42 protein-coding genes, 1 rRNA gene and 1 other annotated feature are annotated in these 46,965 nt (G+C 40.9%); of the genes, 20 read left to right on the top strand and 23 right to left on the bottom strand.

The annotated features are described in order from the left end of the window. The 5 genes from I593_RS17890 to I593_RS17870 all read right to left on the bottom strand — a co-directional run. Positions 1-389: ribosomal RNA gene (locus I593_RS17890) — 16S ribosomal RNA — on the bottom strand; the annotation flags it as partial. Positions 390-839: 450 nt separating this feature from the next. Beyond that, positions 840-1,391, bottom strand: a complete 552-nt coding sequence (locus I593_RS17885; RefSeq protein ID WP_016168975.1) for a peptidylprolyl isomerase — start codon at positions 1,389-1,391, stop codon at positions 840-842. A gap of 158 nt (positions 1,392-1,549) precedes the next feature. Continuing rightward, positions 1,550-2,611 (bottom strand): alpha/beta hydrolase, encoded by a 1,062-nt coding sequence (locus I593_RS17880; RefSeq protein ID WP_016168974.1) that lies wholly within the window; start codon positions 2,609-2,611, stop codon positions 1,550-1,552. 273 nt (positions 2,612-2,884) lie between these two features. Beyond that, positions 2,885-3,121: a hypothetical protein gene (locus I593_RS17875; RefSeq protein WP_016168973.1), complete on the bottom strand. Its 237-nt coding sequence runs from the start codon at positions 3,119-3,121 to the stop codon at positions 2,885-2,887. Between the two features lie 533 nt (positions 3,122-3,654). After that, entirely contained in the window at positions 3,655-4,509 is an 855-nt protein-coding gene (locus I593_RS17870; protein WP_016168972.1) for an MBL fold metallo-hydrolase, read from the bottom strand. 108 nt (positions 4,510-4,617) lie between these two features. On the opposite strand from I593_RS17870, the gene I593_RS17865 reads away from it, so the two are divergent. The 5 genes from I593_RS17865 (at position 4,618) to I593_RS17845 (ending at position 9,794) form a co-directional block, all read left to right on the top strand. Then, positions 4,618-5,505 (top strand): LysR family transcriptional regulator, encoded by an 888-nt coding sequence (locus tag I593_RS17865; protein WP_016168971.1) that lies wholly within the window; start codon positions 4,618-4,620, stop codon positions 5,503-5,505. Between the two features lie 166 nt (positions 5,506-5,671). Continuing rightward, a complete protein-coding gene (gene grpE, locus I593_RS17860) occupies positions 5,672-6,217 on the top strand; it encodes a nucleotide exchange factor GrpE (protein WP_016168970.1) in 546 nt (181 codons plus the stop codon). Positions 6,218-6,338: 121 nt separating this feature from the next. Then, positions 6,339-8,279: a molecular chaperone DnaK gene (dnaK, locus tag I593_RS17855; protein ID WP_016168969.1), complete on the top strand. Its 1,941-nt coding sequence runs from the start codon at positions 6,339-6,341 to the stop codon at positions 8,277-8,279. 119 nt (positions 8,280-8,398) lie between these two features. Further along, a complete protein-coding gene (locus I593_RS17850) occupies positions 8,399-9,298 on the top strand; it encodes a matrixin family metalloprotease (protein WP_016168968.1) in 900 nt (299 codons plus the stop codon). 118 nt (positions 9,299-9,416) lie between these two features. Beyond that, positions 9,417-9,794 carry a hypothetical protein gene (locus I593_RS17845; protein ID WP_016168967.1) on the top strand — a complete coding sequence of 126 codons (378 nt, stop codon included), beginning with the start codon at positions 9,417-9,419 and terminating at the stop codon, positions 9,792-9,794. 48 nt (positions 9,795-9,842) lie between these two features. On the opposite strand, the gene I593_RS17840 is transcribed toward I593_RS17845, so the two are convergent. The 4 genes from I593_RS17840 to I593_RS17825 form a co-directional block, all read right to left on the bottom strand. After that, the gene (locus tag I593_RS17840) at positions 9,843-11,141 is read right to left on the bottom strand and encodes a lytic murein transglycosylase (RefSeq protein WP_026441187.1); all 1,299 of its coding nucleotides are present in this window, start codon (positions 11,139-11,141) and stop codon (positions 9,843-9,845) included. 664 nt (positions 11,142-11,805) lie between these two features. After that, entirely contained in the window at positions 11,806-12,927 is a 1,122-nt protein-coding gene (locus tag I593_RS17835) for a 5-(carboxyamino)imidazole ribonucleotide synthase (RefSeq protein WP_016168965.1), read from the bottom strand. A gap of 14 nt (positions 12,928-12,941) precedes the next feature. Next, a complete protein-coding gene (gene purE / locus I593_RS17830; RefSeq protein ID WP_026441188.1) occupies positions 12,942-13,457 on the bottom strand; it encodes a 5-(carboxyamino)imidazole ribonucleotide mutase in 516 nt (171 codons plus the stop codon). 294 nt (positions 13,458-13,751) lie between these two features. Further along, on the bottom strand, positions 13,752-14,090 hold the full coding sequence (locus I593_RS17825; RefSeq protein ID WP_026441189.1) for a DMT family protein: 339 nt from the start codon (positions 14,088-14,090) through the stop codon (positions 13,752-13,754). 254 nt (positions 14,091-14,344) lie between these two features. On the opposite strand from I593_RS17825, the gene mpl reads away from it, so the two are divergent. Continuing rightward, positions 14,345-15,712 (top strand): UDP-N-acetylmuramate:L-alanyl-gamma-D-glutamyl-meso-diaminopimelate ligase, encoded by a 1,368-nt coding sequence (gene mpl / locus I593_RS17820; protein ID WP_016168962.1) that lies wholly within the window; start codon positions 14,345-14,347, stop codon positions 15,710-15,712. A 60-nt stretch (positions 15,713-15,772) separates the two neighbouring features. Here the strand turns inward: mpl and I593_RS17815 are convergent, their stop codons facing one another. Together I593_RS17815 and I593_RS17810 are read right to left on the bottom strand one after the other, a co-directional pair. Beyond that, complete coding sequence (locus tag I593_RS17815; RefSeq protein ID WP_016168961.1) at positions 15,773-16,129, bottom strand: hypothetical protein; 357 nt, start codon at positions 16,127-16,129, stop codon at positions 15,773-15,775. 101 nt (positions 16,130-16,230) lie between these two features. Then, positions 16,231-16,515, bottom strand: coding sequence for a GNAT family N-acetyltransferase (locus I593_RS17810; RefSeq protein ID WP_016168960.1), 285 nt, complete (start codon positions 16,513-16,515; stop codon positions 16,231-16,233). Positions 16,516-17,154: 639 nt separating this feature from the next. Between I593_RS17810 and I593_RS17805 the strand changes: the two genes are divergently transcribed. From I593_RS17805 to I593_RS17790, 4 genes are all read left to right on the top strand, one after another. Beyond that, entirely contained in the window at positions 17,155-18,117 is a 963-nt protein-coding gene (locus I593_RS17805; RefSeq protein ID WP_016168959.1) for a TerC family protein, read from the top strand. Between the two features lie 233 nt (positions 18,118-18,350). Continuing rightward, the gene (guaD, locus tag I593_RS17800; RefSeq protein ID WP_016168958.1) at positions 18,351-19,670 is read left to right on the top strand and encodes a guanine deaminase; all 1,320 of its coding nucleotides are present in this window, start codon (positions 18,351-18,353) and stop codon (positions 19,668-19,670) included. Between the two features lie 204 nt (positions 19,671-19,874). Beyond that, positions 19,875-20,402: a hypoxanthine phosphoribosyltransferase gene (gene hpt / locus I593_RS17795; RefSeq protein WP_016168957.1), complete on the top strand. Its 528-nt coding sequence runs from the start codon at positions 19,875-19,877 to the stop codon at positions 20,400-20,402. Positions 20,403-20,611: 209 nt separating this feature from the next. Continuing rightward, entirely contained in the window at positions 20,612-20,869 is a 258-nt protein-coding gene (locus I593_RS17790) for a GlsB/YeaQ/YmgE family stress response membrane protein (RefSeq protein ID WP_016168956.1), read from the top strand. A gap of 69 nt (positions 20,870-20,938) precedes the next feature. Here I593_RS17790 and I593_RS17785 read toward each other — a convergent pair whose 3' ends face one another. Together I593_RS17785 and dmeF are read right to left on the bottom strand one after the other, a co-directional pair. Next, on the bottom strand, positions 20,939-21,640 hold the full coding sequence (locus I593_RS17785) for a DsbC family protein (protein WP_016168955.1): 702 nt from the start codon (positions 21,638-21,640) through the stop codon (positions 20,939-20,941). 119 nt (positions 21,641-21,759) lie between these two features. Continuing rightward, on the bottom strand, positions 21,760-22,719 hold the full coding sequence (dmeF, locus tag I593_RS17780) for a CDF family Co(II)/Ni(II) efflux transporter DmeF (protein ID WP_016168954.1): 960 nt from the start codon (positions 22,717-22,719) through the stop codon (positions 21,760-21,762). A gap of 54 nt (positions 22,720-22,773) precedes the next feature. On the opposite strand from dmeF, the gene I593_RS17775 reads away from it, so the two are divergent. The 3 genes from I593_RS17775 (at position 22,774) to I593_RS17765 (ending at position 25,619) form a co-directional block, all read left to right on the top strand. Then, on the top strand, positions 22,774-23,040 hold the full coding sequence (locus I593_RS17775) for a metal/formaldehyde-sensitive transcriptional repressor (protein WP_016168953.1): 267 nt from the start codon (positions 22,774-22,776) through the stop codon (positions 23,038-23,040). A 123-nt stretch (positions 23,041-23,163) separates the two neighbouring features. Beyond that, positions 23,164-24,342, top strand: coding sequence for an MFS transporter (locus I593_RS17770; protein ID WP_026441190.1), 1,179 nt, complete (start codon positions 23,164-23,166; stop codon positions 24,340-24,342). A gap of 446 nt (positions 24,343-24,788) precedes the next feature. Continuing rightward, positions 24,789-25,619, top strand: a complete 831-nt coding sequence (locus tag I593_RS17765; protein WP_016168951.1) for a class I SAM-dependent methyltransferase — start codon at positions 24,789-24,791, stop codon at positions 25,617-25,619. 255 nt (positions 25,620-25,874) lie between these two features. On the opposite strand, the gene mnmE is transcribed toward I593_RS17765, so the two are convergent. From mnmE to rpmH, 5 genes are all read right to left on the bottom strand, one after another. Next, a complete protein-coding gene (gene mnmE, locus I593_RS17760) occupies positions 25,875-27,230 on the bottom strand; it encodes a tRNA uridine-5-carboxymethylaminomethyl(34) synthesis GTPase MnmE (RefSeq protein ID WP_016168950.1) in 1,356 nt (451 codons plus the stop codon). A gap of 101 nt (positions 27,231-27,331) precedes the next feature. Next, positions 27,332-29,086 carry a membrane protein insertase YidC gene (yidC, locus tag I593_RS17755; protein WP_016168949.1) on the bottom strand — a complete coding sequence of 585 codons (1,755 nt, stop codon included), beginning with the start codon at positions 29,084-29,086 and terminating at the stop codon, positions 27,332-27,334. Positions 29,087-29,091: 5 nt separating this feature from the next. Next, positions 29,092-29,412 (bottom strand): membrane protein insertion efficiency factor YidD, encoded by a 321-nt coding sequence (gene yidD, locus I593_RS17750; protein ID WP_016168948.1) that lies wholly within the window; start codon positions 29,410-29,412, stop codon positions 29,092-29,094. Between the two features lie 9 nt (positions 29,413-29,421). Beyond that, complete coding sequence (rnpA, locus tag I593_RS17745; RefSeq protein WP_016168947.1) at positions 29,422-29,811, bottom strand: ribonuclease P protein component; 390 nt, start codon at positions 29,809-29,811, stop codon at positions 29,422-29,424. A 30-nt stretch (positions 29,812-29,841) separates the two neighbouring features. Beyond that, complete coding sequence (gene rpmH / locus I593_RS17740) at positions 29,842-29,976, bottom strand: 50S ribosomal protein L34 (protein WP_000831329.1); 135 nt, start codon at positions 29,974-29,976, stop codon at positions 29,842-29,844. Between the two features lie 650 nt (positions 29,977-30,626). On the opposite strand from rpmH, the gene dnaA reads away from it, so the two are divergent. The 5 genes from dnaA (at position 30,627) to I593_RS17715 (ending at position 37,376) form a co-directional block, all read left to right on the top strand. After that, positions 30,627-32,006, top strand: a complete 1,380-nt coding sequence (dnaA, locus tag I593_RS17735; protein WP_016168946.1) for a chromosomal replication initiator protein DnaA — start codon at positions 30,627-30,629, stop codon at positions 32,004-32,006. A gap of 110 nt (positions 32,007-32,116) precedes the next feature. Then, the gene (dnaN, locus tag I593_RS20925) at positions 32,117-33,265 is read left to right on the top strand and encodes a DNA polymerase III subunit beta (protein ID WP_016168945.1); all 1,149 of its coding nucleotides are present in this window, start codon (positions 32,117-32,119) and stop codon (positions 33,263-33,265) included. A 14-nt stretch (positions 33,266-33,279) separates the two neighbouring features. Beyond that, positions 33,280-34,362 carry a DNA replication/repair protein RecF gene (gene recF / locus I593_RS17725; RefSeq protein WP_016168944.1) on the top strand — a complete coding sequence of 361 codons (1,083 nt, stop codon included), beginning with the start codon at positions 33,280-33,282 and terminating at the stop codon, positions 34,360-34,362. Positions 34,363-34,405: 43 nt separating this feature from the next. After that, a complete protein-coding gene (gene gyrB, locus I593_RS17720) occupies positions 34,406-36,874 on the top strand; it encodes a DNA topoisomerase (ATP-hydrolyzing) subunit B (protein ID WP_016168943.1) in 2,469 nt (822 codons plus the stop codon). 130 nt (positions 36,875-37,004) lie between these two features. After that, complete coding sequence (locus I593_RS17715; protein ID WP_016168942.1) at positions 37,005-37,376, top strand: hypothetical protein; 372 nt, start codon at positions 37,005-37,007, stop codon at positions 37,374-37,376. A gap of 62 nt (positions 37,377-37,438) precedes the next feature. On the opposite strand, the gene tyrS is transcribed toward I593_RS17715, so the two are convergent. After that, positions 37,439-38,671, bottom strand: a complete 1,233-nt coding sequence (gene tyrS, locus I593_RS17710) for a tyrosine--tRNA ligase (protein ID WP_016168941.1) — start codon at positions 38,669-38,671, stop codon at positions 37,439-37,441. 63 nt (positions 38,672-38,734) lie between these two features. On the opposite strand from tyrS, the gene I593_RS17705 reads away from it, so the two are divergent. Then, positions 38,735-39,865, top strand: coding sequence for an anhydro-N-acetylmuramic acid kinase (locus I593_RS17705; RefSeq protein ID WP_016168940.1), 1,131 nt, complete (start codon positions 38,735-38,737; stop codon positions 39,863-39,865). A gap of 61 nt (positions 39,866-39,926) precedes the next feature. Here I593_RS17705 and erpA read toward each other — a convergent pair whose 3' ends face one another. The 4 genes from erpA to I593_RS17685 form a co-directional block, all read right to left on the bottom strand. Further along, on the bottom strand, positions 39,927-40,262 hold the full coding sequence (erpA, locus tag I593_RS17700; RefSeq protein WP_016168939.1) for an iron-sulfur cluster insertion protein ErpA: 336 nt from the start codon (positions 40,260-40,262) through the stop codon (positions 39,927-39,929). 126 nt (positions 40,263-40,388) lie between these two features. Continuing rightward, complete coding sequence (locus tag I593_RS17695; protein ID WP_026441192.1) at positions 40,389-41,396, bottom strand: putative solute-binding protein; 1,008 nt, start codon at positions 41,394-41,396, stop codon at positions 40,389-40,391. A gap of 191 nt (positions 41,397-41,587) precedes the next feature. Further along, a complete protein-coding gene (locus I593_RS17690) occupies positions 41,588-42,598 on the bottom strand; it encodes a putative solute-binding protein (protein ID WP_016168937.1) in 1,011 nt (336 codons plus the stop codon). Between the two features lie 216 nt (positions 42,599-42,814). After that, a complete protein-coding gene (locus I593_RS17685; protein WP_154653753.1) occupies positions 42,815-43,777 on the bottom strand; it encodes a putative solute-binding protein in 963 nt (320 codons plus the stop codon). Positions 43,778-44,006: 229 nt separating this feature from the next. Between I593_RS17685 and I593_RS17680 the strand changes: the two genes are divergently transcribed. Further along, positions 44,007-45,938 carry an ATP-binding cassette domain-containing protein gene (locus tag I593_RS17680; protein WP_016168935.1) on the top strand — a complete coding sequence of 644 codons (1,932 nt, stop codon included), beginning with the start codon at positions 44,007-44,009 and terminating at the stop codon, positions 45,936-45,938. 616 nt (positions 45,939-46,554) lie between these two features. Further along, positions 46,555-46,913 (top strand) — a sequence feature (16S ribosomal RNA rRNA prediction is too short). Positions 46,914-46,965 lie beyond the last annotated feature (52 nt).

Here is a 46,965-nt window from a genome sequence, read left to right as displayed (position 1 = left end):
GCTGGATCAGGCTTCCGCCCATTGTCCAATATTCCCCACTGCTGCCTCCCGTAGGAGTCTGGGCCGTGTCTCAGTCCCAGTGTGGCGGATCATCCTCTCAGACCCGCTACAGATCGTCGCCTTGGTAGGCCTTTACCCCACCAACTAGCTAATCCGACTTAGGCTCATCTATTAGCGCAAGGTCCGAAGATCCCCTGCTTTCCCCCGTAGGGCGTATGCGGTATTAGCATCCCTTTCGGAATGTTGTCCCCCACTAATAGGCAGATTCCTAAGCATTACTCACCCGTCCGCCGCTAGGCTAGTGTCCAAGGCACCTCCCTCCGCTCGACTTGCATGTGTTAAGCCTGCCGCCAGCGTTCAATCTGAGCCATGATCAAACTCTTCAGTTTAAAATCAATAGTGCTTTATTCTAAACACCAAATCTGGCTCATCAATTTTCTGACATTAATTTCTCAAATAAACTTCGAGTAATTTCTACCATCAATCAATGAAAATAATTTCGATCAATCAATCAGTAAAAATCCACACAAGTTGTTCTTCATAATCTCTTAATGATCTATCTAATACCTCGTCAGTATTAGATGCTGGACTCAATAAACTCAACAACTCAGTGCTTCGCACTTCGTTCATTTCCGTCTATCTCGTCGGTATGGGGTGCATTCTATATGGTTTTATTTTCAGTGCAAGCACTTTTAACTGGCTGTTTTATTGAGTGTTGTATTTTTATGCACCATTTTAGCTCACCAATAAACAAAAAAACCACATAACCCATTAATTATAAAGCAGAAATGCAAATAAATATATTTCTGCTATTTTTTTAATGATTTAGCAGTGCTTGCTTACTTAATATTCACACTGAGAATTTTCACAGGTTGTTTCGGTACATCTTGGTGCATTCCATAGCTCGCAGTCGGTACTTTTACAATTTTATCGACCACATCCATTCCCTTCGTCACTTTACCAAAGACCGCATAACCTGCATTCATAGACCCTTTATTTAAAAAATCATTGTCTACGACATTAATAAAGAATTGGCTGGTAGCCGAGTTTGGGTTATTGGTCCGTGCCATCGCTAATGTGCCACGCGTATTCTTTAAACCATTTGAAGATTCGTTTTTGATAGGTGCCTTGGTTGGCTTTTCGACCATATTGGTATCCATTCCTCCGCCCTGAATCATAAACCCAGGAATGACACGGTGAAAAATAGTACCGTTATAGAAATTTGCTTTTGCGTAGTCTTCAAAGTTTTTGGCTGAAACTGGTGCCTTATCATTAAATAGCTCAATTTCAATATTTCCCATTGATGTTTTCATTTCCACCAGAGTATTAGCTGCATAGGTACACACACTGAATGTAGCAGCAGTCAATAACGCGAGGCTCTGTTTTAACATGTTGGGGGTTCCTATAATGCTGTTTTATATTTGGTTATATTTAACACAACTCTTTAAATTCAGATACTTTTAAACTTTCTATTTATAACATCTAAATCATTGTTTTAAATTTATGCATGGATATTCAAATATTTAGAACACTTTATTTATGTCTTACTTTAACTGTGTTTATCCCAAAATTTTCTGAATTTCTTACTCATTTCGATGTAGTTCTTCTTTGCAGTCCGCGATAAGCCTACCATGTTAATGAAACCATGAGTCATACTTGGATAATCATGATAAGCCACGGAGACACCATGATGTCGTAGCTTATGGGCATAGATCTCGGCTTCATCATGCAGTACATCATGCCCTGCCGTAACAACAAAGGCGGATGCTAATTTTCTTAAACTACCATAAGTCGGGGAAATAATTGGATCATCCAAAGCAACCTGATGCTGAGTGGCATAATGTGCGGTCACAGTATCGACATCATCTCCAGTTAAGACTAGACCATCTTTATAAGCAAAAAAGGAAGGATGACGACTCTTAAAGTCTAATGCTGGGTAAATTAGAAACTGGACTTGCGGTGCATAGGCTTTACCTATACTACGTTGCGCAACCACCGCACTTAAATTGCCGCCTGCACTGTCACCAGCAACGGCTATACGATTTTTTAAAATTTTGAGTTGTTTTCGATTTTGGTATACCCATGCCAAGGCATCTTCACAACTTTGTACAATTTGATACGGTGAGGCTTCTGGTGCTAAGGGATAATCTATACTGAGCAATTGTACATGCGCATGTACAGCCAATAAACGACACACTTCATCATAACTATCGATACTACCAACGACAAAACCTCCTCCATGATAAAACACCAGCATCGGAAGTTTTTTATTGGGTGCAGGATGATAGTGACGCGCAAAAATAGTTCCACTTTGCAAAGGTAAGCGTAAATCTTCGACTTGTTTTATGGCTGTCGATTTTCCTACAATAAGCTGGCTCTGCAATTCAAAGACTTTACGAGAGTGCTGTGCATCTGCAGAAATAAAGCCTGTTTTATTTTGTTTATATTGAACAGCAACCAGACATTTAAGAAAAGAGTCTAATTCGGGGTAGTGATAAGGATAGGCTAAAGCCTTGACGATATTCTCCTGTACAAAGTTAGGCAACTTGTCGAGTAGTCGCGCTGCTGTACCTTGATTTTGTTCCATCACTTTTTGTATTGATATGCCCATAAACGACTCATTCCTTGTTGTTTTATTTTTCGGTCAAACTTTACTAAAGATGTTCAACCTTAAAGTATGGCTTTTGCAACAAAGCTAATCTGCTTTAAGCATATTGTCATTAACATTGTTTCTGCAAGTTCAAGTCAAAATCATCAATACAAAAGTTGAGCTCCTTAACACATCCTTAATTAATAAGAGCATCAATTGATTCAGACAGTACACCTCATTCAAGTACTGTCTTTTACTCTAAATATGCGGTTTTTCAACTCAACAACATCAGCATTATTGTTGAATCGATTGTGGTTGACCCTGCATATCATTCATTTGAGCCTGTGGAGCATTCATGTTTGCAGAGCCATCTGCTTGCGCAGCAATCCCAACTTGTCCTTGTGCACCCACTTCTGCTCCAGTCGACATTTGAGCTGTTTCAGTCGCTTGTACAGGATCTTTTGAAGCACAACCCACTGCAAGCACTGAAATAGCTAACATAGAAATAGAAAATAAACCGACTTTTTTCATACATTGTTCCTTTTCAAATAAAAAATGCAAAAACCAATCTTTAGTTTTGCCAAGTCATCATTCATTTTTTTTCAATGAATTGCGCACATATATGGTGAGCGTTTTTTATTTGTTGGTTGCATTCTGCAATGTTTTATTAAGCTGATTGAGACGTTTCTTTTATTCTATGAGAATAAAAAAATCAATTAAGTGATTATTTTTAATCGTATAAAGTACATCGTTCTAGCCAAACACAATTAAAAAAACAAATTTTGTTAAAAGATATTGAAATGAAAAAACTTACTGCTGTTGCCAAGTATTTACAAAATAACTTGCCCATAACGTTTCTATGCTACTAAATCTATAAAAAGTCATAACTCTCAACAATTTCCCCAAAAAAAAGCTTATTCAAAGGTTGAATAAGCTTAAAAACAGACTCCGACATGCTTATCAGAAACTACAGCCGCGATTACTAAGCTCTCGCTTAAAAAAATCTGTAGTGCTTGTGAAATATTTAATTTCGTTTAACTTGATCGTTTTTTACTCTCAACTGCTTAAGGCCATTTCATCTCACTTTTCACTACTTTAGCGCCCAATGCTAGGTTGCCGGACTCGGCCAAATCTGGATATTGTTGCTGCATGCTTTGAATTAACTGTGCAGAATTTTTGCTATTTTTCGCGGCTTTCTCATATTGCTTCAAATAATCGATAGAAAAGTTAACCGCATCCAATCCTTCTGTTGCACCCGCTTTCATGTGTGCTGGAACAACAACATTCGGTTTTAATGATTTGATACTTTCTAATGCCTGTACCACTTCGTTACGATCTTTTGTTGTAGGAGTATCCGCCATCCATAAATGAATCCCAGAAGAGACTGGAATACCGCCTACAACTGCTTTAGCACTTGGAATCCATAAATAAGTCAGTTCCTTTTGCCCCTTAATTGCAATCACTTCATCTTCGAGCGTTAATGTTTTGGGAGTATATACCTCTGGCACAATAATTTTGCTGGGTGCATTCACGCCCATTTGTGGTCCCCAGTACTGCACTTTCAGGGCTTGCGTTGCCTGAATATGTTGCACGGTTTCAGGTGTTGCAATGATTTTTACGTTTGGAAAATATTGTTTAAAAACATCCAAACCAAAATAGAAGTCAGGATCGCCATAACTCACAAAAATCGTTTTTAAAGTTTTACCGCTGTCTAAAATCTCTGCTGCGATACGTAAAGCTTCCGATTTAGAAAATTGAGCATTCACCAACATGACTTCGTTATCCCCTTCAATAAGGGTAGATGTCACGCCAAAATGTTCAGGCTTAGCTAAATAGGTGTGAATTTTTAGGTCTTGCGCATAGGCAGTCGAGCTAAGTGCTAAAGCAGTTAAGGCAAGGGCATAAAACTTGGTTTGCATGGTATTCATCTCTTATTTGATTTTGAATACTTTAAATTTCAGTTTATGACAAATAAACAGCTCAACTTAAGATAAACTGTTACAATATACGCAACAATAAACATAAATATGGATACCCTAAAAGCCATTCAAGTCTTTGTCTGTATTGCCCAGCAAGGCAGTCTGACCAAAGCTGCAGACCATCTCAATGTTTCACGCGCCATGGTATCTCGCTACCTTGAACATCTGGAAAATCATTTTTCGACCCGATTGTTTCATCGCAATACCCGTAAAATCTCACTTACGGCTGCTGGCGAGCAGGCGCTGCATTACTGTGAAAATATTTTGCAACAACAGCAATTGCTGTTGGATATGACACAAGATCAACAACAAACAGGAATGATTCGACTGACCACGGGGTTGTTTTTGCTACAAAATGGTTTAGCCGAATGTATTCAACGCTTTCGTGAGCAATTTCCATTTGTACAATTTGATATTGTGATTACCGAAGACACACTCGATTTAATTGATGCCCAAATCGATTTAGCCTTTCGGATTAGCCCTAAAATAGCTGAAGGTTTAATTGCCCGTCCGCTGTTTCCGATTGACTCTGTTTTATGCGCACACCCCGATTATTTGGCTCAAGCGCCCGAGATTCAACATCCTGAACAGCTGTTACAACATACCTGCCTGACCCATCACAGTATGCATTCAGTTTGGACGCTGAACGCTCCGAATCAACACCCCCAAAACTATAACTTGCATAGTGTGATCAAAAGCAATGATGCCTATGCATTATTAGAGATGTGCAAACAGGCTCAAGGCATCGCCATGTTACCAACCGCATTGGTACAAACTGAGCTGAATCAAAATCGGCTACATCAGATTCTGCCCGACTACGCCCTGCCACAAATGCAACTGTCTGTGGTGTATTCGTCTCGTCGCCATTTAAGTAAAAAAACGCAAGAATTCATCGCATTTGTAATTCAACACTTCAATTTATCTGAGAAAAAATAGAAATAGTGCAAATTTAATCAGGTATGCAACTTGAATTTTGCATTCCTGCCCCGACCTCTTTTACTAATCATGAATTTCATCACTCATGACAGTTCAGATTTAACCAGTGAACACTGACACCAAAGGACTGTACATGTTTAAGAACTTTTTTCAACGGAGATCATCAATGGCTAATGAGCACAATGAGCAAGCTCAAGACATTCAAAATGAGCAACAGACAGAACAAACTCAAGCTGAAGGTGTAGAGCAAGCAAACGAGCTTAGCGTTGAAGATTTACAAGCGCAAATCGGCAAACTTGAAGAAAGCTTGAAATTAGAAAAAGCCCGTACAGCAAATGCCGTTTATGAAGCACAAAAGAGTGTTGAGCGTATTCAACGTGAAGCTGAAAAGCATAAGGAAACTGTGCTTGAAAAGTTTGCCAAAGAATTACTCGACTCTGTCGACAATTTAGAACGTGCCATTCAAGCCGCAGGTGAAGAAGAAACCCCTGTACTTGAAGGCGTAAAACTTACCTTGAAATCTTTACTCACAACACTTGAAAAATTTGGTGTGGTTGAAGCAGATACACAAAGCGGTTTCAATGCAGATTTACACCAAGCTGTCGGCATTGATCCAAATGCCAAAGCGAACGAAATTGGCACCGTTTTACAGAAAGGTTACACCTTAAATGGTCGTTTACTTCGCCCTGCTATGGTGATGGTAGGCGCATAAACCCTATAAATACGGGAGTTTGTGAAAAATTTTCAGAAAAATAACTTGAAAAATTTTGAACGGCTCTCATATCGGATAACAAGCAAAAACATTGCACAAGAATTTTTGAGGAACAGATCTAATGGCTAAAATCATTGGTATTGACTTAGGTACAACAAACTCATGCGTTGCTGTACTTGAAGGCGACAAAGTTAAAGTAATCGAGAACGCCGAAGGCGCTCGTACAACTCCATCAATCATTGCATATAAAGATGGTGAAATCTTGGTTGGTCAATCTGCTAAACGTCAAGCAGTGACTAACCCTAAAAACACATTATTCGCGATTAAGCGTTTAATTGGTCGTCGTTATGAAGACCAGGCGGTACAAAAAGATATCGGTCTTGTACCTTACAAAATCATCAAAGCAGACAATGGCGATGCTTGGGTTGAAGTAAACGATAAAAAATTAGCGCCTCAACAGGTTTCTGCTGAAATCTTGAAAAAGATGAAGAAAACTGCAGAAGACTATTTAGGTGAAACAGTTACTGAAGCAGTTATTACTGTTCCTGCTTACTTTAACGATGCTCAACGTCAAGCAACTAAAGATGCGGGTAAAATCGCTGGTTTAGATGTTAAACGTATCATTAACGAACCAACTGCTGCGGCACTTGCGTTCGGTATGGACAAAAAAGAAGGCGACCGTAAAGTTGCAGTTTACGACTTAGGTGGTGGTACTTTTGACGTATCAATCATTGAAATCGCAGATCTTGATGGCGACCAACAAATCGAAGTGTTATCAACAAACGGTGATACTTTCCTTGGTGGTGAAGACTTTGATAACGCATTGATTGAATTCTTGGTTGAAGAATTTAAGAAAGAACAAAGTGTGAACTTGAAAAATGATCCACTTGCGTTACAACGTTTGAAAGAAGCTGCTGAAAAAGCAAAAATTGAGCTTTCTTCATCAAATGCAACTGAAATTAACCTTCCATATATCACGGCTGATGCAACTGGTCCTAAACACTTAGTGATCAACGTAACTCGTGCAAAACTTGAAGGTTTAGTTGCTGATTTAGTTGCTCGTACAATTGAGCCTTGCCGTATTGCGCTTAAAGATGCTGGTCTTTCGACTTCTGACATCTCTGACGTAATCTTGGTGGGTGGTCAGTCTCGTATGCCACTTGTACAACAAAAAGTACAAGAATTCTTTGGTAAAGAGCCACGTAAAGATGTGAACCCTGACGAAGCAGTTGCAATCGGTGCTGCGATTCAAGGTGCGGTATTGTCTGGTGACAAAACTGACGTTCTTTTATTAGACGTAACGCCATTAACTTTAGGTATTGAAACAATGGGTGGTGTATTAACACCAATCATTGAGAAAAACACGACGATTCCTGCGAAGAAATCACAAGTGTTCTCTACTGCTGCTGACAACCAGCCTGCTGTAGACATTTCTGTTTACCAAGGTGAACGTAAGATGGCTCAACAAAACAAATTGTTGGGTAACTTCCAATTAGGTGACATTCCGCCTGCTCCACGCGGTGTGCCACAAATTGAAGTATCTTTCGACATCAATGCTGATGGTATCTTGAAAGTATCTGCTAAAGATAAGAGCACTGGTAAAGAGCAATCGATCCAGATTAAAGCAAACTCAGGTTTGTCTGATGCTGAAATCGAAGCAATGATCAAAGATGCTGAAGCGAATGCTGAAGAAGATCGTAAGTTTGAAGAACTTGCAAAAGCTCGTAACGAAGCTGATGCATTAATTTCAAGCTCAAACAAAGCTGTTAAAGATCTTGGTGACAAAGTGACTGAAGATGAAAAAACAGCGGTAAGCACTGCCGTTTCTGAGCTAGAAGCAGCAACCAAAGAAAATGATGTTGAAGATATCAAAGCGAAAACTGAAGCTTTACAAAACATCTTGATGCCTATCACTCAACGTGCTTATGAACAAGCACAACAAGCTGGTGGTGCTGAAGGCTTTGATCCAAATGCATTCCAAGGTGGCGATGCAGGTCAACAAAAAGCTGATGATGGCGTTGTAGATGCTGAATTTACTGAAGTAAAAGATGACAAAAAATAATTTGTCTCTTTAAAAAAACCGCGCTTACGCGCGGTTTTTTTTATTTTTAGAGGAAGCATATATTTCCACACCACACACTTTTCGCTACATTACACACAAATGAAAAAGAAAAATGATTTATGCATCGACTTGGATTCATCCTACTCTTCTTAGCGATACTCTGGCTCAGCTACCAAAGCCATGCACATTATCAATTACGCTATAATGCCTGGTCAGATCGGTTACTGCACCCCTTTGATCAACGACTACGCTTTAAAATTGGCAATGTAGATCCACGTTTTGGTCTTACTCAAGCACAGGTTATACAATTGAGCCAAGAAGCTCTTGAAATCTGGCATCAAGGTACACAACAAACTCTGTTTGTTTACGATCCGAATGCAAAACTCAGCATTGAACTGATCTATGATCAGCGCCAGCAAGATGCAAATGCGTTAAAACAAACCCAACAAAAACTAGATAAGAGCAAAAATCAAAACAATCGCTCTTCAGACAATATTGAACGCGCCAGAACTCAACTGGATTTCACACAACATCGTTTAGAACAGCAACAACAACAACTGGAAGCCGAATATCGCTATTTACAGAGCCAACAAGCTCAAGCGCAGTCCGCGGAACAACAACAAAATTTACGTAACCAACTCGCTCAACTACAATACAAAATTGCACAGTTCGAACAAGAAGCTGCTTATTTTCAACAACAAAATCAAAACTTTAATCAGCAGGTCGATCAACACAACTTGAGTATTCAACAGCTGAATAAGGAAATCATGCAAGCCCAACGACGTTTCCCAGCACGTGAATTCCATAAAGGCGTGTTTATGGGCAATAAAATTGAAATCTACCAATTTGATGGAAATGATGATCTGAGACTAACCATCGCACATGAATTAGGCCATGCACTAGGACTGGCACACCATAATGACTCTCAAGCCCTGATGTACCCTATTTTGGGAGAACAAGATTTACAGCATTTTAGGCTCAGAGCTGCAGATTTACAGTTATTGGCTGCACGCCAATAACCTTGTGAAAAATACCCTTAAACTTTATAAGGCTTTTTGCTTGATTTGCGCAGCAAAAGATTGGATTTCATGCTATTGTGATAGAACCATCCACACAGCAAACTGAGCGGAGAACAATGTGAGTTACTACCATATTCTCATTGAAGTGAATGATCATATCAGCACAATTGAACAAACTCGTGATTTGGAATTGTTTGATATTATTGAAATTCAGCCTTATCTCCACTCTATTATTCTGCCATATTTCAATGAGCAAGAAATTGAACTGGAAGATGAAAATATTGAATTTCAGGATATCTTGCATTTAGAAATTAAGCAGACTTTGCTGCCAATTCAACACCTGATTGAAGAAGAACAACGTCTACTGCCAAGCGACACAGATGTCACCATTAGCGCACATGAAATTTTTAATAACCGCGATTTAAGCCAGGATGTCACTACTGTAATTTTTGATATTTTAGAAGCGGTGAAACTCGATCCAATTGAAGTCGAATAAAGCACCTAAAATGTGATGACGGTACACCCGCACCGTCATCTTTCCGTTTTACTTCATCATTAATTTGGCATTTTCATTACGAAAGGCCTGCAAAGTCTGTTGCCCTGCTCGTCCAGTCGGATTTAAACCCATACGAATCTGTTCATCACGAATCGCTTGTCGGGTTTTATCACCAATCAAACCATCTACTTTACCAATATCATAACCACGATTAAGTAAATATTGCTGAATTTCACGACGTTCTGCACGAGATGTACCTGCATCATTGGTCGGCCAACCTTGTCGGAAATTGCCTTTGCCCTGTAAGCGATCCGATAAATGCGCAATCGCTAAAGCATAACTTTCAGCTGCGTTATAACTATAAATAGCATCAAAGTTCTTAAAAACTAGGAATTTAGGTCCGTTTTCTCCAGCGGGTGCCATTAATCCAGCTGGGGTGCTTTCAGACAGATTCCCCTGAATTAAGGCACTACCATCCGCACGTGTCAGTCCTTGATTCATCCAGTAAGACAAACTTTTCTTATTACGGCGCCCTTCACCTGAAATAGACAAACTTGCAGGTGTCGTTACCTCAAAGCCCCAAGGCATACCTGTTTGCCAACCACGCTTAGTCAAGAAATTGGCGGTCGAAGCCAGTGCATCTGAGGTACTCAAGACCAAATCACGGCGACCATCGCCATCAAAATCAACCGCTAATTCTTCATAGGTAGACGGCATAAACTGCGTATGACCAAATGCTCCTGCCCACGAACCACGTAATTGTTCTTCGCTTAAATCACCACGCTGTAAAATACGCATAGTGGCAAAAAACTCACCACGGAAATAACTTTGGCGGCGGCCTTCACAACTTAAAGTACCGAGAGCCTGTAATAAAGGATAACTGCCTGAAATATTACCAAAATTACTTTCAACGCCCCAGACTGCCACCACCGTTTCAGCAGGTACACCATAAGCTTGGGCAACGCGATTCAGAACCTCACGGTGCTGGACTAATTTTTGGCGCCCCATTTCCACTCGCTCATCATCGACCAGACCTGACAAATAATCCCAAATTGGAGTCGAAAATTCAGGTTGATAATTTAACTTCTCGATCACGCTATAATCAGGCGTCAAATTTTGGGTATAACGATCATAAGTACTCGCACTAACACCTGCAGCAAGTGCTTGACTACGCAAATTTGACAAGCAAGCTTGAAAATTATTCTCAGCACTGTAAGCACTTTGGTTTGTTAAGTTATTATTATAAGTCGAAACAGAAGAAGGCTGACCATTAATAATCAATTCCGCATGGGATGGTGCCGCAAACCAAAAAATGGATCCAAAAATAAAATAATTAATTCGTTTCATCATCACTTTCGTTTTAAATTCAAATTATGCGCTTACCTTAACATTCCAGTACAAAATTGACAGATAAGAAACGTAAAATTTGAATTCATTTTCTTAATTTTAAATTCATATTTTACTTTTAAATTCAAAAATAGTTATCTGCAACCCAAATCACGCTTTAATTTAAATTCAAAAGCACCACTTTAAATTTAAAACCAGAAATTTGAATTTAAAAGATGTTATCCACAGCCGTATTTTTTAAATTCAAAGCACACACACTAACAAATCAAGTAGACTCAGCATGAGTCATGAACTTTAATCGCGATTTTTGAATTCAAAAATGCCGATTTAAATTCATAACTCGCACTTTTAAATTTAAAAAAATGAATTTAAAAATGCTCATCGATTTTAAATTCAAATTATTTTATCCACAATTGATGATTTACACTGTATTTAAATTCAAAACTTTCACCCAACCTCAGTTTTAAATTCAAAGTTTTTATTATTTTTTAACAACCAAAAATACCACATACAGCTTATTTTTTATTCAAACCAGACACAACAAAAAGCTAAAATTTACGATAAAAGGCAATACTTCAATACAGGGTCGCGTAGCATGCCTGAGTCATTGACATAAAAAAAGCGATCCACAGAGTGATCGCTTTTTTGCTAAACAGTTCAGGATTTAAATGGTCATATCTTCGCTTAATGCTAAAGGCACAGGCAAAATTTTCGCCAATTGGCGGCATAAAGTGGTCAATTGAGTGCTGTCATTTGGCATTAAAGTAATGTGACCAATCTTACGACCTGCACGTTCTGTTTTGTTGTACAAATGCAGATGCGCGCCATTTAACGCCAAAACCTGTTCTGATTTTGGATATTGTCCAATGATATTGATCATCACAGTAGGGCGGACCACTTCGGTTGAACCTAAAGGTAGGCCTGCAACTGCACGAATATGATTTTCAAATTGCGAGCAGACTGCACCTTCAATCGACCAATGACCTGAGTTATGTACTCGTGGTGCCATTTCATTGGCAAATAGGCCTTGTTCTGTCACAAACAATTCCAACGTCAGTACACCCACATAGTTCAGATGATTGAGTAAGCGGGTAATGTAGTCTTGTGCCACAGGTTGTAAATCAGCACTGTTAGGTGCAGGAACAATCGAATGCGATAAGATCCCGTGATGGTGATGATTTTCAGCCAAAGGCCAAGTTTTTACTTCACCATCCTGACCACGTACTGCAATGATGGAAACTTCACGCGAGAAAGTCACAAAACTTTCTGCAATCAAGCTTTTTGCTGGACCCAATTCAGCCCACGCTTGCTCAATTTGATCTTCACTGCGCAATACAAACTGACCTTTACCGTCATAACCGCCAGTGGCTGTTTTCAGCACCAATGGTAAACCTAGCGTCTTAACAGCTTGCTGTAAACTTGCTAAAGAATCCACGGCTTGATACGGCGCAACAGGAATCTGCAATTGGTCGAATAAGGCTTTTTCCATTAAACGATTTTGTGCAGTCGCTAAAGCTTGACGTGGCGGGTGAATGGCTTTGCTTTGCGTCAAAAGATCGACATCAGCCAATGGCGTATTTTCAAATTCCAGACTAAACACGTCTGCGCTTTGAATAAACTGTTGCAGACCTTGTTCAGTCTGACTTGAAATCACCTGACCTAAAGCTGCGGAAGGGCAGTCTGTATCTGCTTCATAGAAGGTACATTGAATATTGAGTGGTAAAGCAGCTTGCGCCATCATACGACCCAACTGACCACCACCAAAAATACCGATGGTTTTGTTCATAACTGTGTCCCGTTTTAAGCTTGACCCGGAATATTGTTGCTTGCCACTTTTTCCGTTTGTGCTGCACGGAAATTTGCTACATTTTCAGCAATCTCTGGACGCGTCAAACCAAGAATCTGTGCTGCCATAATTGCAGCATTGGTTGCACCCGCAGGGCCAATTGCTAAAGTACCAACTGCAATACCTGCTGGCATTTGTACAATTGAAAGCAGTGAGTCAACACCATTTAAAATAGAAGATTTTACAGGTACACCCAAGACTGGTAAGTCGGTTTTTGCCGCGCACATACCTGGTAAATGTGCTGCGCCGCCTGCGCCTGCAATAATCACTTGAATTCCGCGATCACGTGCAGTTTCAGCATATTCAAATAAACGATCTGGGGTACGGTGTGCAGAAACCACTTCAGCTTCAAATGGGACACCAAGTTGCTTAAGCATATTGGCAGTGTGTTCGAGAGTCGCCCAATCAGATTGAGAACCCATGATAATTCCTACGAGGGGTTGAGCGTCTTGTGCTGCGGCCGCATTCATTGCTAATGTTCCAGAGACTAGAGTGAAGGAGGATAAATCTCGACGAGAGCCAAGCTTTAAATGGTTCAGAAGCCCCATATTATAGACTGCTTTTTCATCTCTCCAAAACTTAAGCAGGGCTAGAGCGAGATATTTTTAGTTTTTTTTCGATAAAAATAAGGAAATGATTCCCTTGATGAAAAAATCAGCCACTCAAAGTGATAGTTTGACCGTTCTATAGCAAACTGGTTGCAGTAAGTTTTTTACATCATCTCTGAAAACCACTCACTACAACTTTAACAGCCCTGAAAGCAATTATTGACTTCTAAATACGAAATACACACAACCTAATAAACACAAGCCCGCCCAAAGATAATCTAACTTAAATGGTTGTTTAAACAGATAAATCATAAATGGGACAAAAACCAATAAAGTCATGACTTCTTGGGTAATTTTCATTTGCCCTACAGACCAGCCATCCTGTGCCAAGAGACGAGTGGCAGGAATCATAAAAGCATATTCTAATAGGGCAATTAACCAGCCAAATAAAATGGCTTGCCACAAGGGTGCACCATGTAAAAATTTTAGATGACCGTACCAAGCCAATGTCATAAAACAATTGGATATTACTAACAATGCAAACGGAATCAGCATGGTATTCATCATTACACCACATTCACAACTAAGACCTAAAATAGGCTCAAAAGTATAAGTCAAAGTGCTTTCTTTAGGTAATTTTATCAACTTTAATCTTGATGAAATTTGTCATGAGTGAACTGTCTAAATTGATACAAGAAAAACTATCTTTTCCCTAAGAGCCTTGATATCGTTGCTGTCAAATCGAATCAATTCTGACAACAACACCAATCATGAAGTGTTGTGTCAAAAAGCAGTGGAGTTAAAGATCAATGCATCTGCATATTTTGGGTATTTGCGGCACCTTTATGGGTTCATTGGCGTTATTAGCGCGAGATTTAGGACATAAGGTGACAGGTTCAGATCTGAACGTTTATCCACCTATGTCCACTCAACTGGAAAATGCAGGCATTACTTTAATGCAAGGCTATGATCGTAGCCATTTACAACCGCACCCTGATTTAGTCATTGTCGGCAATGCCATGAAACGCGGAATTGACGCGGTTGAATATATGCTCAATCAAGGTTTACCCTATATTTCAGGGCCACAATTCCTTGCAGATCATGTCTTGCAAGGTAAACATGTCCTTGGAGTTGCTGGGACTCATGGTAAAACCACCACCACCACCATGTTGGCGTGGGTATTGGATCAGGCAGGCTTAGAACCAGGCTTTTTAATTGGCGGTGTGCCTTTAGGTTTCTCTGAAAGTGCTCGCTTAGGTGGCGGAAAATATTTCTGTGTTGAAGCGGATGAATACGATTCGGCATTTTTCGACAAACGTTCCAAGTTTGTGCATTACCATCCAAAAACTGCCATTTTAAACAACCTTGAATTTGACCATGCCGACATTTTTGATGATTTGGCTGCCATTCAGAAACAATTCCATCATTTAGTCCGTACCATCCCAAGTGAAGGTCGCATTATTGCCCCAATTACTGAAAGCAACATTGATGAAGTATTGGAAATGGGCTGTTGGACACCTGTGGTACGCACATCTTTAACAGCACAGCCTCATGCAGCACTGTATGCAGAACAGCTTTCAGCAGATGGTTCACACTTTAAAGTATTACAATACGGTGTAGTCAAAGGCGAAGTGAAATGGAACATGACAGGGCAACATTCGGTGGCAAATGCTTTAGCCACGATTGCTGCAGCTGAACACGTGGGTGTAAGCATTGAAACTGCATGTGAAGCACTATCTCATTTCGGCGGTGTAAAGCGTCGTATGGAACTCTTAGGGACTGTACGTGGTGTTGAAGTCTACGATGACTTTGCCCATCATCCAACTGCAATTGACACCACACTGGAAGGTGCACGTAAACGTTTAGGTGAACGTAAACTTTGGGCAATCATTGAACCACGTTCAAACACCATGCGTATGGGTAGCCATAAAGATGGACTGGCATATTCAGCACGTCTGGCAGATGAAGTGATCTGGTATCAACCTGAAGGTTTGGATTGGGACTTACAACCTGTGATTGATGCAGCATCTAACAAAGCGATTGTGGCGCGTTCCCTTGAAGATATTATTCAAACCGTGGTGACTGAAGCAGGTGAGGGCGATGCCGTGGTGATTATGTCCAACGGTGGGTTTGGTGGCTTACACCAAAAATTGATTCATGCTTTAAATGCAGAATAAACGCTTACTACTCTCAAAAAACCCGCAGATTAGATTGCGGGTTTTTTTAAGGTTCTCCAACTAAAAAGCGGACATCGTGCCCGTATATTCAAAGTCTTTTAGTTTTGCCCAACCTTGTACTGTGTCACCCAAACGCTTGCTCATATACATGATCGAAACCCATTGTTCTTTGCCATCATCATAAGTGCTATAAGCGGTAATAAAATCATTTTTTATAATGAACAGATCCTTGATTTTACAGGCATCACTGGGTGCAGAGTGAAAATAGACACGTGATGGGGCAATCACTTTCATGCCCCAACGTGGAATCATCTGGACTTCTTTTTGTCCTGCCTTTTCCTCAAGTTTTGCACAATCTTCGGCAAATACTAAAGGGGAGAGCAAACTACATAAGACAAGAGATAAAAGCGTCTTCATTTACGTCAATTCAACTGCTTAAACACACTGTTCAGGCGACGTAACCATGTTGTTCTCATTAAGTTGTAATCCTTAAAGTACAATAAAATACGATGACTGTATTAAGCCGCGACATCCAACAAACTTTGATCACGTTTAAACATCACATCAACATAACTACACACAGGCACAATTTTTAACTGTTTTTCGCGTGCGTATTCGACCAAGACATCCAACAACTGACGTGCCACACCTTGACCACGTAAACAATCATCTACCCAAGTATGGTCAGCAACAATCGTAGATGCATCACGCCAAACATACGTAATTTCAGCAATACGTTGCCCCTCAGCATCATTTAGAAAAAACTCACCTTTTTCGGCATTATTATGGTGTTGGAATTGCATACTGCGCTTTCCTCTAAGTAGATGCATTGCAGTTAACATGCCATAAGCACCGTAGAAAAAACAGCCATTTTTCGACCAAAGTTTAAAATCTGGTTACACCTTAAGCAGGAAATCCCTAGTTCAAGGGATGAAGCTCACGCCTATTTATTTCTATGCTAAACAGATGGTACGCACAGGAGTAGCGGCATGTTAATTTATTTCGTATTAATGCTTTGTGGTTCGTTGTTGGCCAAAGTGATCGCTCAATACGACAATACAGTTCCATTTAGACCCTAAACTTTAAACCTAAGATAAAGAATAAACTTTTCTTTCAACTTCAGGGCAGGCATCTCATAATTTACATCGATCACATTCGCGTTAAATTTGCACTTTTATATAAAATATGCGATTCTTGCCACATCATTTGGATTCAATCCAATACAGAATTTGAACAAGGGGAGTAGCCTCCTCCAGACGTCAGCTACAGTACTCTGTGCTGACGTGTCAGAATATCGTCATTACACTTTGAAAAAAGTCGGTATCTGAGCATTACCTAAGGTAATGTAGGCAAGACCTTGATCATGTTGACACAGATGTTTATTTCATCTGGCAACAGGTCAAGGTTTTTTTGTGGCCAATTGCCAGATGTGGAGGATTTTTATGGAATCTATCGGCAATTTATGGCTGTATTTGGTCTTCTTCGGCATTGTAATTATCATGCTGTTGATCGACTTTCTCGGATTTAAACAAAAACAAGGGCAACAAGTTGCCATTAAAACTGCAGCCTATTGGAGTATTGCTTGGGTCACTGTGGCGATGTTATTCGCAGGCGGTCTCTGGCTGTATTTACAACAAACTGTGGGGGTTGCAATTGCTAACCAAAAAACCATGGAATATATCGCAGGTTATTTACTGGAAAAATCCCTTGCGATTGACAATGTCTTTGTTTGGCTCATGATTTTTGCGGCTTTTGCGATTCCACCAGCATTACAACGTAAAATTTTGCTCTACGGTGTACTCGGCGCAATTGTACTGCGGACGATCTTTATTTTTATTGGAGCATGGTTTGTCCAAGAATTCTCTTGGATTCTATATCTGTTCGGCGCATTCTTGGTTTACACAGGCTTTAAGTTCCTAAAAGGGCAGGATGACGAACCCGATATCGAGAACATGGCATTATTGAAATGGTTACGTAAACATTTGCGTATTACACCCCAACTGCAAGGCGATAAATTCTTTGTTCGTCAAAATGGCGTGTTGTGGTTTACGCCATTATTCTTGGTGTTGGTACTGGTTGAAGCGTCTGATGTAATTTTTGCAGTAGACTCAATTCCTGCGATTTTTGCTGTCACCAGTGATCCGTTTATTGTCTTAACAGCAAACCTGATGGCTATTTTAGGTCTGCGTGCCATGTTCTTCTTGCTCTCTGGCGCTGCATCGAAGATGCATTACCTCCCATATGGTCTCGGGATTATCCTGTTATTCATCGGCTTTAAGATGTTGATGCTGGATGTCTTCCACATGCCAATTTGGATTTCACTCGGCTTTATCGTGATTGTATTAAGCATTACCGCGTGGCTGTCGATTCGTCACAATAAAAAACAAGAAAATCCATCGGCTTAAGCCTGATGAATTGATTTTAAAGAAGACAGATTCAGTTCGCTGAATCTGTCTTTTCGACTTCTGCAAAACTCAAAATTCAAACGGCTTTTTCTCTTCATCTCATTTGTACTTCGGCTGCAAAAAAACTTCCTTATTGTATTTGAGCAAAATGAGATGCCGTAAAGGTTATACAGTTTAGTCAGTCATTTTCAGGTACAATCAACCGAAAAAAGTAAAAGTTATAGGGTTTTTCCATGTCTTCATTGTTGCAGACCACCGTCGTTCGTGGTCGTTTTTTAGATATCCAAAATTTAGTTACGCAAGCCGCGGACATCGCCGAGCAAGTACGTTATATAGAAGATGGCGTGCTAATCAGTGAAGCTGGAAAAATTCAATGGTTTGGTGCTTGGCAAGATGCAGCAGCACATTTGCCAGAAGGTGTCGAAATCCAACATTATCCTGAAAAGTTGATTGTGCCAGGTTTTATTGATACCCATATCCATTTTCCGCAGATGGAAATGGTGGGTGCCTATGGTGAGCAACTGCTTGAATGGCTCAACACCTATACTTTCCCTACCGAAATGCAGTTTCAAAACCCTGAATATGCTGCAAAAATTGCTGAATTCTTTGTGCAAGAACTGTTAAAAAATGGCACAACTACAGCGTTGGTGTTTTGTACCGTGCATCCTGAATCGGTAGATGCTCTGTTTGAAGCTGCACAACGCCACCAGATGCGTCTCATTGCAGGCAAAGTCATGATGGACCGCCATGCACCCGAAGCTTTATGCGACACGCCTGAACGTGCTTATACAGACTCTAAGGCACTGATTGAAAAATGGCACGGGCAGGGGCGTGCGCTATACGCAATTACACCTCGTTTTGCACCCACCTCCACACCTGAACAATTACAACTCGCTGGGCAACTTAAAGCCGAATATCCAGATGTCTATGTACATACCCATTTAAGTGAAAATAAGAATGAAATTGCATGGGTCAAAGAATTATTCCCTGCACAGCAAGGTTATCTGGATGTTTATCATCATTATGGACTGACAGGTTCACGTTCGGTCTTTGCTCACTGCGTGCATTTAGAAGACAGTGAATGGGATTGCATGCATGCCACGGATTCAGCTATTGCTTTTTGTCCAACCTCCAACCTGTTTCTCGGTAGTGGTTTATTCCCCTTGAAGAAGACATGGGAAAAACAAGTGAAAGTCGGTTTGGGCACCGATATTGGTGCAGGAACATCCTTCAACCAACTCCAGACGCTAAATGAAGCCTATAAGGTACAGCAATTGCAAGGCAACAAACTGTCTGCTTTTGAATCGCTTTACCACGCCACGTTAGGGGGGGCCAAAGCATTAAGCCTTGAACAGCAATTAGGTAATTTTGATATCGGCAAAGAAGCTGATTTTATCGTACTCGACCTACAAGCAACTGCCTTGCAGGCATTGCGTCAACAACATGCCAAAGGCATTGAAGATGCTTTATTTGCCCTCATGACGATGGGGGATGACCGTAATATTCACGCAACTTATGTATATGGTCAAGCGGCGTATGTCCAACCAAAATAACGCCATTACACCTCCAATATCCAAGTTAAAACTGTGCCTGCTGCTGCTTGCAGGCACGATCATACTTCGACACGACAGTCATGGTGCGAGCAAAAAACATACAACAAAAGATGCATCTCGATAGAAGATGTATTAAAATAAACGCATATTTTGAGGTGTTGCAGGTCAACGCCTTTTTTATTTTTGATTTTTAGGTATCTGCCCATGACCGTTCAAATGAGCGTAATGATTTCAGCTGAAGAGATCCAAGCAAAAGTGCAAGAGCTTGGTGCTAAAATTAATGCCCACTATGCCCAAAGTGATAAAGAACTTGTCTTAATAGGCTTATTACGTGGTTCCGTTATTTTTATGGCTGATTTATGCCGAACAATTGAAAAACCACATGAACTCGACTTTATGACAGTTTCGAGCTATGGCAAATCAACCGTTTCAAGCCGTGATGTACGCATTCTAAAAGACTTAGATGGCGAAATTCGTGGTAAAGATGTCCTTGTTGTTGAAGATATTATTGACTCAGGGCATACCTTAAGCAAAGTGCTTGAAATCTTGCAAACACGTGAACCCAACTCAATTGAATTGTGTACACTCGTGAGCAAACCTTCACGCCGTGAAATTGATTTAGAGGTAAAATTCTTAGGCTTTGAAGTCGAAGATAAATTTATTGTCGGCTATGGTCTCGACTACGATCAAAAATATCGCCATATTCCTTTTATTGGTGAAATTGGTCTCTAAGCTTAGCGTCGAATAACCCAATATTCAGCCTTCTATCTCCCGCATTGCTCGGGGTTTAGAAGGTTTTTTTATGTCTTTTTGCTATAAATCCCTCACACAAAAACACCACAGTTTTTTGCAGATCTTCTGTTTAATTCCAACCCTTTTCTCCAAAATAATAAGCAGTACGTCAAAATCATTGATTCAAAACAAGAACAAGGAGAATACTTATGTGGTCACTCATTGTTGCAATTGTGGTAGGTTTTATTGCAGGTCTGATTGCCCGTGCACTTCATCCTGGCGATGATAAGGCAGGCTTCTTCGTTACCACCCTGTTAGGGATCGCAGGTTCTTTACTCGCAACTTACGGTGGACGCATGCTCGGGTTGTATGCCGACAATGTAGCTGCTGGCTTTATTGCCTCAGTGATTGGCGCGATTATTATTTTGTTTATTTATAACCTTATTGTGAAAAAATCCCGCGCTTAATTTTTCGCACAAAAAAGCCTGTTCATGTGAACCATGAAAAGGCTTTTTTTAAAATTAATTTCTATCTCATTACAAACCAAACTCTTTCCAAATGAGTTCAATTTGCTCGGCAGGGAAGCCACCCGCCGCTTTAAAACCATTCGAGAAAATCAACGTAGGTGTACCATTTACACCAAGAGATTGACCTAATTTCAAATTACGCTCAATGGGATTGGCACAGCTTTTATTACCCGTAGGAGCAATCCCTTTAGCAATCAAGTTTTCCCAAGCATAACTTTGATCTTTTTCACAATACACCGCTTTAGACGGCGCAACCGATTGTGGCTTGATTGGATAAATAAAAGTATAAATGGTCACGTTATCCAGTTTTTTTAATTCAGCCTCAAGTTGCTTACAATACGGGCAATTTGGGTCAGAAAAGATCGCCAATTGGCGTTTACCATTACCCCGCACCGTTTTCACCGCATCTTGTAATGGCAATTTTTTCCAATCAACCGAGTTCTGTTTTACAATTAAGTCTTTGGTCAGGTTGTGCTGATCTTTCAACCGAATCATCGATCCCACTAAAATATGTTGGGCATTTTCTCCAACATAAACCACTTGACCATCCATAGAACCACTATAGATACCTGGCATTTCCGTGCTTTGAATATTCTCAATTTTCAAATCTGGATGTTGTTTGGCTAAATTGGTTTTTACAGTCTCGACACTCGCAAAACTAGACCAAGAAATGAAACCTGCCAGCATCGCAACCATTGTTCTTTTCAACATGAATTCTGCTCGTTCACGTAAGTTATAAAAGTGAATCAGTTTAATCCGAATTATGGTGCTGATTAATAATTTTTATCAGGTATTTGGTAAAACAAATACCTGAGTGTTTCACGTGGAACTTAAACGGCAACATCAAATGAATTAATTTCTACCGAGATATGTACAATTTCTTCATGAATTGATAAAGCGGCACGCACTTCATCCGCCGTTAATGGAGAAGGGCTGTTCAATGCCAAAATACAGGCAAACTTACCTTTGGCGACTTTCCAGACATGTAAATCGGTCACTTCAACAACAACTGGCAAATCATGAATCACCTCACGGATTTCCTCCACGACAGGATGATTCATTTCTGCATCTAATAGGGTTTTCGCCGTGTCCCGCATCAATCCCACAGCCCAACGTGCGACCAAAATTGCCCCTAAAATCCCTAATAAAGCATCAAGGAATGACCACCCCATGTATTTCCCAGCAAAAAGAGCAACAATAGCAAAGACCGAAGTCACGGCATCGGCAACCACATGTAAAAAAGCTGCTTTTTGATTCAAATCATGCTCGTGATGATGCGAATGAGCCGATTCTTCGTGATGGTGATGGTGATGGTGATGGTGATGGTGATGGTGATGGTGACCATCATGTAACAACCATGCACAAATCAAGTTCACGACCAAGCCTAAAATTGCAATCGGAATCGCTTGATTATATTGAATATCAATAGGATGAATCAGTCGTTCTACCGACTGAAATGCCATAAAAATTGCAACCACTAACAGTAAAATTGCGCTGCTATATCCCGCTAAAATTTCAATTTTCCACGTACCAAAGCTAAAACGATGATCTTGGGCATAATGACGAGCCGCACGATAAGCAAAATAAGCCAGCCCCAATGCCAACATATGCGAACTCATGTGCCAGCCATCGGCGAGTAATGCCATCGAATTAAAAATCCAGCCGCCAATCACTTCTAATAACATCATGACTGCCGTTAGAATAGTGGCCAGTAAAATACGTTTTTGTGCGAGCGGATTACCTTCATCAAATTGATGGGTGTGACTGCGTGAAGATGGGAAAATATTCATTTTAGGTCATTTCAAATATACTCCCCCATAGTATATTTATTTTTGGAGCAGTGTGTGGGCCATTTGCATCAAGATAAAAAGATTTTAAACCGCGTTAAGCGTTTACAGGGTCAATTGAATGCTGTTGAGCAGTCATTACAGCAGCCCGATGCAGAATGCATCGCAATATTACAACAGGCTGCTGCAATTAAAGGCGCCGTTAACGGTCTAATGAACGAATTAATCGAAGCACATCTGCGCCATCATGTTATTGGGGAGCATGCAGAGGTTAATGAACAAGAACTGATTGAATTTATGAAGTTACTTAAACGTTATACCTAAGTTTTTATAGTGGGTAAATTGACCAAAGAAGCACATCACCAGTACACTGCAAAGCACGTCTTCTTTTTGCTCATTGTTTACCTTTTATAGCCTAGCGATGTGCACTCATTTTTGGTTGGCTTCATGACAAACGCTCAAACTTGGCATCCATTTATCATGGTCAGCCTTGCCTTGATTATGGGCACTATCGGTACAGCTTTAGCCAGCCCGCTGTATCCGATTTATCAAGAACTGTGGCATTTATTGCCCAGTCAGATTACCTATATTTTCGTTGCTTATATGTTTGGTTGTTTAGCAACACTGTTGTTTTTCGGCCGCGCCAGTAACAGCTTTGGTTTTTTGCGCACGCTACAAGTCGGTTTAGGATTTGTCATTACGGGATTAGTCCTTTCTGTTTTTGCCCATACAGCGATTTCGCTCGGCTTAGGACGTTTTATTATTGGGATTGCATCAGGACTGATCAGTACTTCCGCCATGTTAGGCCTAATGCTCACTATTCCAGACCGTTATAAACCTCATGCACCTCAGATAAGTTCCATTATTACTGTCATCGGCTTTGCTTTAGGCCCCTTGATTGGCGGTGTAATTGCTCAATTTTCAGCATTGCCATTACTGGTACCTTATCTCCCAGTGATTGCGGGGGCAATGCTCTGTTTGATCGGTCTCTTTCGCTTAAAGCCACCGACTTTTCAAGCACAAGCCTTTTCGATTGCACCGCATTTGGAACTTCCTGTCGCCTCAGCACGTATTCATTTTTTTATTGCAGGTTTAACTGCATTTTGTGCTTTTGGCGCATTCAGTCTGTTTGCTTCACTGTCAGCATCTTTTGTCAAAGATCTGATTCCTTGGCATGGTCCTTTGGTCAGTGGTCTGGCCATTTCCAGCATTCTGTTTATTTCTGCACTGGTTCAGTTTTTTGCCAAATCGTTACCCGCAGCACGTAGCTTAAATTATGGTTTGATCCTGCTGATGGGCAGTTGTCTACTCCTAGCTATCTGTATGCAAACGCATTGGAGTCTTTTGTTTTTTATCAGTGATATTGGCGTTGGCTTGGGGCATGGTTTGGGTATCATGGGGTCTTTTGGTCTGATTCATCAAATGACCACCCCACACAATCGTGCTGCGGTCATTTCGACCTATTTGTTTATAGGTTATTTGGGGACTATCGTACCGATTATTGCAGTCGGTTACAGTGCCGATCTATGGGGCTTAAATTTGGCAGTGAGCGGTTTTGGTATGGCTATGGCACTTCTATGTTTCACATTATTGTTCTGGCAGAAGAAAAATAACCTCCAAATTTAAAACCACTTTGAATAAATTTTTTCATTATTCAACAATCATGCCTTAACACTTTGCAAACTGCCTGCTTAATGTACATCATTATGATGTACTCAAAATCAATCACAAATTCAGCAACGACCAACAAAGCGATCACTCACGTATTAAAGTTCCGCTAATATCACTCAACATCTTCTTTACTGTTTTTTTCATTAGACTCAATGGCAATCTGAGACTGGTAACTATTAGATACAGTGGCACTATGTATGTCCCTATTTTCAGATCTTGTGATTTGTTATGATTGTGGTACAAAACGCGAATTAATGACAACATATTGAATACTCGCCCGACTAGCATAATCAAATAAGCACAATTAAATACTGAATAAAAACAGATATTTTCACACCTTTCTTCAGTCATAGAGTCAATATGTCCTATCACTTACAGTCAACACGAGGAGGATCATATTTATGCAATCTCGTGTCAATCAAACAATCCAAATGCACTATACACGTCCCGATTTGGGAGACATCATCCTGAACGCATTGGAAAAAGCAGGTAAGAACATCAACCAGCTAACACCCGAAGATCTGGCACCTATTGATGAGTTTCATATCCGAGGACGAATAGCCACTCTGGAGCTTGCCCACGCTGCTGGACTTGACGCAACAAAACATGTACTGGATGTCGGTAGCGGTATTGGTGGAACTTCGCGTTGTCTTGCAAAAGAATTCGGCTGTCACGTCACAGGCATTGACCTCACAGAAGAATACTGTCGTGCTGCGAGAATGCTTTCTACCAAGATTGGTCTTGCGCACCAAGTTGATTATCACCAAGGAGATGCGACCCAACTTCCATTTCCCGATCAGACCTTTGACGTCGTCTGGACAGAACATGTGGCAATGAATATCTTGGATAAAGCTCGTCTGTATCAGGAAATGTATCGGGTGCTAAAACCAGATGGCACACTAGCAATTTATGATGTTCTTGCAGGCCCATCGGGTCCTGTCCTTTTTCCGGTGCCATGGGCGCGCACAGCAAATACCAGCTTTCTGGTACAGCCAAATGAGCTACGTCAGCTACTCCAAGAAGCAGGTTTTACAATTACTGACTGGTTAGATACAACCGAAAGTGCACGTACATGGTTTGTGTCTCTGGCTGAAAAGTTACAAAAGGAAGGCTTACCCTCCCTGGGGTTTCACATACTACTGGGGGCTGATTTTAAAATCATGGCGCAGAATCAAGGAAAAAACCTACAAGAGGGAAGGATTGTCCTGGCACAAATCATTGCGAAAAAATGACTTTGCTTAACTCAAGACAACCAATGCTTAAGTAACTCAGGATATATAAAATAAAGAAATAGATGAGGGCATGATCTCATAGAAAATGCCTTTACGAGATTAAAAACTTTCCTGCTATTTCAACTCGATTTATTGTAAAGTCAAATGATGAAACCCCATAGAACAATAAAAAGCATTCCGTCATTGTGAACTGAATGCTTTTTATTTTATAAATAGAATTTATTGCAGCTTATTCAACAACACTTAAGTTCTAAATTACTTTCCAATACAGAACGAGCCGAAAATTTTCCCGAGCAAGTCATCCGCACTAAATTCACCCGTAATTTCTCCCAAAGCATTTTGAGCAAGGCGTAATGACTCGGCAACCAATTCACCTGCATGAAACACCACCAACTGTTCATGTGCTTCTGCAAGATAGTGCTGAGTGCGCTTCATTGCGTCTAGATGACGAGTTCGTGCAATAAAGGTGTCTTCCTCTGGCTGGAAGCCTGCATGCGCCGTAATCGCTTCTATAAGCGATTGAACACCTGTTTCCTGTTTAGCTGAAACCGTAATATGACGGAAACCGTGAAAATCGCCAATTTGAACAGTTGCACCAGTCAAATCACACTTATTCCCAATCAACATTAGACGCTTCGGCTCAAGATGGTGTTCAAAATATTCACGTGCCAATTGCAGAGGATCTTCGCCTTGACTCAAGTCATAGACCAATAACAGCAAATCAGCTTGTTCAATTTCATTAATCGCACGGCGAATACCTTCTTTTTCCACCACATCGCCCGTTTCACGCAATCCTGCGGTATCGGTTAACGTAATCGGCAAACCATTCAAGCTAATTTTTTCATGTAATACATCACGAGTGGTACCTGCAATATCCGTTACAATCGCACGTTCAATACCTGCTAATGCATTGAGCAAAGAAGATTTACCTGCGTTCGGTTTACCAGCAATCACCACCTGCAAACCTTCGCGCAGCAATTGCCCTTGGCGAGCAGATTGTTGTACCGCAGCCACTGAGTGCTGTACGTCTTCCAATAAAGTTAAAATCTTGCCATCAGCCAAGAAATCAATTTCTTCTTCAGGAAAGTCGATTGCGGCTTCCACATGTAGACGTAAATGAATCAACTTTTCCAGCACCGTATTCACTTTATGCGAAAAGGCACCTTGCAAAGAACGCACAGCCGAACGTGCAGCGGCCTGCGAAGTCGCATCAATCAAATCGGCAATCGCTTCGGCTTGGACCAAATCCAGTTTGCCATTTTCAAAGGCACGCATGGAGAATTCACCAGCCTGAGCAGCAGTTGCACCTAATTCTAAGCACCGCGCGAGTAAAGCATTTTGAATTACAGGTCCACCATGCCCCTGTAACTCCACGACATCCTCACCTGTAAATGAGTTTGGATTGGGAAAACAAATTACCAAACCTTCATCCAGTACTTCATTTTCAAAATCAAGAAACTGGCGGAACCCAGCCATGCGTGCTTTTGGTAATGCCTTTTGCGTCAACTGTTCTGCAATTGCATAAGCTTGTGGACCAGAAAGACGAATCACTCCCACACCACCACGACCTGGAGGAGTAGCAATCGCTGCGATAGTGGTTTGATGTTGCATACAATTCACCTGACGTTAGTCCCAATCGAACCCAAAGAAAAATCCGCCTAAGATTACCATCTTAAGCGGATTTAATCAGCTAGTTGCTGTGAGAAGCTGCGTTATGCGACTTCTTTCGAACTACGTGCTTTTTCTACTGATTTATTAATAAACCATTGTTGTGTAATGGTAATCGTGTTGTTCACAATCCAGTACAGAACTAAGCCTGCAGGGAAGAACAACATAAATACAGTAAACATAATTGGCATAATGCGGAACACTTTCGCCTGCATTGGATCGGCAGGTTGCGGGTTCAACATTTGCTGAATGAACATGGTCGCACCCATCAATAATGGCAGGATAAACCACGGATCCATTGCTGATAAGTCTTGAATCCAGAGCATCCAAGGTGCATGGCGCAATTCCACACTTTCCATCAGTACCCAATACAAAGCCAAGAAGATCGGCATTTGTAGTAATAACGGTAAACAGCCTGAAAGTGGGTTGACTTGCTCACGCTTATACAATGCCATCATTTCTTGAGAGAAGCGCATACGGTCTTCACCGAATTCTTCTTTCATACGCTGCATTTCTGGTGCAATTACACGCATTTTCGCCATTGAGCGATAGCTCTTAGACGACAATGGCCACAAAATGAGTTTAACCAATACAGTCAGTAAAATGATTGACCAGCCCCAGTTTCCAACCAAGTTATGGAAAAATTGTAAGCCTAGGAACAATAATTTTGCGATTGGCCATAACCAACCATAATCAACGGTCTGATTTAAACCTACAGCCAAATCTTTCAATTCAGATTGAATTTTAGGACCTGAATAGAACGTCGCGTCAACTTCTGCCACAGTACCTGCAGGTACATTAATGGTCGGTGAAGTAAAACTAAGGATGTTCATATCATCACTCGATTTACGCGATTCTAATTTAGCGCTATAAGCTTGACCATTGGCCTGAGTCAACTTCAACTCGCCTGGAATCCAAGCACTGACGAAGTAATGCTGAACCATTGCAACCCAGCCGCCTTTTGCTTCAACATTTAACTTTTCATCGTTAAAGTTAGCAAATTTAAGCTTGTTGTAATGTTCTTCAGGCGTACCCCACGCACCACCCAAGAAGGTACCCAAAGTGAAAATCCCTTGATCCGATTTTCCTGGATCTTCTGAATTATCGCGTTTGAGCTGACCAAACATCTGGCCTTGCCAGTTTTGACCGCTGCGGTTAACCACTTTGTGATTGACTACAACTGGATATTCACCTTGAGTGAAGGTAAATGTTTTAATAATTTCTACACCATCAGCCGTTTTAAAGACCATTGGAACAGAAAGTACTTTAACTGACTTGCCGTCTTTATCTTTCGCTGCTTTTGCATCAGCTAAAGTATATGCAGATTTCTCAATTTCATAGATAGGACGACCATTACGGCTACTGTCAGGCCCATTTAGACCAATTAAACCAGATTGTGCAACATACGTACGTTTGGCATCGCTTTCCAGCATAACAAACGGTTCATCGCTATCTTTGTTTTTATCATGATTGAGTAATTCAACACGAACAATATCACCACCTTTTGGACTAATCCAAAGATGATAAAGGTCAGTTTGAACTGAAATAAGCTGTTGACTTGCTGCCGCAGTCGATTCTGTAGTTTGTTGCGCAGTACTATTTGCTTGTGGCACATCTGAAGCAGCCGTAGCTGTCTGTCCATTTGGCAAGTCAGCAGAGACTTCATGTGAAACGACAGCAGCTTTTTGTGGCTGTTGTTGAGTTTCATTATGACCATAGTCCTTTTGCCATGCCAAAATAAGCAAATATGCGACGACAAACATGGCTCCTAGAATTGCAATCCTGGCCCATTGTTGCATATCTATTACCCCAAAAAGTTAGAGTGATTTTGATTCCATAAACATCCACGAAAGGGTACAGCAACGAGATGCATTTGAGAATCGATTTGCTGAAATGAAATAAAACGAATTGCTTTTGCAGGAACAGGATCATAACCTGAGCCGCCCCATGGATGACATCGACAAATACGATTTGCAGCCAACCAAACACCCCTTACAGCTCCATGCGTATGGATTGCTTCCAATGAATATTGAGAACATGTAGGTATATAACGACAGCGTGGTCCCAACATAGGACTAATCGCGATCTGATAGAATCGAATGAACCAATGCAGCACACGTACCATTGGCTTTCTCTACTTCTGTGGGGAGGGAGCTATTTTTGAATGCTTTTTGACAATGCGTTGCAGCTTTTGCCAAGCAAATTGTAATTGCTGATGCAATTCTGAATTGGTGACTGTTTCTATACCAACTTTAGGCATAACAACAATATCCAAGGCATCCAGTTGCATTTGATGCAGGCGAAAGCTTTCGCGAGCAAGTCGTTTTACTCTATTTCTTTCATGCGCACGGCGCACTTTTTTCTTGGCAACAACAATTCCCAAACGACTGTTAGGTTGCTTGGAATATGTTGCAAGAAACAAGAAATGGGGTTGATGCACTTTAAAAAGCGCACCATCAAATACAACTTTATAATCGGCAGCACAGCGAAGACGCCGCTCTGCGCCGAAGTCATAAAGTGTCATAACACCCAAAATCGTTTAAGCGTTAACAGATTAAACAGTTAAGCTGTGACGACCTTTTGCACGACGGCGAGCTAATACTTGACGACCAGCTTTAGTAGCCATACGAGCACGGAAACCATGAACGCGTTTACGCTTTAATTCAGATGGTTGGAATGTACGTTTCATATCGAAACTCCAAAAATTGATCTTTCTATAAAGGTCCGCGATTTTAGTGTTCATTGCTTGAGCTGTCAATCAAAAACACTCTTTCAGAGCAAATAAACTTGTAACCAAATCAGCTTGTCTACAAATACCTCAATTGTTCTATTCACTCAATTAAAAAGTATTCACACCATAATAATTTGTTAAATAATAGAAAATAAGTTATAAACAATATTATTCACAAATTTATCCACACAACGATAGACAACTGGTGGTTTAAATTTAAATTTATTCTTTTATTCAAGTTATCCCCAATGAAAGTGAGCTTTAATAAATAAATTCAAATTTTAAAATTTAAATTTATTCTTATTAGGGGGCACTTTTTCTGTGGAAAAGCTATTTTTAATATATAAAAACAAGACTTAAGCCTGTGGATATCTGTGTTTTTAAGATTTTAATCAATTGTGGATAACTTGGTGGTTATTTTTATCCACAGCCTGCGGATGCTTTTATCCACATGAGGTTTTGAATTTAAATTTAGTTTGTTTATTTCTTTTTTGAGCAAATTTTGCAGAATTCTTCATGACAGATGTGGATAACTTGGTTAGAATGGCGACCCGCTTTGGCGGACAGTGGTGTTTTTAAATTTAAAAATGGATGAATAGGGGTTTCACATGCTTTGGACAGACTGCTTAACTCGCTTGCGACAAGAGCTCTCTGGAAATGTTTTTACAATGTGGATTCGCCCTTTAGTTGCTGAAGAGTTAGAAGACACTTTGCGACTATATGCGCCTAATCCATATTGGACGCGTTATATTCAAGAACATCATTTAGAACTTATTACTATTTTGGCAGAGCAATTGTCAGAAGGACGAGTACGTCATGTGGAAATCATGGTAGATTCTCGGCCTGGTGCAATTTTATCTCCAAGTGAACAACCTGCTACAACAACAGCAGCCTTGGAAACTTCACCCCCTGTACCAGCAGTAAAGCCAAAGAAAGAAAAAGATGATTCGTCGCTAAAAAACAAAAAGCGATTGCTAAATCCTTTATTTACTTTTTCACTGTTTGTTGAAGGTCGTTCCAACCAAATGGCCGCTGAAACTTGCCGTAAAGTATTGACTCAATTGGGGGCTTCTCAGCATAACCCTTTGTTTTTATATGGCCCAACAGGTTTAGGTAAAACTCACTTAATGCAAGCGGTAGGGAATGCTTTATTGCAAGCTAAGCCAAATGCACGAGTGATGTATATGACCGCTGAAAGCTTTGTGCAAGATTTTGTCAGCTCCTTACAACAAGGCAAAGTGGAAGAATTTAAGAAAAACTGTCGTTCTTTAGACCTACTTCTGGTGGACGATATTCACTTATTGGCTGGAAAAGAAGCCAGTTTGGTCGAGTTTTTCTATACATTTAACGCCTTATTGGATGAATCGAAGCAAATTATCTTAACTTCGGACCGTTATCCTAAAGAATTGACGGAACTCGATGCCCGTTTAGTTTCGCGTTTTTCTTGGGGCTTGTCGGTTGGTGTAGAACCTCCTGATATTGAAACGCGAATTGAGATTTTATTGAAGAAAGCTCAAAGCAGTGGCGTAGATTTACCACGTAATTGTGCGTTATTTATTGCACAACAAGTGGTTGCCAATGTCCGTGAGTTAGAAGGTGCACTCAATAAAGTCGTCGCTATTTCACGGTTTAAAGGTACATCGATTGATCTTGATGTGGTGCGCGAGTCACTGAAAGATGTATTGGCGATTCGTGCTCGAACCATCAGTACAGAAAACATTCAGCGAGTGGTAAGCGAATATTTCCGTATTCCATTGAAAGAGTTAATTGGTCCTAAACGGACGCGTATTTATGCACGCCCTCGTCAATTGGCAATGGGCTTGGCACGTGAACTGACTGGGGACAGTTTTCCTGAAATTGGTATGGCATTTGGTGGTCGTGACCACAGTACTGTCATGCATGCGTGTGAAAAAGTACAAAGCCTCAGAGAGGATGATCCGATCTTTAATGAGGATTACAAAAACTTGCAACGCCTGCTGCAAAGCTAATCTATATTGATCAAATTCTATTCTTGCAATGCGGTATATTCTGCCGCATAGTACACTGCTAAAAACACATTTATTTATATTTCATCTTCAGTTTTTTCGAGGAATGCATCGTGCGTTTAAAAATCGCCAAAGAAAGTTTACTTAATGTTCTTTCACATGTAGTAGGAGCGGTGGAACGTCGCCACACCTTAAACATTTTATCGAATGTTAAAGTACAAGTGAGTCAAAATGCTTTGGCGATTACAGGTTCAGATTTAGAAGTTGAATTGGTTGCGAGTACCAATTTAATGGAAGGTGCGTGCTTACAAGCGGGTGAAACGACAGTACCTGCACGTAAACTGATGGATATCTGTAAATCTTTACCAAGTTCTGCCTTAATCGATATTCAAATTACCGAAGATCAGCGCTGTATTCTGAAATCGGGGAACAGCCGTTTTGTATTGGGGACTTTGCCTGCCGAAGATTACCCGTTGCTTAATACAGAAAACACACAAGGCACACAAGTTGCGGTCACTCAGCGTGAATTAAAACGTTTATTTGAAAAAACGGCCTTTGCAATGGCTGTACAGGATGTTCGTTTTTATTTAACAGGTACTTTACTAGAAATTGATGAAAATCAATTGCGTGCAGTCACAACAGATGGTCACCGTTTGGCCTTGTGTGAAACATTGGCTTCTTCAAATACGCAACAGTTGATTCAAGCGATTGTACCGCGTAAAGCCGTGGGTGAATTACAACGTTTACTGAGCATTGAAGATGAGCAATTGTCGTTATTAATTGGTCGTGAACTACTGAATGTGACCATTAATACACCAAGCCGCGATAAAGAGCAGGGAACCATTACTGTTCGTTTTACCACGAAACTGATCGATGGGAAATTTCCAGATTATCGCCGTGTCATTCCTCGTGGTGGTGATAAAAATGTATTAATTGCTCATGATGTGTTTAAGCAGTCTTTACAGCGTGTTTCGATTTTAAGTAATGAAAAACTGCGTGGCGTATTCTTGAATTTCAGTGCAGATACTTTGCAATTGCGTGCCAATAACCCTGAGCAAGATGAAGCGATTGAAGATTTGGCAATTCAGTACAACGATGCACCGTTAGAAATGTCATTTAATGCACAGTATTTACTGGATGTGCTTGGTGTCCTAGATGGTGATGATGTATCGATGACCATGAGTGAGGCCAACCAATCAGTATTGGTTCATGATCCTGCACATGCTGATCAGACCTATGTTGTTATGCCAATGCGTGTGTAATCGCTAGATTTATTATGCAGATTACGCGTTTAAACATCGAACGTGTTCGTAATTTAAAAACGGTTGCACTCTCTGAGTTGCAGCCGTTTAACGTCTTTTATGGTTCGAATGGTTCGGGAAAAACTTCAATTTTGGAGGCGATCCATTTGCTGGCGACGGGTCGTTCCTTTCGCACCCATATTCCCAAACACTATATTCTGCATGATGCTCAGAATGCTGTTGTTTTTGCTCAATCTTCCAGTGAAAAAATTGGAATGCAAAAACATATTAATGGTGAGCAGGTTATGAAAGTGAATGGAGATCATATTGCCACACAAGGGCAGTTGGCCAAACTACTGCCTTTACAGCATATCGATCCGCAAAGTACCGATATTATTGATCAGGGTGCCAAACCAAGACGACAATTACTCGACTGGCTAATGTTTCACGTGGAACCAGAGTTTTATCATGCTTGGCAATATTATTCGCGTGCCTTAAAACAACGCAATAGCCTATTAAAGTCGCAGCGGCATTTAAGTCTAGAAAGCTTAGAACCGTGGAATAAAATGTTGGGTGAATATGGTGAAATTTTGCATTCACAGCGGGTTGCGATTGTGGAACAGTGGAATGTATTTTTTCAGCAAGATTTACACTATCTGCTGCCTAACTTAAATGTTGAACTGCAATATATTGCTGGCTTTCATACTGAACATGGATTGCTACATGACCTATGCATTCATCATCAAAAAGATGTGGATCGAAGATATACAGAATATGGTCCACATCGTGCCGATTTACGCCTGAAAACCCCTAACGGGGAGGCGGATATTGTTTTATCCCGCGGCCAAAAAAAGCTACTGATTATAGCGCTAAAACTCTCACAGATTGCAATGCTACATGCCTGTAATAAGGAAACTGTGGTATTATTAGATGATCTGACAGCAGAATTAGATTTAGCCGCACAACAACGTTTAATTGAGCGATTAAGCCAACTTGGTAGTCAAGTTTTTATTACCACTTTAGAGCATGAATCTGTGCAAAAACATTTACATGACTTGTCTATTTCCCACCAATTGTTCCACGTGGAAAATGGCCAAGTAGCATGTGTTGTGCAATGATTTCCCATCTTTGGATAGACCGATTTTTCACTAGGGAGTAACCATGAGTTCAGAAGACCAATCTGTCACTCAAACAGAACAAAGCAACGAAAAGGCTTATGATTCCTCTAGCATCAAAGTGTTGCGTGGTTTGGATGCCGTTCGTAAGCGCCCAGGTATGTATATTGGCGATACTGATGATGGTTCAGGTTTGCATCACATGGTGTTCGAGGTGGTGGATAACGCCATTGATGAAGCTTTAGCTGGTCATTGTGATGAAATCTTGGTGACGATTCATGAAGATGAGTCGGTCAGTGTTTCTGATAACGGTCGTGGTATTCCAACCGATATTCACCCTGAAGAAGGGGTTTCTGCCGCAGAAGTTATTTTAACGATTCTGCACGCTGGCGGTAAATTTGACGATAATAGTTATAAAGTTTCAGGTGGTTTGCACGGTGTAGGTGTTTCCGTTGTAAATGCCTTGTCGAGCAAACTCGAGTTAACCATTCATCGTGCTGGGCATATTCATCAACAAGAATATCGTCACGGTGACCCACAGTACCCTCTTAAAGTCATTGGCAATACAGAAACTACAGGTACGATTGTACGTTTCTGGCCAAGTGCAGAAACGTTTAGCCAAACGATTTTTAATGTCGATATTTTGGCGCGTCGTTTACGTGAATTGTCTTTCCTGAACGCAGGTGTGCGTATCGTTCTTCGTGATGAGCGAATTAATTTAGAACATGTATATGACTATGAAGGTGGTTTATCTGAATTTGTTAAATACATTAATCAGGGTAAAAACCATCTGAATGACATTTTCCACTTTACCACTCAAGCTGAAAATGGCATTGGCGTGGAAGTAGCGTTGCAATGGAATGATACTTATCAAGAAAATGTCCGTTGCTTCACCAACAATATTCCGCAAAAAGATGGTGGTACACACTTAGCAGGCTTCCGTGCAGCACTGACCCGTGGCTTAAACAGCTATATGGAAAATGAGAGTCTGCTGAAAAAAGAAAAAGTAGCAGTTACGGGCGATGATGCGCGTGAAGGTTTAACTGCAATTATTTCAGTGAAAGTGCCAGATCCAAAATTCTCTTCACAAACCAAAGAAAAATTGGTATCGAGTGAGGTGAAACCTGCGGTTGAGCAGGCGATGAACAAATCGTTCTCTGAGTATTTGCTTGAGAATCCTGCTGCAGCAAAATCAATTGCTGGCAAAATTATTGATGCGGCTCGTGCTCGTGATGCGGCTCGTAAAGCCCGCGAAATGACTCGTCGTAAAAGTGCCTTAGATATTGCTGGTTTGCCAGGTAAATTGGCAGACTGTCAGGAAAAAGATCCTGCAATGTCTGAATTGTATCTAGTCGAGGGTGACTCTGCGGGTGGTTCGGCGAAACAAGGGCGTAACCGTAAAATGCAGGCCATTTTACCCTTGAAAGGTAAAATCTTGAACGTAGAACGTGCACGCTTTGACAAGATGATTTCTTCTCAGGAAGTGGGGACGCTGATCACCGCTTTGGGCTGTGGTATTGGGCGTGAAGAATACAATCCTGATAAGTTACGTTATCATAAAATTATTATCATGACCGATGCCGACGTCGATGGTTCACACATTCGTACTTTGTTGTTAACTTTCTTCTTCCGTCAAATGCCAGAATTGGTGGAACGTGGTCATATTTATATTGCCCAACCACCATTGTATAAGTTGAAAAAAGGTAAGCAAGAGCAATACATCAAAGATAATGAAGCATTGGAAACCTTCCTGATTTCAAATGCGATTGATGATTTGGCTTTGCATATTAGTGCTGAAGCGCCTGCGATTCGTGGCGAAGCTTTAGCCAATGTGATTGCGGATTATCAAACCTCGCAAAAGAGTCTACAGCGTTTAACTCAGCGTTATCCTGCAAGCTTGTTGGATGGTCTGATCTCAATGGATGCTTATAAGTTTGATCATTCACAAGATTTGGCTTATGTACAACAGTGGGGTGAGCAATTGCGCGCTGCTGTTGAAAAAACTCAGCCGAGCTTGCGTCCTGAATTGACCTTGGAAGCTTTTGATAAAGAGTTGGCTGATGGTCAGAAGGTGGTGGTGTATTTCCCACGTATCACGATTTATGTGCACAACCTTCCGCACAGCTATTTGCTTGATGCAGGCTTGTTGTCTTCGGGTGAGTATGTCCGTTTGCTGAAAAACTCGAAGAGTTGGTTTAGCTTGCTTGAAGAAGGTGCATATTTAGAGAAGGGCGAACGCAAGATTGCGGTCAACAATTTCCATCAAGTATGGCAACACATTTTACAAGACTCGCGTCGCGGCATGATGATCCAACGTTATAAAGGTTTGGGTGAAATGAACGCCGAGCAGCTCTGGGAAACCACGATGGACCCTGATAATCGTAATATGTTGCAAGTGACAATTGATGATGCGATTGAGGCTGATCGCATGTTCTCTTGTTTGATGGGGGATGATGTCGAACCACGTCGTGCCTTCATTGAAGAGAATGCTTTAAATGCAGATATTGATGCCTAACAGCGTGTCACCTTAAAAGCAGCCTACGGGCTGCTTTTTTATTGCATCGGTTTTGTTAGTTTTTAGTGATGGTTATTAAACTGTCGTATTGTTCTGTCATGCTGACTAAAAATAACTGAGCGGAAAGCATATGGATTTAAGTTTGGAACAGTGTCGAGATCATTGGCTGAATGCTTTTTATACGGGACAAGTACAGGAATTGATGGTATACGAGCATCCAGAATTTAAAGTGGTATATGAGGCACAAGGGAAGGTAGAAAGTAATTTGAGTCGTTATGCATGTATTGAGCATGCAGTTCAAAACGGCGTCTGGAAGCCTCGTCATTTAGACATTCAAACTGAAATATTTGAGTTTAACCCGACACAAACTGAATGCCGAATCTTGCTCCATCTCGCGCAGCCTGGACAGGTCGTTCAAGAAACTTGGTCCTTTCAAGCCGATGCATGGCAAATTATTGAACTACGGTTTTGCAAAAAGAAACTGGTTGATCTATGTGATTGAATTGATTTAAGCATAAAAAAAGCAGGTCGTGTGACCTGCTTTTAATTTATTAGGGATTGGTCTTAGTCAGTAAAAGTCACTTTCGCGATGGCTTTTTTACCTGCTTGAACAATCACCGTGATATTTTCTTTCACAGAGAAGCCGGCATCGACCACATTCCAATCGACTTTAACGGCTCCACGTGAAACAGCGTCTTTGGCAGCAGCCGCATTTTTGGTTAAGCCCGCAGCGCGTACAATCGAAGCAATAAACATTTCACCACCAAACTCGGCACGTGAAATCGTAATTTCAGGTGTTCCTTCTGGTAATTCACCTTCGGTAATGATGTTGCCAGCGCCTTTGTGCGCATTGGCAGCTGCTTCCGCACCGTGGAAACGTTCGACCAACTCAAGTGCAAGAATCTTCTTCACTTCTTGTGGGTTACGGCCATCTTCAATTTCTTTCAACAAGACTTTGATTTCTTCAAGTGATTTAAAGCTGAGCAGATCAAAATAACGTTCAATCAAAGCATCTGGCATGGAAAGTACTTTTTGATACATTGCCCCAGGCGTATCAAATACCCCAATGTAGTTGCCTAAAGATTTAGACATTTTGTTGACGCCATCTAAACCTTCAAGAATTGGCACGGTAATACATACTTGCGCTTCTTGATCATAACGACCTTGCAAGGTACGACCCATCAGCAAGTTAAAGGTTTGATCTGTCCCACCAAGTTCGACATCGGCATGTAAGGCAACAGAATCATAGCCTTGTACCAGTGGATACAAGAATTCGTGAATGGCAATCGGTTGTTGATTATTATAACGCTTAGTGAAGTCATCACGTTCTAACATACGCGCCACAGTTTGCTGTGAAGCCAACTGAATTAAATCAGCCGCAGTTTTAGTCGCAAACCATTCCGAGTTAAACACTACTTTGGTTTTGTTCGGATCAAGAATTTTAAACACTTGTTCTTGATAGGTCTTGGCATTTTCTAAGACTTGTTCACGTGACAATGGTGGGCGAGTCGCACTTTTACCCGTAGGGTCACCGATCATTGCCGTATAGTCACCAATCAAGAAAAACACTTCATGACCAAGGTCTTGGAACGTTTTTAATTTATTGATCAGCACGGTATGACCTAAGTGTAAGTCAGGTGCAGTCGGGTCGAAGCCCGCTTTAATTTTTAAAGGACGATTCTCTTTGAGTTTCTTTAATAGATCCTCTTCAGAGATAATTTCATGAGTGCCTCGTTGAATGAGGGCAAGTTGTTCTTCAGCTGGCAGGAAATTTGACATCACAAAACCCAAACACATCAGTTATTCAATTTGTGCGATATACTAACACTTTTTCAGCACATTGCAGGCTTTAGAATAATCATGACAGCAATCTATATTGGGGTAATGACCGGCACCAGCATGGATGGGGTAGATATTGTGGCCGCTTCATTCGACCCATTGCAGTTGCATGCCACGCTTACTTTAGCGTTTGACCCCGATTTACGAAATGAACTGATGGCACTCACTTTGCCTGATGATAACGAAATAGATCGTATGGGTAAGGCTGATGTGGCTTTGGCAAAAATGATTGGTGAAGGCATCAATACGCTGATTGAACAGCATCAACTTGACCGTAGCCAAATTAAAGCGATTGGTTCGCATGGGCAGACCATTCGACATCGCCCAGAGCATGGTTTTACTTTACAGATTGGCGATCCCAACATTATAACTGAAATCACTCAAATTCCTGTGGTTTCTGATTTCCGCCGTCGAGATATGGCTGCGGGTGGGCAGGGCGCACCCTTGGTCCCTGCTTTTCATCAAGCTTTATTTCAGCATGAAAGCATTCACCGTGTGATTCTGAATTTAGGTGGCATTGCGAATGTCAGTCTTTTACCAGCAGGTGCACCAGAGCAAGTTTCGGGTTTTGATACAGGACCAGCCAATATTCTGATGGATGCATGGTGCCATCGTTATACTGGACAACCTTATGATGAAAATGGTAACTGGGCAGCCTATGGTCAGCCAATTCGCAGCTTGTTAGAGCGTTTACAGGCCCATGATTTTTTTGCCAAAGAGCCACCTAAAAGTACGGGACGTGAAGATTTTAATCTGGATTGGCTGGATGACCAAATCATGGACTGGCGCAATGACGAGCTGGCTTATGATGAATTGGAAGATACACCTGAAAATGTCCAAGCGACTCTATTAAAACTCACCACACGTGCCATTAAGAAAGCTATTTATCGCTCAGGAATGGAGACAGGCGAGGTCTATGTCTGCGGTGGTGGTGCTTATAATTCACAACTATTAGAACAATTACGTTGGCGTTTACGTAAGCACCAATGGACAGTCCAAAGTACCGCAGATTTGGGCTTAAGTCCGACTTGGGTCGAAGCCACAGCTTTTGCTTGGTTGGCGATGCGTTTTGTTGAACATTTGAGTGGTAATTTACCTGCGGTAACTGGCGCTGACGGTTATCGTATTTTAGGTAGCATAACTGCAGTTTAAACGTCCAGAACACATGCATAAAAAAACCTCCTGAATAGGAGGTTTTTTATCTATAATCGATTTAAATCGAGAAAGATGATCCACAGCCACAAGTGGTGGTTGCATTCGGATTTTGTACAATAAAGCGTGAACCTTCAAGACCTTCAATATAATCGACCACTGAACCGACGAGATATTGATAGCTCAGTGAGTCAACCAGCATTTTCACATCACCATTGATAAATTCTGCATCATCTTCATTCATATTATCGGCAAAGTTAAAACCATAAGAAAAGCCAGAACAGCCCCCGCCCGTTACATAGACACGTAACATGAGATCTTGGTTGCCTTCACTATCGCGCAATTGGCGTACTTTATTTGCAGCATTGTCGGTCAACACAAGCGCTGGAGCAGTCATGATAGATTCCTCTGTTCGGTTCATGGGTCTTTTAAAAATGAAAAAGACCATATGTCTAGTATAGCATACTCAATATATGGTCAATATTCGAAGATTAAAAGTCAAAGCAGAGTAATTTTATCAAGATTATTTGTAGTTTTCATCTTGTAAGCCGCATTCAAAATTTTTGGCATCTTCTTTACAGCGGAATTGCCACAGCAGTTTCATCATGCGTTTGTCGTATACGCCTTGCTGAGTCAAATTAATTCGCGCATCGCGCATCATTTTTTGATAGCCAGGTTTGTCGGTTGCGGAAACTTCCATCCAGTATTTTGTTGGAATATCGGCTTTCATCTTGCCTAAAATGCCAAAGGCACGAGGAAGCTGTGATTTCACCCATTCACGTGATTGCTGTCCGTAGCCTTTAGGGAAACGGTCAGGGCGGATAATGATATTGCCAGTAACTTGCAGAATTGGGTAGTTCACAATTGCCCCTTTGTTGCCTAAACCTTTGTGTAATTCGAGTGGTTTAAAGGCCGCGGCAGGCGCACCAATAATATCGACCTGACCATTATTAAATTTGCTGCCAAAATTGGTGACATCTGAACTGACGGCTTGGGCACCGACTTGTTGCACCATGATTTTTTGCGCTTGATCATAATCCAGTACGGCAATTTTTTTGCCTGCGGCTTTAGCAACGGTATTGATGTTACGATCATTGACCAATAGATAGGCATCACCCACTGGAATGACGCCTGCAACTTCATATTTGCCTTTCACCATATATTTGCTAAAAGTGGGATTGGCTAAACCTTGCATGACTTTAACTGCTAATTTTAGATTGGGAATGGCTCCAATCGCATCCAGTGAACCAGTAAAATCATTAAACTGACGTCCGCGCATGCCAGTCACACTAATGCCATCGCATTTCCCAGCTTTAAAATCTTCGGCAATGACCGCTTCATTTTGGGCAACTCGTAATTCAATATCGGCGCCCCAATTTTTGGCGGCCAATTGATAATCTTTCATTAGCGCATAGACATCACCACTTTTACCGACCAAGTCAAATACGCAGACCACTTGTCTGGCTTGTACAAGGCTGGTTGCAGCACACAGCCCGAGTCCGATCAAAAGTTGGATTGATGATCGTTTCATCATATGAATTTTCCTTATTCCGTTCTTTTTATATTGTTGGGATGATGTTTTTCATCATTTTAAGTGGTAAAACAATCCGTTTTCCTGAGTTCAAGATTAGCGTGTTTTTATCCTTGAACATTGGCACTTTAGACTAAAACTTAAATAAAAAAAGCCTAGAATAATCTAGGCCTTAGTTATTGATTTATAGTCTATTCACCAGCCATCGAACATTCGAAATTGGCTTTATCGACAGAGCAACGCGCTTTTTTCAAAACACTCATCATGCCTGCATCATAAATACCTTGCTTGGTGAGATCGATACGACCATCACGTAACATTTTTTGGTATTTAATTTTATCTTCAGCATTTAAATTCATGCGGTATTTAGCAGGAATACCCGCTTCAAGACGATTAATCATCGAGAAGCTTTTTGGTAAATTCTTCACAAACCAGTCTCGAGATTTTTGTCCAAAACCAGTAGGGAATTGCTCAGGACGAATCACAAAGTCGGCAGTCACTTGTAGAACTGGAAAGTTAAACATTGCGCCGTTATTGCCTAAACCCTTATAAATTTCGAGAGGTTTATATGCATAGGCTGGGGCGCCCACCATGTCCACTTGACCATTATTAAATTTAGCCACGAAATTTGAAACATCTGAAATCACAGCTTGGGCACCAACACGCTGTACCATAATTTTTTGTGCTTGGTCATAGCCCAAGACTGCGAATTTTTTTCCAGCAGCCTTTTCGATGGAATTGATGTTTTTGTCACGGACGAATATAAAGGCAGAGCCAAGGGGAGCAATGCCTGCCACTTCATATTTTTTGCCACTCATTGTGGTCACCATTTTGCTGGCATTACGTTGGTCTAAGGCAAAGCTAATGGCTTTTTGCGCAATTGCATTGCTGGGTACACCACCTAAGGCATCAATTGAACCAGCAAATTTATTGTATTGACGTGCGCGCATTGCAGTCATAAAAACGCCGTCACATTTACCTGCTTTAAAATCGTTGTCTGCGACAGCTTCATCTTGTCGTGGAATGAGGTTGACTTCTGCCCCCCAGCTTTTTGCTGCTAGTGCCCATTCTTGCGCCATTTGATAAGACTCACCTGACTTACCAAGCAAATCAAATACACAGATATCGACTTTAGCTGCTTGTGTAGTCGTAGAAAGACCCACAGCAGTCAAAGCAGCTAAACTTAACATGACTTTTTTCATTGTGTTCATCCTTTTCAGATTGGTTATTGTTTTAAGTGTCCTTACACGCAAACAATATTAAGCAAGTTTTGTATTTATAAATAGAGTATTTACTCCAATTTTAAATAAAAAAATGACACGCGCTGCAAAATTGCTGTCAAATTGTCCAATCCAAAGCTGTGTTTTAAATAAAATCAGTGAATTAAAAGGATTTAGGCCTAAAAAATTATCATTAAATTATTCCCCACCAAGCGAGCATTCAAAATTGGTGCGCTCAATGGTACATCTGGCTTTTTTCAATACCGTCATCATGGTGGGGTCATAGATGCCTTGTTGGGTCAGATCCATCCGCGCATCACGTAACAGTTTTTGATATTTCTCTTTAGCATCCTTATCGAGTTCCATACGATATTTGCTTGGAATAGTGGTTTCTACACGCTGTACCATAGCAAAACTTTTAGGCAATTGACGGACAAACCATTGACGAGATTGAGCTGCAAAACCTTCTGGAAATTGCTCTGGTCGAATAATCAGGTCCGCCGTGACATTTAATACGGGAAAATTGACCATCGCACCGTTATTGCCCAGCCCCTTATAAATCTCAAGAGGTTTAAAGGCATAAGCTGGTGCGGGTACGACATCGACTTCATTCTGATTAAATTTTTTCACAAAATTGGAAATTTCAGACATCACAGGAACAGCATTCACGCGTTTCACCATAATTTTTTGTGCCTGATCAAACTCCATCACTGCAATTTTTTTGCCATTAAGTTTTTCAACAGTATTGATGGACTTATCCCGTACAAATAAATAGGCTGGACCAATCTGACCAATCCCCGCAACTTCATAAGTCTCTTTGCCTGATTTGGTGATGAGACGCTTTTGATTTCGTTTGTCTAAAACATAAGTAATGGCTTTTTGCGCAATCGCGTTATTGGGTACCCCACCCAATGCATCAATTGAACCTGCAAATTTATTATAATTACGGGCACGCATGGAGGTCATATAAAAACCGTCACATTTTCCAGCTTTGAAGTCTTGGTCTAATTTGGCTTCATCTTTGTAAGCCGTCAAGTCGATATTGGCGCCCCAGTTTTTACTGGCCAATGCCCATTCTTCAAGAAACTTATAAGATTCCCCAGATTTAGCAAGCAAATCGAAAACACAAACATTAATATTTGCATGCGCTAAATTAGGCATATTGAATAGGGTTGCTGTAGACAAGACAAAAAAGGCTTTTTTCATTATTTCACCTCATTTTTTTGATTTTGCTGGAACAAATTTATATAAACATGTTTTTTTTGAATAAAATAGAGCTTTTACTCTATTTCCGACCGATAACATTTCGGTGTGCAGGATGTTGGTCCTTTTTCTTTTCTAAGCGACTTCCTTTAGAATAGCGCTAACTTTTTATCTGCCAGTGTGTGTAATGATCCAATTAGACCAACTTTCAATACGTCGTGGAGGACGCGTACTCTTCCAAAAAGCCTCGATGCAATTGCATCCAGGTTGGAAAATTGGTTTAACGGGCGTCAATGGTGCAGGTAAATCCACATTATTTTCTGCGCTCTTGGGGGGAATGGAATCTGACGGAGGATCTTTAACCCGTCCTGCGGTGTGGACCGTAGCCCATATGGCACAAGAAATCAAAGCTTTAGATATGAAAGCTATTGATTTTGTTTTATCTGGTGATGAGGAATTTTGGGAAATTCAGCACAAACTTGATCATCCAGAAAACTTAAGTAACGATGAACTTGCTCATTTATATGGTCGCTTTGATGAAATTCATGGTTATTCAGCCGCAGCCAAAGCATCGCAACTTATGGCTGGTTTAGGTTTCTTCGAACATCAATCCCAGCTCGATGTTTCAAGTTTCTCGGGTGGTTGGCGTATGCGTCTAAACCTTGCACGTACCCTTATGAGTCGTTCAGATTTACTGTTACTGGATGAACCAACCAACCATTTAGACTTAGATGCAATCCTATGGTTAGAAGATTGGTTGAAAGCCTATGAAGGAACTTTGGTTCTGATTTCGCATGACCGAGATTTCTTGGATGCCATTACCGACCATATTCTACATATTGAAAATCAAGAGCTGACACTATATACAGGTAATTATTCGACCTTCGAACGTACCCGCAGCGAGCGTTTAGCACAACAACAACAAGCTTATGAAAAGCAACTAGAAACTCGTGCCCATTTGCAAAAATATATCGACCGCTTTAAAGCACAAGCGACCAAAGCCAAACAAGCACAAAGTCGAATTAAGCAATTAGAACGTATGCAGGAACTTTCTGCTGCACATGTGGATACGCCGTTTACCTTTAGTTTCCGTGAACCATCAAAAATGAGTTCACCTTTATTAGAACTTGAAAATGCCGATATTGGTTACGGTGAAAAACTGATTGTCACCAATGTAAATTTGCAAATTACCCCAACCAGCCGAATTGGTTTATTGGGCATGAATGGTGCTGGTAAATCAACTCTGATTAAATCACTAGTCGGCGATCTAAAATTATTACAAGGGACGCGTAAAGACTCTGAACTATTAAATATTGGTTACTTTGCTCAGCATCAAATGGATGCTTTGGATGGGAATGCCAGCCCAATGTTGCAATTGGCACGTATCGCCGATAAAAAAATTAGTGAAGCCAGCTTACGCTCTTTCTTGGGCAGTTTTGGTTTTAGTGGTGAGCGAATGGACACACCAAGTGAAAGCTTCTCAGGGGGGGAGCGAGCGCGTTTGGCTTTGGCGCTGATCGTGTGGCAACGTCCAAATGTTTTAATTCTAGATGAACCCACCAACCATTTAGACTTAGATATGCGTCATGCACTGACTATGGCACTCCAAGATTTTGAAGGTGCCGTTGTTCTTGTTTCGCATGAACGCCAGCTCATTGCCAGCGTTTGTGACGAACTCTTGTTAGTACATAAAGGAACTTGTCGTGAATTTGATGGTGATTTGACGGCTTATGCCGAATGGTTACGCCAAGCACGGATTGATATGATGAAGACAGGGCAACAACCCTCTGCTCCAGTTCAATCCCAAGTTGAAGTAAAGCCCGCTATTTCAAAATTGGACAAAGAGGCACAACGTAAAGAAGCAGCACGTCAACGTGAACTCAGTCGCCCCATTCGTAAAAATATTGAAAAATACGAATCGCAGATGGAAAAAATACAGCCGCGTTTACAAGAAATTGAAACTCTGTTGGGAGATAGCAGTTTATATGAAGCGGAGCGTAAACAAGATTTGCTGAAATTGATGGATGAACAAAATCAGTTAAAAGCAAAATTAGAGCAAATTGAAGAAGAGATGCTGACGTTGATGATGGAATTAGAAGCATTAGAAAGCTCGTTCTAATACGTCGAATGACAAATATAGAAAAGCACAACATTAAAGTTGTGCTTTTTTACATTTCACGCTCACAATAAAAGCCAAAAAACACATCAAATGAAAATAAATATGCGATTTAGGTTCGAAAACGATTAAAAAATGAATGAAAAACGAGTTATTTGCATTATTTTGTGGAAAAAACCAACACATGTGCAAAATAATTTAAAAAGGGTCTTGCAACACATCAGAAATGCTGTAGAATGCACATCCATCGGCGGTGATGTTGATTAAAACTTGTTGAGAAACAAGGATTTAGCCCAAGTGGTAGAATCTAGAAGTCTTGAATAAGTTTAAAATAATTTAACAAAACCTGTTGACTTTGATATAAATTAGAGTAACATAGCCGACCTAGCTTGATGATGACGAATCATCGAGAAGATCATTAAGAGATTATGAAGAACAACTTGTGTGGATTTTTACTGATTGATTGATCGAAATTATTTTCATTGATTGATGGTAGAAATTACTCGAAGTTTATTTGAGAAATTAATGTCAGAAAATTGATGAGCCAGATTTGGTGTTTAGAATAAAGCACTATTGATTTTAAACTGAAGAGTTTGATCATGGCTCAGATTGAACGCTGGCGGCAGGCTTAACACATGCAAGTCGAGCGGAGCGAGTTTCTTTGCACCTTAGCTTAGCGGCGGACGGGTGAGTAATGCTTAGGAATCTGCCTATTAGTGGGGGACAACATTCCGAAAGGGATGCTAATACCGCATACGCCCTACGGGGGAAAGCAGGGGATCTTCGGACCTTGCGCTAATAGATGAGCCTAAGTCGGATTAGCTAGTTGGTGGGGTAAAGGCCTACCAAGGCGACGATCTGTAGCGGGTCTGAGAGGATGATCCGCCACACTGGGACTGAGACACGGCCCAGACTCCTACGGGAGGCAGCAGTGGGGAATATTGGACAATGGGCGGAAGCCTGATCCAGCCATGCCGCGTGTGTGAAGAAGGCCTTTTGGTTGTAAAGCACTTTAAGCGAGGAGGAGGCT

The organism is Acinetobacter tandoii DSM 14970 = CIP 107469 (genome assembly GCF_000400735.1).
Lineage (GTDB): Bacteria > Pseudomonadota > Gammaproteobacteria > Pseudomonadales > Moraxellaceae > Acinetobacter > Acinetobacter tandoii.
This window is presented reverse-complemented; position numbering and strand designations above follow the sequence as displayed.

Bases quoted from the DNA above. Each gene is read 5' to 3' on its own strand.
- I593_RS17790 (WP_016168956.1), top strand. From the start codon at position 20,612: ATGTGGTCACTCATTGTTGCAATTGTGGTAGGTTTTATTGCAGGTCTG.
- I593_RS17770 (WP_026441190.1), top strand. From the start codon at position 23,164: ATGACAAACGCTCAAACTTGGCATCCATTTATCATGGTCAGCCTTGCC.
- I593_RS17765 (WP_016168951.1), top strand. From the start codon at position 24,789: ATGCAATCTCGTGTCAATCAAACAATCCAAATGCACTATACACGTCCC.
- I593_RS17825 (WP_026441189.1), bottom strand. From the start codon at position 14,090: ATGCTGATTCCGTTTGCATTGTTAGTAATATCCAATTGTTTTATGACA.
- I593_RS17680 (WP_016168935.1), top strand. From the start codon at position 44,007: ATGATCCAATTAGACCAACTTTCAATACGTCGTGGAGGACGCGTACTC.
- purE (WP_026441188.1), bottom strand. From the start codon at position 13,457: ATGAATGCGGCCGCAGCACAAGACGCTCAACCCCTCGTAGGAATTATC.
- rnpA (WP_016168947.1), bottom strand. From the start codon at position 29,811: ATGACACTTTATGACTTCGGCGCAGAGCGGCGTCTTCGCTGTGCTGCC.
- I593_RS17885 (WP_016168975.1), bottom strand. From the start codon at position 1,391: ATGTTAAAACAGAGCCTCGCGTTATTGACTGCTGCTACATTCAGTGTG.
- I593_RS17715 (WP_016168942.1), top strand. From the start codon at position 37,005: ATGGATTTAAGTTTGGAACAGTGTCGAGATCATTGGCTGAATGCTTTT.
- dnaA (WP_016168946.1), top strand. From the start codon at position 30,627: ATGCTTTGGACAGACTGCTTAACTCGCTTGCGACAAGAGCTCTCTGGA.
- recF (WP_016168944.1), top strand. From the start codon at position 33,280: ATGCAGATTACGCGTTTAAACATCGAACGTGTTCGTAATTTAAAAACG.
- I593_RS17850 (WP_016168968.1), top strand. From the start codon at position 8,399: ATGCATCGACTTGGATTCATCCTACTCTTCTTAGCGATACTCTGGCTC.
- I593_RS17875 (WP_016168973.1), bottom strand. From the start codon at position 3,121: ATGAAAAAAGTCGGTTTATTTTCTATTTCTATGTTAGCTATTTCAGTG.
- I593_RS17865 (WP_016168971.1), top strand. From the start codon at position 4,618: ATGGATACCCTAAAAGCCATTCAAGTCTTTGTCTGTATTGCCCAGCAA.
- I593_RS17880 (WP_016168974.1), bottom strand. From the start codon at position 2,611: ATGGGCATATCAATACAAAAAGTGATGGAACAAAATCAAGGTACAGCA.
- I593_RS17835 (WP_016168965.1), bottom strand. From the start codon at position 12,927: ATGAACAAAACCATCGGTATTTTTGGTGGTGGTCAGTTGGGTCGTATG.
- I593_RS17815 (WP_016168961.1), bottom strand. From the start codon at position 16,129: ATGAAGACGCTTTTATCTCTTGTCTTATGTAGTTTGCTCTCCCCTTTA.
- dnaK (WP_016168969.1), top strand. From the start codon at position 6,339: ATGGCTAAAATCATTGGTATTGACTTAGGTACAACAAACTCATGCGTT.
- tyrS (WP_016168941.1), bottom strand. From the start codon at position 38,671: ATGTGTTTGGGTTTTGTGATGTCAAATTTCCTGCCAGCTGAAGAACAA.
- gyrB (WP_016168943.1), top strand. From the start codon at position 34,406: ATGAGTTCAGAAGACCAATCTGTCACTCAAACAGAACAAAGCAACGAA.
- I593_RS17685 (WP_154653753.1), bottom strand. From the start codon at position 43,777: ATGCCTAATTTAGCGCATGCAAATATTAATGTTTGTGTTTTCGATTTG.
- yidD (WP_016168948.1), bottom strand. From the start codon at position 29,412: ATGGTACGTGTGCTGCATTGGTTCATTCGATTCTATCAGATCGCGATT.
- I593_RS17695 (WP_026441192.1), bottom strand. From the start codon at position 41,396: ATGAAACGATCATCAATCCAACTTTTGATCGGACTCGGGCTGTGTGCT.
- I593_RS17690 (WP_016168937.1), bottom strand. From the start codon at position 42,598: ATGAAAAAAGTCATGTTAAGTTTAGCTGCTTTGACTGCTGTGGGTCTT.
- mnmE (WP_016168950.1), bottom strand. From the start codon at position 27,230: ATGCAACATCAAACCACTATCGCAGCGATTGCTACTCCTCCAGGTCGT.
- I593_RS17810 (WP_016168960.1), bottom strand. From the start codon at position 16,515: ATGCAATTCCAACACCATAATAATGCCGAAAAAGGTGAGTTTTTTCTA.
- grpE (WP_016168970.1), top strand. From the start codon at position 5,672: ATGGCTAATGAGCACAATGAGCAAGCTCAAGACATTCAAAATGAGCAA.
- erpA (WP_016168939.1), bottom strand. From the start codon at position 40,262: ATGACTGCTCCAGCGCTTGTGTTGACCGACAATGCTGCAAATAAAGTA.
- hpt (WP_016168957.1), top strand. From the start codon at position 19,875: ATGACCGTTCAAATGAGCGTAATGATTTCAGCTGAAGAGATCCAAGCA.
- dmeF (WP_016168954.1), bottom strand. From the start codon at position 22,719: ATGAATATTTTCCCATCTTCACGCAGTCACACCCATCAATTTGATGAA.
- I593_RS17840 (WP_026441187.1), bottom strand. From the start codon at position 11,141: ATGAAACGAATTAATTATTTTATTTTTGGATCCATTTTTTGGTTTGCG.
- yidC (WP_016168949.1), bottom strand. From the start codon at position 29,086: ATGCAACAATGGGCCAGGATTGCAATTCTAGGAGCCATGTTTGTCGTC.
- guaD (WP_016168958.1), top strand. From the start codon at position 18,351: ATGTCTTCATTGTTGCAGACCACCGTCGTTCGTGGTCGTTTTTTAGAT.
- mpl (WP_016168962.1), top strand. From the start codon at position 14,345: ATGCATCTGCATATTTTGGGTATTTGCGGCACCTTTATGGGTTCATTG.
- I593_RS17805 (WP_016168959.1), top strand. From the start codon at position 17,155: ATGGAATCTATCGGCAATTTATGGCTGTATTTGGTCTTCTTCGGCATT.
- rpmH (WP_000831329.1), bottom strand. From the start codon at position 29,976: ATGAAACGTACATTCCAACCATCTGAATTAAAGCGTAAACGCGTTCAT.
- I593_RS17870 (WP_016168972.1), bottom strand. From the start codon at position 4,509: ATGCAAACCAAGTTTTATGCCCTTGCCTTAACTGCTTTAGCACTTAGC.
- I593_RS17705 (WP_016168940.1), top strand. From the start codon at position 38,735: ATGACAGCAATCTATATTGGGGTAATGACCGGCACCAGCATGGATGGG.
- I593_RS17785 (WP_016168955.1), bottom strand. From the start codon at position 21,640: ATGTTGAAAAGAACAATGGTTGCGATGCTGGCAGGTTTCATTTCTTGG.